This is a genomic window from Stenotrophomonas geniculata ATCC 19374 = JCM 13324 (assembly GCF_001431625.1).
Taxonomy (GTDB): domain Bacteria; phylum Pseudomonadota; class Gammaproteobacteria; order Xanthomonadales; family Xanthomonadaceae; genus Stenotrophomonas; species Stenotrophomonas geniculata.
Genome location: NZ_LLXT01000110.1, coordinates 1 through 51,248, shown reverse-complemented (window position 1 = coordinate 51,248; position 51,248 = coordinate 1). Strand labels below are relative to the sequence as shown.

Genomic DNA, 51,248 nt, shown 5'->3' with positions numbered 1-51,248 from the left:
GGGAGGGGCGCGGGGCGGGGGACTCGGACATGGAAACTCCTACGGACGACGGAAACGGCGGTCGGCGGCGGTGATGAATCCGCCCAGGGCCATCAACAGCGCGCCCAGCCAGATCCAGCGCACGAACGGCTTGATGTGGACCCGGACCGCCCATGCATTGTTGCCCAGCGGCTCGCCCAATGCCACGTAGACGTCGCCGTCGAAGCGTGCATCGATGCCGGCCTCGGTCATCACCTGACCACCACTGGCGTACTGGCGCTTCTCCGGATGCAGCAGGGCCAGTTCGCGGCCGTTGCGGAACACCCGCAGGTGACCGCGGTCGGCGATGAAATTGGGACCTTCGCGATGGTCCACGCCCTCGAAGCGCACTTCGTAGCGGCCGACCACCAGTTGCTGGCCAGGTGCCAGCGCCACTTCGCGCTGCACGTTCAGGGCTTCCACCAGCAACGCACCGGCCAGGAACACGGCGATGCCTGCGTGGGCGACGATCATGCCGAGCATCTCGGCGGTGAAGCGACCATTGCCACGCAGGCGCTGCCAGACGAAGCGTGCGGTACCGAATCCGACCCAGGCCGCGGCGGCGACACCGAGACCGGCCTTCCAGCCGTTCTGCGGCGCCTGCCACCAGGCCAGCGCGCCCAGCAGCACCGCCAGCCCCAGCCAGGGCGCCAGCAGGGCGAATGCACGCGAAGGTTGGTCGCGCTGCCACTTCACCAGCGGGCCGAACGGCAGCAGCAGGATCATCGGCGCCATCAGCAGCAGGAACAGGCTGCCGAAGTAGGGCGGGCCGACCGAGATCTTGCCCAGCGACAGTGCATCTGCCAGCAGCGGATACAGCGTGCCGAGCAGGACCATCGCGCAGGCGGTGGCCAGCAGCAGGTTGTTGGCCAGCAGCAGGGTCTCGCGCGAGGTGGCGGTGAAGCCACGGCGCGGGTCGTCGGCGTCCACGCTGAGCTGGCTGGCGCGCAGCGCGTACAGCAGCAGGCTGCCGCCGATCAGCACCGACAGGAATACCAGGATGAACAGGCCGCGCGAAGGATCGGCGGCAAACGAATGCACGCTGGTCAGCACGCCGGAGCGCACCAGGAACGTGCCCAGCAGCGACAGCGCAAAGGCGGCGATCGCCAGCAGCAGGGTCCAGCTGCCGAACGTGCCGCGCTTTTCAGTGACGGCCTGCGAATGGATCAATGCCGCACCGACCAGCCAGGGCATGAAGCTGGCATTCTCCACCGGGTCCCAGAACCACCAGCCGCCCCAGCCCAGCTCGTAGTAGGCCCACCAGCTGCCCAGCGCGATGCCCAAGGTCAGGAAGCCCCAGGCGACGTTGGTCCACGGCCGCGTCCAGCGCAGCCAGCGCGCATCGATGCGCCCCTCCAGCAGGGCCGCCACCGCGAATGCGAACGGAACGGCAAAGCCCACGTATCCGATGTACAGCATCGGCGGATGAATGATCAGCCCTGGGTCCTGCAGCAGCGGGTTGAGGTCGCGGCCTTCCAGCGGCGCCGGGTTCAGGCGCAGGAACGGATTGGAGGTGAAGATCAGAAAGGCGAGGAAGCCGACGCTGACCACGCCCATCACCGCCAGTACGCGCGCCTGCACGCGTGCCGGCAGGTGCCGCGAGAACAGCGCCACCGCGCCGGTCCACAGCGCCAGCACCAGCGCCCACATCAGCAGCGAGCCCTCGTGGGCCCCCCACACCGCCGAGTAGCGGTAGATCATCGGCAGCAGCGAATTGGAGTTCTCGGCCACGTAGCGCACCGAGAAATCCTGCTGCACGAACGCGGCGGTCAGCACCGCGAACGCGCCGGCGAGCAGCAGCAGCTGTGCGAAGGCGGCCGGCCGTGCCACCGCCATCCATGCCGTATTGCTGCGATGCGCGCCGACCAGCGGCAGGCCGGCCTGCAGCAGCGAGGCCAGCAACGCGCACAACAGCAGGATCTGACCCAGTTCGGGCAGCACTCAGCGCACCTCGGGTGCCGTCACCGGCACGTCATGCTTGCGATGGGCATCGCCCATCTTGTCGGCCACTTCCTTCGGCACGTACTTTTCATCGTGCTTGGCCAGCACTTCGTCGGCAACGAAGACACCATCCTGCAGGCGGCCACTGGCGACCACCGCGGTGCCTTCGGCAAACATGTCCGGAAGAATCCGCGACGTGGTCACCGCCAGCTGGGCATCGCCGTCGGTTACTTCGAAACGTGCTTCCAGCGAACCGACCGGGCGGTTGAAGGAGCCCTTCACCACCATGCCGCCCAAGCGGAACCGCGACTGTGCATCGACATCCCCGCGCAGCACTTCCGAGGGCGTGTAGAGGTAGGCGATGTTGCGTTCCAGCGCCATCGCCACCAGTGCGGTGGCCAGCCCGGAGGCGAGCAGGACCAGCAGTACCCAGGCCAGGCGGCGGCGTTGTACCGGCGTCATCGTTCCAGCTCCGTCGACAGCGGCGCCGCAGCTTCCTGTTTGACGGCGCGGGTCTGCTGCCGCTGCTGGCGTGCCAGCGCCAACCGGCGTGCCATGCGCAGGCGCAGCCACGAACCGATGGCATCGGCGCCGAGCACCAGCACGAACACGGCGTACGCGCCGATCACATAGGGCAGGTGGGTCATGGCTGGGCCTCCCCGGCCGCGCGTGCGGCATCGACCCGGCCACCGACCCAGGCCTTGCCGGCCTCGCGGTCGAGATTGTCGGCGCGGGCCTTGGCCAGCACCGAACCGGCGAACCAGAACTTGGTGCCGATGACCATCCACCACAGTGGCGCGATCATCGCGCTGCTGATTGCCGATTCACCGAACACGTTGATCGACTGGCGCTGATGCAGGCCGCCCCACCAGTCCACCGAATAGCGGATCACCGGCAGCAGGCTGACACCGACGATGGCCAGCAGGCCGGCCGCGCGCGCGGCGCTGCGGCGGTCCTCGATGGCGTGGTACAGGCCGATCACGCCCAGGTACAGGAACAGCAGCACCAGTTCACTGGTCATGCGCGGGTCCCAGTCCCACCAGGTACCCCAGGTACCCTTGCCCCAGATGCTGCCGGTCAGCAGGGTGATCAGGGTGAAGCCGGCGCCCATCGGCGCACAGGCCATGGCCAGGATCTCGCAGACCTTGATCCGCCAGATCAGGGCGATGGCGGCATACAGCGCCATCAGCGCGAACACGAACAGGCTCATCCAGGCACTGGGCACGTGGATGTAGAGGATGCGGAAGCTGTCCAGCTGCTTGGCTTCCGGCGGCACCACCAGCAGCGCCTGCCACATGCCGACCAGCAGCACCGGCACCGCCGCGAGGTAGAACACCCGCGACCAGCGGGCAGCGAATCGGTCGAACGTGGGGGGCGAACCGAGTTGGTGGAACCAGCGGACAATCGGATTCATGCGTGGCGGCTATCCAGCAGGGGTGGATTGGCTCTCAGCTCGGTCAACTCAGAGAAATACGTATTGCAGCGGCGGTGGCCAACGGCGCCAGCACCAGCGCGACCAACAGGCCGGCGCCCAGCATCAGCAGCGCACCGACCGGATCCTGTCCGCGTCCGGCTGCCGCCAGACTGCCTGCGCCGAACACCAGCACTGGCACGTACAGCGGCAGCGACAGCAACGCCACGAGAATACCAGAGCGTCGGATGCCTACGGTCAGCGCGGCGACCACGCCACCAATCAGGCTCAGCAACGGCGTTCCCAGCAGCAACGATGCCAGCAACATCGGCAGCTGGTCATGCGGCAGATGCAGCATTTCGGCCAGCAGCGGACTGACCACGATCAACGGCAGGGCGGTGGTGGCCCAGTGCAGCAGCACGCGCACCAGCACCAGCCAGGCCAGCGGCACCGGCGCCAGCAGCCATTGTTCCAGCGAGCCGTCTTCGGCATCGGAGCGGAACAGTGAATCCAGCGACAGCTGCCCGGCCAGCAGCACCGCAAGCCACAGCACTGCGCCTGCGGTGGCGGCCAGCAGTTGCGGCTCGCGACCCTGCGCCAGCGCGAACAGCACCACCACCAGCACCGCGAACAGCAGCGGCTGCAGCGCATCGCCGCGGCGGCGCCAGAGCAGGCGCAGGTCGCGCTTGAGCAGGGCGCCCGCGGTCTGCCACAGGCCCGGTTCGGTGCCTGGCGCGATCATGCGGCACCGCCGAGGTCGAGCTGGCGGGTACGCACCGGCGGTGCGGCATAGGCGCCATGGGTGGTGACCAGCGCAGCGCCACCGGCGCGCAGGTGCGCCGAGATCATCCGGTTGACCAGGGTGATGCCCTCCAGGTCGAGGTTGGCATAGGGTTCGTCGAGCAGCCATAGCGGCGCCGGCGACAGCCAGATGCGCGCCAGTGCCAACCGCCGCTTCTGTCCGGCCGACAGATGCCGTACCAGGGTGTCTTCGTAGCCGGCCAGGCCGACGATGGCCAGCGCGTTGCCGGGCATCTGCCGCGCACGGCGCCCGTGCAGGCCACACAGAAAATGCAGGTTCTCCAGCGTGCCGAGGTCCGGCTTCAGGGCCGGCAGGTGGCTGAGATAGGCGACATAGCGCGCGCGCTCGGCATTGCTGGCCGGCTTGCCGTCGATCCGTACCTGGCCGGAACCGGGCCGGGCCAGGCCGGCCAGCACGCGCAGCAGCGTGGTCTTGCCGGCGCCATTGCCGCCCTGCACCAGCAGGGCCTCGCCGGCGTCCACATGGAAGTCCAGCGGGCCGAACACCGGCTCGTCATTGCGGGAGAAGCTCAGGCCGCTGGCGGCCAGCAATGCAGGGGTGTTCAAGGGGCAGGGGTCTTCATGCCGGAGTGCGGCGGCAATTGTAGCGGTGAATGCTGTCCCGGTAGCGCCGGGCGATGCCCGGCGGCCGCAAGGCATATGCAAAGAGCCGCCGGGCATGGCCCGGCGCTACCGGCTGAACCCACAGTCGCAGCGTGGATTTCGTACACTTCTGGGCCTCGTTCCCCCAGATTCCAGGCCGATGCAACCCAACACCAAGCTGCCCAAGGTCGGTACCACGATCTTCACCGTGATGTCCCAGCTCGCCGCCGAACACGGCGCGGTCAACCTGGGCCAGGGTTTCCCGGACTTTTCCGCGCCGCAGCGCCTGATCGATGAGACGGCCAAGGCGATGGCCGCCGGGCTGAACCAGTACCCGCCGATGACCGGCGTGGCGCCGCTGCGCCAGGCCATCGCACAGAAGGCGCTGGACTGCTACGGCGCACAGGTCGATGCGGACAGCGAGATCACCGTCACCAGTGGCGGTACCGAGGCCATCTTCAACGCCATCCACGCCGTGGTGCGTGCCGGCGAAGAAGTGATCGTGCTCGACCCGGCCTATGACTGCTATGAACCGGCGATCGATCTGGCCGGTGCCAAGGCCGTGCATGTGTCGCTGGATCCGCAGACCTTCGCCGTCGACTGGGATCGCGTGCGTGCGGCGATCACCCCGCGCACACGCATGCTGATCGTCAACACCCCGCACAACCCGTCCGGCGCGATGCTGTCGGCGCAGGATATGCAGGCGCTGGCCGAGCTGCTGCGCGGCACGCAGATCTACCTGATCTCCGATGAGGTGTACGAACACATCATCTACGACGGCCGCCGCCATGAATCGGCGCTGCGCTACCCGGAACTGCGCGAGCGCGCGTTCGTCATCTCCAGTTTCGGCAAGACCTACCACTGCACCGGCTGGAAGATCGGCTATGCGATCGCCCCGCCGGCGCTGACCGCCGAGTTCCGCAAGGTGCACCAGTACAACACCTTCACCAGCTTCGGTCCGGCGCAGTATGGCTTCGCCGCGATGATCCGCGATGAGCCCGAACACCACCTCGAGCTGGGCGCGTTCTACCAGGCCAAGCGCGACCGTTTCCGCGAGCAGCTGTCCAGCACCCGCCTGAAGGCGCTGCCGGTCCCCGGCGGCTACTTCCAGCTGGTCGATTACTCGGCCATCAGCGACCTGCCGGACCACGAGTTCGTGAAGTGGCTGACCATCGAGAAGGGCGTGACCGCCATCCCGCTGTCGCCGTTCTACGAGAATCCGCCGGCCGGTCAGCGCCTGGTGCGCCTGTGCTTCGCCAAGAATGAAGCGACCATGGACGCGGCGATCGAACGCCTGCGCCTTCTTTGAGCGGAGCAGTGACCATGCAGGACCTGCGCATTTCCCTCGTCCAGGGCGACACCCGCTGGCATGATCCGGCGAGCAACCGTGAGTACTACGGCGCACTGCTGGCACCGCTGGCCGGCACCACCGACTTGGTGATCCTGCCGGAGACCTTCACCAGTGGCTTCTCCAACGACGCCATCGCCCAGGCCGAAGGCATGGACGGCCCGACCGTGGCCTGGGTGCGCGAGCAGGCCAGGGCCTTGAACGCGGCGGTGATCGGCAGCGTGCAGTTGCGTGATGGCGAAGGCGTCTACAACCGCCTGCTGTTCGCCACGCCCGATGGCAACCTGGAGTACTACGACAAGCGCCACCTGTTCCGTTACGGCGGCGAGCACGAGCGCTATGCTGCCGGTCGCGACCGCCTGAGCGTGGAATGGAAGGGCTGGCGGATCAATCCGCAGGTCTGCTACGACCTGCGTTTCCCGGTGTTCTGCCGCAACCGCTACAACGTGGAGCGTCCGCAGCAGCTGGATTTCGACCTGCAGATCTTCGTTGCCAACTGGCCGTCGGCACGCGCCTATGCGTGGAAGACACTGCTGCGTGCACGTGCGATCGAGAACCTGTGCTTCGTGGCGGCAGTGAATCGCGTGGGCGTCGATGGCAACCAGCTGCATTACGCCGGCGACAGCGCGGTGCTGGATTTCCTCGGTCAGCCGCAGGTGGAGATTCGCGAACGCGAACAGGTGGTCACCACCACCGTCTCGGCCGAGGCGCTGGCAGCACACCGCGCGCGCTTCCCGGCCATGCTTGATGCCGATGCCTTCCATCTGGACGAGCAGGCCTGAGCGACGGCCTGAACGCCGCCGCACCAGCGCGCGCGCCTGCATTCAACGTGCACGTGCGCGCTGTTAGATTCGCCGCCAGTCCGACCGAACTGGAAGTCCCGCCATGAACAAGCCTTCCGCCCTGCTGCTGGCGCTGTCCGCCGCAGCGTTGGCCCCCGCCGCGCACGCTGCCGGCAACCTCGATTGCGAGCTGCGCTACAACCTGTCCGGCTGGTCGTTGATCTACAAGACCGCATCCGGTAATGGCACGGTCACCTGCAGCAACGGCGCCAGCCTGCCGGTGCGCATCCAGATGAAGGGTGGCGGCCTGACCGTCGGCAAGTCGAAGATCACCAACGGGCGTGGCAGCTTCACCGGCGCGGTCAGCGTCGACGAGCTGCTGGGCACTTACGCCTCGGTCGGCGCGCATGCCGGGGCGGTGAAGTCCAGCAACGCGCAGGTGATGACCAAGGGCGACATCTCGCTGGCCCTGTCCGGTACCGGCAAGGGCTGGGACCTGGGCGTGGACGGCACCGCGTTCACCCTCAGCCGGCGCTGAGGCGCGACGGCGCGGCAGTTCCCCAGTTGATGCGGATGTAGTGGTGTTCGGAATCGCTCAACAACCGTTCAACACCGAAACCATTCTTCAGCAGCTGTGCGACCACGTCTTCGACGAGCTGCTCGCTGGCCATCACCTGGCTGAAGCCGAACACGACGTAGCGGCGGCCATTTTCCGAGCCGATCTGGATGGCGTTGTCGAGATCGCGGTAGAACAGTTCGATCGGGCGCTTGGCGGCATCGACGTTGGCGCGGGCCTGTTCGGCGGTGATGGTGATCATGGGCATCTGCCTTGTGTGGGAGAGCGCGCACGATAGCCAGCGCGCTGATGTGAATTCCGGGCGTGGCGCACAATGCTCCGTGTTTGCAGCAATTCCTAACATGAGCTGGGGACGTCGAGACGCACCGGAAAAGTGCCGCGCGCCGGTGAGCATCCTGCATCGACATGAAGTCATCGGGAAGGGATAGGGGCCAACCGCAGTGGAGGCGCGCAACGCACCGCCCAGAGGGGGTTCTGCAGCTATCCGATGCTGTGGGCGCGCAGTGCATTTACGTTTCCTTGACCCTGCAGTAACCCCGCAATGCCTAACAGGGACGTCCCAGCGATTCTGCTGGGATGATTGGAGACGCTGGAATGGAGTTCAGAACGTCCGTGCTGCTCGTGGCCCTCATCGCCACGCCCGCCATCGCCCACGCCGAGGTCTGTCTGTCCGACAGCGGACTCGTTGTGCCCTGTCCTAGCCTGCTGCCGCATCCGGTAACGGCCAGATTCGAGATCGGGACTCTGCCGCGTGTGGCTGGCTCGCCGTCGGAAATCTACATCACAGGCGGCGGCCAGGTGGATGGAACGAGTAATTTCTCGGTCTATGCCAATGGTCAGTTCCTGTGCCGTACCAATGACAATTACGACGGTGGCAACACCACGCCCATCCGCCATTGCACCGCGACCATCGCAACACCCGGGACCTATGTGATCTCGGCGTCGCGCAACAGCCCTGGCAACTTCCTTGCGCCGATGGACGAAGTGATCAACGTGCAGTAATCGGCTGTTCGCTGATCCAGGCCCCGGGGGCAGGGACCCCGGGGCCCCGCCGCCCACAGGGCAGCAGGAAGGGGGGCCTTCTTCGCCGCAATCCATGACCCGGTCTTCCCTATTCAGCTGACCCGGTTCCGCTGCCGCTGCAGCCACAAGGCCAGCAGGCCGCACGCGATGAGGGTCGGTGCCAGCAGCTGCACTGCACCGACCAGCGCCATTGCCGCACCGATCAGCAGGTAGTAGAGCAGGCCGAACAGCGCGCCTGCGCTGCCGAGACAGTGTGGATAGCCGCGCAAGGCCTGGCCGAGCACATTGGGAATGGCAAGGCCGAAGCCCGTCACCACCGGCACCATCGCCGCGACCAGGGCAGGGTGATCATGCAGCAGCGCGGCCAGCAGGCCTCCCGTCAGAACCAGTCCTGCGGCGACGCGGATGCGCGTGGTTGTGGCAACGCCTGCACGCAGCAGGCGGCCATTGCCCCACGCGCCCAGTGCCGAGCCCAGTGCCAACACCGCGCCGCTGGCGCCGAACCAGGTGGCTGGCCAGTGCAGGCGCGCAAACACGAAGGGGCCGAGCACATACCAGCTGTACATCGCCACGTTGAAGGCCATCACCAGCAACGCGTGTGACCAGATCCAGCGATCGCGCAGCAGTTCCCGCAGCAGCGGCAGCATGGGCGTGTGCGGGATATGTGCAGGACGGCTTTCGCGCAGGCCAGCCAGGCATGCGACTGCCAGCAAGGCAGCAACCAGCAGCAGGCCGGACTGTACGCCGGCATAGCCATGGGCGGCGACCAGCAGCGTGCCCAGTGCAAGGCCGATGGCCGGGCTCAGGGCCAGGGCCATGCCGATCCAGGAGAATGCCTGCGCCAACGCTGGACCCTGCAGATGGTCGCGCAGCACGGTCTGGGTCACCACCGAAGCGGCGGCGGCGCCGACTGCGGCCAACGCCTGGGCCAGCAGCACCTGGCCGAAGCTGCCAGCCATCAGCCCGCCCAGTGCAGCTACTCCGAAGACGCCGAGGCCACAGAGAAGGGCGGGGCGACGACCGATACGATCGGCCAGGCGCCCCCACAACAGCACGCCTGCAGCGAAGCCGAACAGGTACAGGCTCATGGCCTGGCTGGCGGCACTCGGCGGCAGGGCGAAGCGTTCGGCCAGATCGGCCAGGGCCGGGCTGTACAGGGTCTGTGCCAGCTGCGGAAACATCAGCAGTGCAATGGCGAGCAACAACAGGCGGCGCGACATGCGGGCGCTCCAGGAACAGGGCCGCGCATTGTGGTCGTGCCCGCAATGGCGCACCCTGTCTGTCCTGTCATCAAATGTATAAAATAGGACATGGCCTGGTTGCAGCCCGACGCGCACTTCGATGCCGATGCCTGGAGGGCTCCGGTGCTGGGGATCGCGGCCTCACTGGCGGATCACGACTCGGGTTGGCACCAGCATGCACGCGCGCAGCTGCTGTACACCCGACAGGGCTGTACGCGCCTGACCTACGGTGACCGCGTCAGCCTGTTGCCGCCCGCGCGCGCGGCGTGGATTCCGGGTGGGCTGCGCCATCGTGCGCAGATGCGCCAGGCAGTCGACTACCGTTCGTTGTACTTCGACGCCACCCTGTCGGCCCAGCTGCCCCGGCAGCCGGCGATCATCGGCGTTGGTCCGCTGCTGCAGGCCTTGCTGGAGCCGATCGCGCAGGCGCCGTTCGACCATGACTGGCAGTCGCCGCGCGCGCACCATCAACTGGCGTTGTGCGTGCTGGAAATCGCCGCTGCACCGGTGGCGCCGATGGACCTGCCTTTACCGCGTGATCCGCGGATCGCACGTTGCCTGCCGCTGGCCGAGCAGCTGCCGCCCGAACTGGGGGAGCTGGCCGCGCGCACGGGCCTGAGCGCGCGTACCGTCGGCCGGTTGATGCAGCGTGATACCGGCATGAGCTACCAGGCCTGGCGCCAGCAATGGCGACTGATGCGGGCCATGGAGTTGCTGCTGCTGGGTCATCGCGTCGCGCATGTGGCGCAGGACACCGGCTTCTCCGCCGAGAGCCCGTTCATCGCCTTCTTCCGCAGCATGACCGGCACCACGCCCGCCGCGTTCCAGCGCCACGCAAAAGGGGACGGAAGGGATTAAGTCGCTTTCGCCTCTTCGACACAGGCCGTGGCAAAAACGACTTAATCCCCTCCGTCCCCTTTTCAACGAAAAACCCCGGCCTACGCCGGGGTTTTTCATTTCAGGCGTGCCGGTGATCAGCCGCCGCGCGGGCCGCTGCGGCGCGGGCCGCCCGGACCGCGGTTGCCGCCGGGGCCACCCGGGCCACGGTTGCCACCCGGACCGCCGGGTCCGCGATTGCCGCCCGGACCACGGTTGCCACCACCCGGACCGCGACCGCCCGGACGGGCGCCCTGCGCCGGCTTGGGGCTGCCATACGGGTTGAAGCCCGGCGTGGCGTGGTCGGACGGGAAGCTCGGGGCATTGCCCGGATGGCCGTACGGGTGCTTGTTGCCCTGGCCCTGCGAGCGGTTGCCCGCACCGGCCGGACGACCCTGGCCGCCTGCGCCGCCACGGCCTTCACCGCCGAAACCGCCACGGCCCTGGCCGCCACCGGCGCCTGCGCCCGGACCCTTCGGCTTGCCATACGGACGGCCCTGGCCGCCTGCACCCGGACCACGGGCACCGGGGCCACGCGCGCCCGGGCCGGCATTGCGATGGCCGCTCGGGCCGGTGCTCACGCCATCCGGCACGTACCAGGTGCGGAACGCGGCCGGGTTGCCTTCCGGCAGCGAACGATCGTTCTTCTGGGCGCGCTGCTTGAACGGCTTCTGCGACTGCTTGGCTGCCGCTTCACCGCTGACCGTCAGGCCACCCTTGAAGCCGCCGCCCTTGCCGCCGCGACCACGGCCGCGGTCTTCGCGGACGTTATCGAAACGACGCAGCTCGCGGCCCTCGTCGGCGGTGTTGTGGCCGTTGACGTAGGCGTTGCCGCGGCCACCTTCGCGCACGCGCACGGTGGTCTTGGCGGCGCGGCGCTGGCCGATCACCGGCTGCAGCGTCAGTGCCGACGGCGCGCCTTCTTCCAGCTTCAGCTGCGCGCGCAGGGCTTCAACCTGCGTGGTGCCCAGTTCCACCGAATGGCCGCGGGCCAGTTCGCGCGGCAGGCTCACCTTGCCGTAGCGGGTGCGCTTCAGGCGGCTGACCTGGCAGCCCTGCGACTCCCACAGGCGGCGCACTTCGCGGTTGCGGCCTTCCTTAACCACGACGCGGAACCAGTCGTGCGAGTCGGTGCCGCCGATGCGTTCGATCTCGTCGAACTTGGCCGGGCCGTCTTCCAGTGCCACGCCACGGGTGAGGCGGTCGACGATGGCGTCGGAGACCTTTTCCTCGCCTTCCGGCGCACGCACGCGGACCACGTATTCGCGCTCGACCTCGAACGACGGGTGCATCATGGCGTTGGCCAGTTCACCGTCGGTGGTGGCCAGCAGCAGGCCGGTGGTGTTGATGTCCAGGCGGCCGATCGCGATCCAGCGCGCGCCCTTCAGCGGCGGCAGCGATTCGAATACGGTCGGGCGGCCTTCCGGATCATCGCGCGTGGTCACTTCGCCTTCCGGCTTGTTGTAGACCAGCACGCGCGACGGCTCGGCCAGGGCGGTGGCGACGAAGCCACGGCCATCCAGCTCGATCTTGTCGCCACTCTTGACCGACATGCCGGTCTGCGCGACTTCACCGTTGACCTTGACCAGGCCTTCGGCGATGCGCTGTTCCAGCGCGCGGCGCGAGCCGAGGCCGGCCTGGGCCAGCACCTTGTGCAGGCGCTCTTCCAGCTTGAACTGTTCGGAGGTGGCTTCGCGCTTCAGCGAGAGCTTGTTACGGGGGGTGTCACTCATCAGTTTTGCTCCGGCCGACGGTTTCGAGGTCGGCCTCTGGTTCGGAATCGGCTTGGTCAACAGCCACGGTCGTCATCGCGACGGCGTTGTCTTCGCGTTCGTTCACTGGCACCGCGCGCTCGCCCGGCGCGGAATCGGGGTGCCCATCATCGAGGGGCGAAGGTGCTTGCTCATCGATAGCCGCCGCAGGAGCTGCGTCGGCGGAATCGGGGGTGTCACTGCCGGCCAGGCCGGCATCATCGTTCGCGGCAGCGCCTTCGTCGCCGGCCGAGATGTCAGGACCGTCGGCGCTTGCTGCTGCGGGCGCATCGCGGTCCAGGGACAGCTGGGGTTCCAGCTCGCCCAGGTCCTTCAGTTCCGACAGAGGCGGCAGCTCATCCAATCGCTTCAGGCCGAAATAATCCAGAAAGCCCTTGGTGGTGCCGAACAGCGCAGGCTTGCCGGGCACATCGCGGTGGCCGACCACGCGGATCCACTCGCGTTCTTCCAGCGCCTGGATGATGTTGCTGCTGACCGCCACGCCGCGTACCTGCTCGATCTCGCCGCGGGTGATCGGTTGCCGGTAGGCGATCAGCGCCAGGGTTTCCAGGGTGGCGCGGGTGTAACGGGTCTTGCGTTCGGTCCACAGCCGGCTGATCCAGCCATGCACTTCGCCGGTCACCTGGTAGCGGAAGCCGGAGGCGACCTCGACCAGTTCCACGCCGCGGCCTTCGCAGGCTTCGCGCAGGCGTTCCAGCGCGCGTTCGATGCTGCCCGGCGGTGCCGGTTCCTCTTCCGGGAACAGGTCCTTCAGCTGGGCCAGGGTGAGCGGCTGACTGGAGGCCAGCAAGGCACCCTCGACAATGCGGTTGATCAGCAGTTGATCCATCGGCAGTCAGCGCTCACTCGTCTGCATTGGCGGCGTCGTTGTCGTCGAACTCGCTGCTGAACTGCAGCGGGGCATTGGTGTTGCCGGCGGCCAGCGATTTCACGTAGATCGGCGCCAGTGGTTCTTCCTGGACGATGTCCAGCAGCTGTTCCTTGGCCAGTTCCAGCACCGCCAGGAACGTGACCAGCACGCCCAGCTTGCCTTCTTCGGCCGTGAACAGCCCTTCAAAACGATAGAACTTGCCATCTTCCAGGCGTCCCAGCACTTCGCCCATGCGTTGCCGCACGCTCAATGCCTCACGCTTGATGGCGTGACCGCTGAACAGCTCGGCGCGCTTGAGCACGTCGTGCAGGGCCAGCAGCATCTCCTTCAGGTCCACCGGCGGCGGCAGCTTCACCGTGGCGCGTTCGGGCATGAAGGCGTGCGCCACTGTCGTGTCGCGGTCCTGGCGGGGCAGGGCATCGATGTCCTCGGCGGCCTGCTTGAAACGTTCGTACTCCTGCAGCCGGCGCACCAGTTCGGCGCGCGGGTCGGCTTCATCGCCTTCCTCGCTGACCGGGCGCGGCAGCAGCATGCGCGACTTCACCTCGGCCAGGATCGCTGCCATCACCAGGTACTCGGCGGCCAGCTCGAAGCGCAGCTCGCGCATCACGGTGATGTATTCCACGTACTGCCGGGTGATCTCGGCTACCGGAATGTCCAGGACATCCAGGTTCTGGCGGCGGATCAGGTACAGCAGCAGGTCCAGCGGGCCTTCGAAGGCATCCAGGATGACTTCCAGCGCGTCCGGCGGAATGTACAGGTCCTGCGGAATCTGCAGGACCGGTTGCCCATGCACCACGGCCAGCGGCATTTCCTGCTGCTGTGGGGCGGGCGGCCGGGTTGGCGGGTTCGCGTCGAGCGCGAGTTCGGAAGTCATCTAATGGACATCAGGATTGCAACGGACCAGTCGCGGCACCGGGTTCGCCGGGCCAACGCCACGGAGCCCCAGGGCACCAGACACGCCGGGATCGGCGCGATTCCACACATATCAAACAGCAGGACGCGCCGCACGAAACGGCGGCGACGGAACTACGGGGAGGTCGTCTACGTGGCCCGGCCAGGTGGACCGGTTTGAAGCAGCGGGACGGTCGTCGGGGGCTGCGTTGGCCGCAAAAACCGACGGGCTGCTGCATCCAGCCACGTGCAATGGAGTCTAGGGTAAGCCTTTGTTGCGCCAGTGTCCAGCCGGGCCGGAGCAGGGGTCGCATTGGCTAGAATCTGCGGACCCGACAACGCAAGCGAGGAAATGCCGGTGTGGTATGTGATCGAAGGGTATGACGGCCAGGATGTGCTGGCGCAGCGGCTGCAGGCGCGGCCGGAACACCTGGCGCGGTTGCACGCGCTGCGCGACGAGGGACGCCTGCTGCTGGCCGGCCCGTGCCCGGCGGTGGACAGTGAAGACCCGGGCCCGGCCGGTTACAGCGGCTCGGTGGTGATCGCGCAGTTCGAGTCGCTGCTGCAGGCCCAGGCCTGGGCCGACGCCGACCCGTACGTGGCCGCCGGCGTCTACACCCGCGTGCAGGTGCGACCGTTTCGCAAGGTGTTGCCGTGAACGCGGAACGGATCTCGCGAATGCGTGATGCGCTGCAGCATGCCCTGGCGCCGAGCGTGCTCGAGATCGAAGACGACAGCCATCGCCACGCAGGCCATGCCGGTGCGCGCGATGGCCGCGGCCATTTCAACGTGCATGTGGTGAGTGAACGCTTTGCCAGACTGGGCCCGCTGGCCCGGCATCGCGCGGTGTACGCCGCGCTGGGGGTGATGATGGAGACCGACATCCACGCGTTGTCCATCCGCGCGCAGACCCCGTCAGAACAGGGCTGAGCCCTTGTCCCACGCTGTCCTGGCGGGTCCCCGCGGGGGCTCGCTGCAGACAGATTTCCATGTCCATTTCGGGACATTCGCCTAACGGACTGTTTACAAGCCCAGATGGAAACGCTTACATTCCGCGCCAATGCTGGTAGGTCCAAGCCGTGGAGGGCGGCTTCGTGAACAAGGCAGCTATCACAATCAAAGACGTCGCACGCGAAGCCCGGGTCTCCGTGGCCACGGTTTCCCGCGCGCTCAACGGGCATGAAAATGTCGCCGAACCGGTCCGCCAGCTTGTGCTGGAGGTCGCCGCACGGCTGCGTTACACCCCGCACGCCGCCGCCCGCAGCCTGAGCAGCCGCCGCACCAATACGGTGGGCGTGGTGCTGCCGGACCTGTACGGCGAATTCTTCTCCGAGCTGATGCGTGGCATCGACAATGTCGCCCGTAGCCGCCGCCAGCACCTGCTGGTGTCCAGCTACCACGGTGACCAGGAGCAGCAGGGTGCGGCCCTGCGCGCCATGCGCGGCCGCGTCGACGGCCTGCTGGTGCTCTCGCCCTATGCCGAGAGCCCGGGCTTCCTGACAGACAACCTGCCGCAGTCGTTGCCGACGGTGTTGATCAACACCTATCTGCCCGGGCAGGACCACCCGGTGCTGAGCATCGACGACCATGCCGGTGCGATGGCGATGACCCGTCATCTGCTTGACGCTGGCCACCGTCGCATCGCTTTCATTTCTGGCCCGGATCTCAACTTCGACGCGCGCGAGCGCCTGCGCGGCTTCCGTGACGCGCTGGCGGCTTTTGGCGGTGGCGCCGAAGGCATCGAGCTGCCCGGTGATTTCGACGAAGCTTCCGGCCATCGCGCCGGTCAGGAGTTGCTGGCAGCCGGAGCGCTGCCTGATGCCGTGTTCGCCGCCAACGACATGATGGCGCTGGGCTGCCTGTATGCGTTCACGCAGGCAGGGGTCCGTGTCCCGGCCGATGTGGCCTTGGCGGGTTTCGATGATATTCCACTGGCGCGTTTCGTCCACCCGTCGCTGACCACCATGCAGGTCAGCATCGCCGAGCTCGGCGACCGGGCCATGACGCGCCTGCTGCAGTTGATGGACGGCACCTCCACGGACGGGACAGGGGATAAGCAGACCCTGGTTCCCCGCTTGATAGTTCGCGATTCCACCACTCCGCCATCGGGCCGTTGAAGCCAGAGGCGTTCCTTCTTTTTTGATTGATCGCAGGGACCGCGCGAGCGGTTACCGCCACCCGGAGATTGAGTTGATGATGCACACCACCTTCCGCACGCCGGCGCGCCGGCTGCTGAGCACCGCACTGGTCAGCTGCCTGATGCTGGCCGCCGCCCCGAACGTCATGGCGCAGTCGGCCAATGCCAGCCTGCGCGGCCAGGTGTCCGGCGCCCAGGCCGGCGCCGAAGTGACCGCCACCAACATCGCCACAGGCACCGTCCGTCGCGGCACCGTCCGTGCCGATGGCAGCTACTCGCTGATGGGCCTGGACCCGGGCACCTACGACGTGGTCGCCAACGGCCAGTCGCAGAAGGTCACCGTCACCGTGGCCTCGACCGCGACGCTGAACTTTGCCGGCGCTGCCAGCAGCACCCCGGGTTCGACCGCGGCCACCAACCTGGACACCGTCAACGTCGTCGCGCCGACCCTGCTGCAGGAAGTGCGCACGTCCGAAGTCGGCAAGACCGTCAGCCTGCAGCAGATCCAGACCACCCCGCAGGTCTCGCGCAACTTCCTGGAGTTCGCCGACGCGGTGCCGGGCATGATCTTCACCCGCGATGCCAAGGGCAATACTTCGCTGCGTGGCGGCGCGACCAACTCCGACGGTACCAACGTCTACATCGACGGCGTGGGCCAGAAGAGCTACGTCAAGGGTGGCGGCATTTCCGGCCAGTCCGGCAGCGCGGGTAATCCGTTCCCGCAGCTGGCCATCGGTGAGTACAAGGTCATCACCGGCAACTACAAGGCCGAGTACGGCCAGGTGTCCAGCGCCGCGATCACCGCCGCGACCAAGTCGGGTACCAACGAGTTCAAGGGTGAGACCTTCTACCGTTATACCAACGAAAGCATGCGTGCGATGACCCCGGCCGAACGCCAGCCGGGCAAGAGCAAGGAAGACTCGGCCGAGAAGGAGTACGGCTTCGCGCTGGGTGGCCCGATCATCAAGGACAAGGCCCACTTCTTTGTCACCTATGAAGCCAAGCGCTTCGACCTGCCGGTGACCATCGCGCCGGATGGTGCGGTGAGCTCGGCGGCCGCCAAACTGCCAGCCGATGGTCTCGCGGGTCTCGGCCCGGCCAGCCAGCCGTTCCAGCAGGACCTGATCTTCGCCAAGATCGACTTCGAGCCGACCGACAACGATCGCATCGAACTGACCTTCCAGGACCGCGACGAAACCCAGCAGCAGTTCAGTGACCAGACCGCCAAGGTGCACGGCAAGGTGGTGGACAACACCGATCGCCGCTACGCCCTGCGCTGGAACCACAGCGGCGAGCGGTTCTACAACGAACTGATGGTCACCCATGAAGATGCGTTCAATAATCCGCTGCCGCTGACCTACGGCAACGGTATCGTCTACACCGCGCCGGACTTTGGTGACAAGAACCGGAACACCCCGCAGGAAAAGACCCTCGTCCAGATCGGCGCAGCCGATGCGTTCGCCTCTCAGGTGAAGGGCCAGAAGGGCTGGGCGATCGAGGACAACCTGACCCTGGACGGCCTGCAGTGGGCCGGCGACCACACCATCAAGATGGGCGCCAAGTACAAGCAGATTGATCTGTACGCCTCGGATGCGGCGCAGATCAATCCGCAGTTCTTTTACACCATCGACAACCCTGCCTTCTCCTCCGGCACCCCCTACAAGGCTCAGTTCACCAAGGCCAGTACTGGTGTCACCGGCGTGCAGTCCGAGGTGCGCGCCAAGGTCAAGCAGATTGGTCTGTTCATCCAGGATGACTGGCAGGTCAACGATCATCTGCAGCTGAACATCGGCCTGCGCTGGGATTACGAAAAGAACCCGGTCTATACCGATTTCGTGACCCCGCCAGAGGTTGTGAACGCATTGTTCTCGCAGGACAGGCATGCGCCTCCGGGCCAGACCTATGCGCAGACGCTGGCGCTCAGTGGTTTGAACGTCAACGACTACATCAGCACCGGCCACAATCGCAAGAATTTCAAGAATGCCTGGCAGCCGCGCCTGGGCTTCTCGTATGACGTAAACGCCGATGAGCAGCACGTGTTCCATGGTGGCGCCGGCCGGTCCTATGATCGCGACCTGTTCGACAACCTGGCACTGGAAACCACGAAGCTGGCACTGCCGCAGCCGACCGTGTTCTTCCGCAACCCGGCCACCGGTAGCTGCATGTACGGGCAGACTCCGTGCTTTGACTGGAATCCGAACCTGATGAACGGCATCGAGAACGTGCAGGCACTGCTGGGTTCCACCAGCAATGAAGGCATGGAAGTCGATCTGCTGAACAACAACATGAAGGTGCCGTACTCCGACCAGTTCAGCCTCGGCATGAGCAACCAGATCGGCGAGTGGCTGACCGATGCCACGATTTCACGCACGCTGACCTACGATGGCTTCGCCTACACGTTGGGCAACCGTTTCAACAACGGCAATTTCTTCGACAACCAGATGCTGTGCGGCGCTGACGAGCCGACCTACGGGCAGCCGTGGGGCTGCAGCATTCCGGGCTTCGGCAGCCTGATCATCGGCCAGCAGGGCATCAAGACCCGCTCCACCCAGATCCTGCTGTCGGCGCAGAAGCCGTACAGCAAGGAGAGCGGCTGGGGCACCTCGATCGCCTATACCTGGACCAATGCTCGCCACAACCGCAATATCAACGAGCACTATTCGTTCGATCGCGGCACCATCGGTGAGTACCCGACCATCAAGTCCAACGGCGCGCCGCGTCACCGCCTGGTGGTCACCGGCTCGTATGACGGTTTCTGGGGCATCACTTTCGGTGGCAAGCTGACCCTGGCCACGCCGACCCCGGGTAACGACTGGTCCTGCATCGCGCAGGCCGGCAACTCGAACTGCATGCCGACCCCGGCTGCCGGTACACCGTCGGGCAATGGCCACTTCCTGCTCGGCGGCAAGATCTTCGGCTACCGCTCGTTGGATCTGCAGGCGACCAAGACCTTCAAGCTGGCCGGCGATACCGAGCTGTATGCTCGCATCGACATCATCAACGTGCTCAACTTCGACAACTTCTCCAAGCTGAACTACGTGAAGAGCGACGGCAAGCTGCTGGTGAGCTACAACGAGACCGGCGACATCATTGGTACTCCGCGCCAGATCAAGGCCGAAGTGGGCTTCCGCTTCTAAGCCCGGATGTAGATGCACGACCCGATGCCGCCGTTCCGCCGGCGGCATCGGCTGCTTGAAAACGGCAATGGCCGGCCCCGCGCCGGTCCATTGCCCATGCCGCTGCCGGCCAGGGGGCAGCGGCATGGGCAATGATCGCGGTGTCAAACCACGTTTTTCGTGGTTTTTTCAGAACGCATCTTGTAAACGATTTCAGATCATTGGACGGTATGCTTTCCCATCGATCAGACCACCGGAGAAATCGCGCCATGCAGGCACGCCATCTGTTGTCCGCCGCAGCGTTGAGCCTGGCCGTGGCCGCCTGCCAGCCGGCCCAGCAGGAACCTGCCAAGCCGCGGCCGCCGGTGATCCTGATCGAGGCCGACGCACCGCCGCGGCCGATGAAGCCGGTGCTGCCGCCGTTGTTCGATGACATCGAGCGTCGTACCTTCCAGTTCTTCTGGGATACCACCAACGAGATCAATGGCCTGACCCCGGATCGCTATCCGTCGCGGCCGTTCGCCAGCATCGCCTCGGTCGGCTTCGCACTGACCGCGTACCCGATCGGCATCGAGAACGGCTGGGTCAGCCGCAACCAGGCGATCGACCGCACCCTGACCACGCTGAAGTTCTTCCGCGACGTGCCGATGGGCCCGCAGCGCACCGGCAAGGCCGGCTACAAGGGCTTCTACTACCACTTCCTGGACATGCAGGAAGGGCGTCGCTACGACAGCTGGGTTGAGCTGTCCTCGGTGGATACCGCGCTGCTGATGATGGGCGTGCTGTTCGCGCAGTCGTACTACGACGGCGACGATCCGCGTGAGAAGGAGATCCGCCAGATCGCCGACACGTTGTACAAGAAGGTCGACTGGCCGTGGCTGCAGCAGCGTGCACCGCTGATCTCGATGGGCTGGTTCCCCGAGAGCGGCTTCATCGACCACGACTGGATGGGCTACAACGAGGCGATGATGGTCTACATCCTTGCCCTGGGCTCGCCGACGCACCCGGTCAGCCCGGATGCGTGGACGGTGTGGACGCGTACCTATGACAACGACTGGGGCGTCTACCAGGGCCAGGAATACCTGTCCTTCGGCCCGCTGTTCGGCCACCAGTACAGCCACGTCTGGATCGACTTCCGCGATATCCAGGATGCGTACATGCGCGAGCGCGGCAGCACCTACTTCCTCAACAGCCGCTCGGCCGCACTGGCCCAGCGCGAGTACGCCATCGCCAACCCGATGCAGTGGAAGGAGTATGGCGAGAATGTGTGGGGCCTGACCGCCAGTGATGGACCACAGAACACCACCCAGGACTATCGCGGCGAGCAGCGCCAGTTCCGCCATTACTCCTCGCGCGGCGCCGGCCTGCGCGAGAACTTCGATGACGGCACCATCGCTCCCACCGCTGCGATCGCGTCGGTGGTGTTCGCGCCGGAGCAGGTGATTCCGGCCACGCTGGAGATGCACAAGCGCTTTGGCGATTACATCTACTCCAGCTACGGCTTCCTGGATTCATTCAACCCCAGCTTCAACTACGACATCCCGATCAAGACCGGCCGCCTGGTGCCGGATCGCGGCTGGGTCGCCAGCGATTACATCGCCATCGATCAGGGCCCGATCCTGACCATGATCGCCAACTACCGCGATGACTTCGTCTGGGAAGTCATGAAGAAGAACCCGTACATCCGCAAGGGCCTGGAACGGGCCGGGTTCAGTGGTGGCTGGCTGGCACCGGAAGGTTCGTTCCAGCCGCTGGAACTGCAGAAAGACGAAAAGGCCGCGGCGGCACGCGCGGTGGGTATCGCCGAATCACGCGCGGCTGCCGCGCAGGAACAGAAGAACAATGCCAACCGCACCACAGGCCAGGGCAAGTAACCCGATGCCGAACTGGATCGACCGCCTGCGCCGCTGGGCGCTGCCTGCCTTGGCCGCATTGGCCGTGGCCGGCTGCGCCCGTACCGATCCGGGCACCACCACCGTACGTTTCTGGGCGATGGGCCGCGAGGCGGAGGTGGTCAGCGAGCTGATCCATGAGTTCGAGGCCGAGAATCCGGGCATCAAGGTGGATGTGCAGAACATCCCGTGGACGGCCGCGCACGAGAAGCTGCTGACCGCGTTCGCCGCCGACGGCCTGCCGGACGTGTGCCAGCTGGGCAACACCTGGGTACCGGAGTTCGCCGAGCTTGATGCGCTGACGCCGCTGCAGCCGTTCGTGCAGCGCTCGGCCGTGGTCGACCCGAAGGACTACTTCCAAGGCATCTGGGATACCAATGTGATCCACGGCGCGCTGGTGGGCGTGCCGTGGTATGTCGATACGCGCCTGATCTTCTACCGCAAGGATCTGCTGGCCAAGGCCGGTTACGACCACCCGCCGCGCACGTGGCAGGAGTGGGACGAACAGATGGCGGCGATCAAGCGCATGCAGGGCCCGAACCGCTATGCGGTGCTGATGCCGATCAACGAGTTCGAGCAGCAGCTGTCGCTGGCGCTGCAGCAGCCCGATCCGCTGCTGCGCGACGATGACACCCGCGGCAATTTCGCCAGCCCGGGGTTCCGCCGCACGCTGGCCTTCTACGCCAACATGTTCGAGCAGGGCTGGGCGCCGAAGATGTCCGAGACGCAGATCTCCAACGTCTGGGACGAGTTTTTCCGTGGCTTCAATGTGTTCTACATCTCCGGCCCCTGGAACATCCGCGAGTTCAAGAAGCTGCAGCCCAAGGAGCTGGAAGGGCAGTGGGGCACGGCCGCGTTGCCGGGTCCGGACGGTCCGGGCGCCGGTATTGCCGGTGGCACCAGCCTGGTGATCTTCCGCAAGTCGCAGCAGAAGGAAGCCTCCTGGAGGCTGATCGAGTTCCTGTCGCGCCCGGAAATCCAGGCCCGCTTCCATTCCATCATCGGCGACCTGCCGCCGCGTCGCAGTACCTGGAACGCACCGTCGCTGGCCAATGATCCTCTGGCCGCTGCGTTCCGTGACCAGCTGGAGCGGGTCAAGCCGACGCCGAAGGTGCTTGAGTGGGAGCGCATCGTGCAGGAAATGCGCATCGTCACCGAGAAGGTGGTGCGTGGTGGCCTGGCGCAGGACAAGGCCGTGGAAGAGCTGGACCAGCGCGTGGACAAGGTGCTGGCCAAGCGCCGCTGGATGCATGAACAACAACGCCTGCAGCAGCGCGTGCCGTCGCCGCAATCGAGCAGTGCCGTGGCCGCCGGGAGCGCGCAATGAAACGTACTTCGCTTGCCGGCTGGATTTTCGCCGGTCCCTCGCTGATCGTGCTGGGCATGTTCTTCGGCCTGCCGGTCGCCTCGGCGCTGGCGCTGAGCGTGACCGACTTCGACCTCTATGCACTGGCTGACAGCAGCAACCTGCGGTTCGTCGGCCTCGGCAATTACATCGACCTGCTGCAGACGCCGATGTTCTGGAAGTCGCTGTGGAACACCACCTACTTCGTGTTGATCGGCGTGCCGTTGTCGATTGGCGTGTCGCTGGGTGCGGCGATGCTGCTGAATGCACCGGCCGCACGCTTCAAGGCGCTGTTCCGCACCGCCCTGTTCGCGCCGGTGGTGACCACGCTGGTGGCGGTGGCGGTGATCTGGCGCTACCTGTTCCATACCAGCTACGGCCTGGTGAACTACGGCCTGGGTCATCTGGGCATCAGCCCGATCGACTGGCTGGGCGATCCCAACTGGGCGATGCCGACCATCATGCTGTTCGCGGTGTGGAAGAACTTCGGCTACAACATGGTGATCTTCCTGGCCGGCCTGCAGGCCATCCCGCATGACCTGTACGAGGCGGCCCGTATCGACGGTGCTTCGCGCTGGAAGCAGTTCCTGCACATCACCCTGCCGATGCTCGGCCCGGTGCTGCTGGTGGTCGGCGTGATCACCGTGTCGGGCTACTTCCAGCTGTTCGCCGAACCGTACGTGATGACCCGCGGCGACCCACTGCAGAGTACCGTCAGCGTGCTGTATTTCATGTTCGAGGAAGGCTTCAAGTGGTGGAACCTGGGGCGCGCCTCCGCAGTGGCGTTCCTGCTGTTCCTGATCATCCTGGCGGTGACCACCGTGATGCTGCGTTTCGGCCGCAAGAGGCAGTTGGTATGAGTCGTGAAATCGGCCAGTCGCGCTGGTACCCGTGGTTGATCAATGGTGCGTTGCTGGTGCTGGCGCTGGTCAGCCTGGCGCCGCTGCTGTGGATGCTCTCGGTCTCGTTCATGCCGCAGGGCGAGGCGACCCACTTCCCGCCGCCGCTGCTGCCATCGAGCATCACCACGCGCAACTACCATGAGTTGTTCGCGCGCACCGGCATGGGCGGCAACTTCGCCAACAGCCTGCTGGTGTCGGTCGGTATTACGCTGGGTTCGCTGCTGCTCAACACGATGGCCGGCTATGCCTTCGCCAAGCTGAACTTCGTCGGCCGCGAGCGCCTGTTCCAGGTGCTGATGGCGGCGCTGGTGATTCCGGCGCAGGTGGCGATGCTGCCGCTGTTCCTGCTGATGAAGCAGCTGGGCCTGGTCAACAGCTTCGGCGGCGTGATCGTGCCGGCGCTGGCCAGCGTGTTCGGCATCTTCCTGGTGCGGCAGTACGCGCGTTCGATTCCGGACGAGCTGCTGGAAGCGGCCCGCATCGACGGGGCAGGGGAGCTGCGCATCTTCTTCCAGATCGTGCTGCCGATGCTCAAGCCCGTGCTGGTGACCCTGGCGATCTTCACCTTCATGGGGGCATGGAACGATTTCATGTGGCCGTTGATCGTGTTGACCGATCAGGAGCACTACACTTTGCCGGTGGCGCTGGCCACCCTCTCGCGCGAGCACATCATGGACGTGGAAATGATGATGGCCGGCGCGGTGGTCACCGTGGTCCCGGTGCTGGCGCTGTTCCTGGTGCTGCAGCGGTACTACATCCAAGGTCTGTTGCTGGGGAGCGTCAAGGGATGAAGCGAGCGATCGCCGTTGGACTGGGCCTGTTGTGGACCTCCCTGGCGATCGCCGCACCCCCGGCGCTGCCGGCACCGAAGGTGCTGGACGACTTCGACGACATCGCGGCCTGGAAGCTGGTGCTGTCCGACCAGGTCAGCGGTTCGCTGCGGCCGGTCAGCGGCGCTGGTGGTGGCCGCGCGCTGTGCCTGGACTATGACTTCCACGATGTCTCCGGCTACGTCGGCATCCGTCGCGCGCTGAACATCGAATACCCGGTCAATTACCGCTTCGGTTTCCAGCTGCGCGGTGATTCGCCGGGCAACGACCTGCAGTTCAAGCTGATCGATACCAGTGGCGACAACGTTTGGTGGGTCAACCGGCCCGGCTACAGCTTCCCCAGGGCGTGGACGCCGGTCCAGTACCGCCGCCGCCAGATCGACAAGGCGTGGGGTCCCTCGCCCGAGAAGGAGATGGCACGCAGTGCTGCGGTCGAGTTCACGATCTACAGCAAGGTCGGCGGCCGCGGCACGGTGTGCTTCGACAAGCTGACCCTGCAGGGCCTGCCAGCTCAGGATGATTCGGCGCTGGTGCCATCGGTGATTGCCGATACCGCCACCGCGCTGCAGGACCGCATGATCGACGGCAAGAGCGATACGTTCTGGATCAGTGGTGGCGTCAAGCAGCAGACCATCAGCCTGGACCTGCACAAGAGCCGCGAGATCGGCGGTGCGGTGATCGACTGGCTGCCGAATCTGGAAGCCCGCCGCTATACCGTGCGCACTTCCGAGGATGGCCGTGACTGGCGTACCGTGCGTGAAGTGACCAGTGGTGCCGGTGGCCGCGACTGGCTGGCGCTGCCGGACACCGATGCGCGCTACGTGCGCTTCGATCTGCAGGACGGGCCGAACTGGCGCTATGGCATCCGTGACATCACGCTCAAGCCGCTGGCCTTTGCCGCCACCCCGAACGCTTTCCTCTCCTCGGTCGCCGCCGACCTGCCACGCGGCTCGCTGCCACGTGCCTATGTGGGTGAGCAGCCGTACTGGACCCTGCTCGGCCTCGATGGCGGCCAGGAACAGGCGCTGATCAGCGAGGACGGCGCACTGGAGCCGGCCAAGGGCAGCTTCAGCATCGAACCGTTCATCCGCCTCGATGGCAAGCTGCTGGACTGGTCGAAGGTGGCGATCACCCAGTCGCTGCAGGATCATTACCTGCCGATCGCCAACGTCGATTGGGTGCATGAAAAGGTTGGCCTGGCGGTGACCGGCTTCGTGCAGGGCACGCCGGAGCGCGCGCAGCTGATCGGCCGCTACCGGCTGAGCAATCCGGACAAGGTCGCACACGAATACACCCTGGCACTGGCGATCCGTCCGTGGCAGGTCAATCCGCCCACGCAGTTCCTCAACACCGTCGGTGGCTTCAGCCGCATCGATGCACTGGATGTCGGCGAGCAGCTGGTGCGGGTCAACGGCGAGCCGCGCCTCTATCCGCTGCAGGTGCCGGACGCGCGCTTTGCCAGTACGTTCGATGGCAAGCTCGATGCGATGCACCTGGCGGACGGCAAGTACCCGGCTGAGACCGCGGTGAAGGACAGCACCGGCATGGCGTCGGGCGCGTTGATCTATACGATCAAGCTCGAGCCTGGCCAGAGCCGCGAGGTGGCGGTGGTGCTGCCACAGACCGGTGGCTGGGCGCCGCAGGCGCTGGACGTGGCCAAGGCGCAGGCGCAGGTGGCCGAACAATGGCGCAAGAAGCTGGGCGTGGTCACGCTGCAGGTGCCCGCTGCAGGCCAACCGCTGGTCGATACCCTGCGCACGGCGGTCGCGCACATGCTGATCTCGCGGGTCGGGCCGCGGCTGCAGCCGGGCACGCGTTCGTATGCGCGCAGCTGGATCCGCGATGGCGCGATGATTTCCGAGGGCCTGCTGCGCATGGGCCGCAGCGATGCGGTGCGTGACTACATCAACTGGTATGCGCCGTACCAGTTCGAGAACGGCAAGGTGCCGTGCTGCGTCGATGCGCGCGGCAGTGATCCGGTGCCGGAGAACGACAGCCATGGCGAGCTGATCTACAGCATCGCCGAGTACGGGCGTTACACCGGCGACAGCACCTTCACCGAGCTGATGTGGCCGCACGTGCAGGGCGCTTACACCTACATGGAGCAGCTGCGCGCCAGCGAGCGCACTGAAGAGAACCGCGCGCGCAACCCGGCGTTCTACGGGATGATGCCGGCCTCGATCAGCCACGAAGGCTATTCGGCCAAGCCGATGCACTCGTACTGGGACAACTTCTGGGCGTTGCGCGGCTACAAGGACGCGGCGCTGCTGGCGACCCAGCTGGGTAAGGTCGAGGCGATGCAGATTGCCGAATCGCGCGATCAGTTCAGGGATGACCTGCAGGCCTCGCTGTTGTCGGCGATGCAGCAGCACAGCATCGACTACCTGCCGGGCTCGGCCGAGCTGGGCGATTTCGATGCGACCTCGACCACGATCGCACTGGCGCCTGGCGGCGAGCAGGGCCGACTGCCGCAGCAGGCCCTGGAGGCGACCTTCGAACGCTACTGGAACGAGTTCGTCGCGCGGCGCGATGGCAAGCGCGAGTGGAAGGACTACACCCCGTACGAATGGCGCAACGTGGCCGCGTTCGTGCGCCTGGGCTGGCGCGACCGCGCCTGGCAGGCCACCGAGTTCTTCTTCAAGGACCGCGCACCGCAGGCCTGGAACCAGTGGGCCGAAGTGGTCTCGCGCACGCCGCGCAAGCCGTTCTTCGTCGGTGACCTGCCGCATGCCTGGGTGGCCTCGGACTTCGTGCGCTCGGCCTTGGACATGTTCGCCTACAACCGTGACATGGACGATGCGCTGGTGCTGGCCGCCGGCGTACCGAGCGCGTGGCTGCAGGGTGAGGGTGTCGCGGTGCAGGGCCTGCGTACGCCACAGGGCCAGCTCAATTACCGCCTGCAGCGCAGCGACAAGCAGCTGGTGCTGGAGGTGCAGCCGGGCCTGGTGCCGCCGGTGGGGGGCGTGGTGCTGCCATGGCCGTACGCGGGTGATCCGGGCGAGGTGACGGTCAACGGCGAAGCCGCCGAGTGGATCAACAAGGAACTGCACGTGCACCAGCTGCCGGCGCGGATCGAGATCGAAGTGCCGAGCGCGGTGCGCCGCGCCGAGCGCAAGGGACAGTAACGATGAAGCAGCAGGGGGCGAGGGTGCGCACATCGGTGCGTGCCCTGGGGCTGGCCATTGCATTGACATTGCCGGGCGTGTTGATGGCGGCCGAACCGGCTGCCACGACCGCGGCGCCCGACGTTGCCAGCGCGCCGGGCATGAGCATGGTCACCTTCAACCTGCATCATGACCGCGAAGACTGGCCGAGCCGGCGCCGCACCATTCTGGCCGAACTCAAGCGCCTGCAGCCGGATGCGGTTGCCCTGCAGGAGGTGATCCAGCGCCGCAACGTGCGCAACCAGGCGCAATGGCTGGCCAGCCAACTCGGCTACAGGTACGTGTTCGTGTCCACCGATCCGGTTGGGGCGCCCAAGCGCTACGGCAATGCGCTGCTGACGCGGCGGCCGATCCTCGCCCAGGGGGATCATCTGCTGCAGCCGTTGGACGACTACCGAACGGTTGCTCACCTACGCATCGACGTCGATGGCACGCCGGTGAACGTCTATGCCACGCACCTCAACGAGCGCAGTGACGAGAGCGGGCAGCGCATCCGCCGCAGCCAGGTCGAGGACCTGCTACGCTTCATCACTGCAACGTCGGCCGGTGCTCCGGTGGTGATCGCCGGCGACTTCAATGCGCTGGTGGATGCTGGTGACCTGAGCGAGCTGCGCAGCCACTACGGCGACAGCTACGGCAGCGTGCACGTCAACACTGACCTGGCCGGGGTCAGTACATTGAACCGGCACTACTACCAGGCACCCTCGCGGATCGACCACATCTTCTTCCAGCAGGACGAGATGGTCGCGCGTGAGGCCAAGCTCCTGTTCGACCAGCCCGATGACAGCGGTCGCTGGGCCTCGGACCACTACGGCGTGTGGACCCGTCTGCAGTTCGCGCCGAAACCCTGACGGAGCACGCTTCGGTAGGTGCCAACCTTGGTTGGCACGGACGTGTCCGCGTCCGCTCCAACAACGGCGCCGACCAAGGTCGGCCTTTTCCAGAGCGCTGCACGCGCCGGAGGCACAAACAAAAACGGCGGGGATCATTGATCCCCGCCGTTTCGTTTTCATGCGATCAAAGAGCGATCAGTTCGCCGGCGGCGTGCGCTTGGCAGTCTCTTCGTCTTCTTCGTCGGCCTTGGCTTCTGCAGCCTGGGCTGCAGCGTCGGCATGGCCATCGGCGACCGGGTCGATCAACGGCGTCACCACCGCTTCGGCGACCGGGGCAGCGGCTTCGATCGGCGCGGCTTCCACCGCCACCGGAACGACCGGCTGTTCGGCGGCCACGACGGGCTCAACGACCGGCTTGGCTTCAACCACCGACGCAGCCTCAACGGCCTCCGGATTGGCTTCAACCACCGGAGTGGCTTCGACGATCTCCGGCTTGGCTTCAACCACCGGCGCAGCTTCGACCGCCGCCGGCTTCGCTTCGATCACCGGAGCGGCTTCAGCCACCGGGGCTGCTTCAACCGCGACCGGCTGTGCTTCGGTCACCGGCGCAATGACTTCGATCACCGGCGCGGCAGCGGCTACCGGCTGGGCCGGGGTCGCGGCGTCGATGGCATCGAGCATGCTGGTCTGCACCGGCGAGGACACCGCTTCGGTCTTCGCAGCAGCTTCGACCGGGGCCTGCACTTCAGCCACGACCGGGGCGGCGGCTTCGACCACGGCGCTGCTCACCACGGCAACCGGTGCGGCGGCAACGGCGGCGGCAGCACGGACCGGCTTCGAGGCGTCGGCAACGACCGGCTCGACTTCGTCATCGAAGTCGAACTCCGGCTGCGAACGGGCCGGCTGCGCAACAGCGACCGGCGCAGTGCCGGCAGTACTGTCGACGTTCGGCTCGGCGCCGTCGGCGTCATCACTGTCATCACCCTCGTCCTGGTCATCACCCAGAGCGTCGCTGCCGGCGGCGTTCTCGGCGCCACCGCGACGACGACGACGGCCACCACGACGGCCACGGCGACGGCGGGTCGCGCCTTCGCCTGCCTGCTCGCCATTGGCGTCGGTTGCGGCCTCGTCACCGGCAACCGCAACCACCTCGGCCTCGTTGGCACCGGTCTCGACCGCTACTGCGGCGTCCACCGGAGCGGCGGCCACCGGGGCGACCGGTGCAGTGGCTTCCTGTGCGGTCACCCCATTGGCGGCGGCGGCCGTGGCGGCCACGGCTGCTGCCGCGGTCACGGCGTCGACCGGTGCATCGGCGGCACCGCGCTGCGGCTTCTCGGCCGGCTTGTCACCGTCCTGCTGCTGCGGACGCGGCTGCTTGGGCTGCTTCAGCTTCGGCTGCTGCTGGTTCTGGTTCTGGCCCTGCTGCTCGTTGCGCGGCTTGTTCTGCTGCTGCGGCTGCTGCTGGCCATCCTTCTGCTGCGGCTCCTTCTGCTTGCCCTGCTGCGGCTGCGGCTGGGCATTGCCGTTGTTGCCGTTGCGGCCATCCTTGCGCTGCTCACCGCGGTCCTTGCGGTTGCCGCCGTCCTTCTGCTGCTGCGCGTTGCCGTTGCCACGATTGTCGTCGCGACGGTCCTTGCGGTCCTTGTTGCGATCCTTGTTGCGGTCCTTGCGGCCACCGTCCTGCGACTGACGCGCCGCCGGAGCGGCCGGCGCCGGCGCCGGGGCCGGCTCGCCACCAAACACGCGCTTGAGCCAGCCGATCACGCCGCCGCTGGGGGCCGGGGCCGTCGGTGCGACCGCGACCGGGGCCGGGGCTGCCTTGGCCGGCTCCACTTCCTCGCGCACCGGGGCGGGGGAGGTGTGCTTGACCTGGGTCACCGCCGGCGGCGGGATGTTCAGCTGGCCCTTGGTCAGCGCGTGCACCGGCAACTTGCGCGGGGTGCCGCGCTGGTAGCTGGGCTTGTTGCTCTCTTCACCCAGCTCGTTCTCGCGCAGGCGGGTGACGGTGTAGTGCGGGGTGTGCAGTTGCTCGTCGGCGACGATCACGATCGGCGCCTCGTGGCGCTGCTCGATCTCGCGCAGGGCGCTGCGCTTTTCGTTCAACAGGTAGTTGGCGATCTCCACCGGGGCCTGGACCAGCACCTGCCCGGTGTTTTCCTTCATCGCATGTTCTTCGGCGACGCGGATGATCGACAGCGACAGCGACTCGACGCTGCGCATGCGGCCGTGGCCGTCGCAACGCGGGCAGACGATCTGGCTGGACTCGCCCAGGCTCGGGCGCAGGCGCTGGCGGCTCATTTCCAGCAGGCCGAAGCGCGAGATGCGGCCGACCTGAACGCGCGCGCGGTCGTACTTCAGCGCGTTGGCGAGGCGGTTCTCGACTTCGCGCTGGTGCTTGTTGGAGGCCATGTCGATGAAGTCGATCACCACCAGGCCGCCCAGGTCACGCAGGCGCAGCTGGCGGGCCACTTCTTCGGCCGCTTCCAGGTTGGTCTGGAACGCGGTGTCCTCGATGTCGCTGCCCTTGGTGGCGCGCGAGGAGTTCACGTCGACGGCGGTCAACGCTTCGGTCTGGTCGACCACGATCGAGCCGCCCGACGGCAGGCGCACGTTGCGCTCGTAGGCGCCTTCGATCTGCGATTCGATCTGGAAGCGGTTGAACAGCGGGATGTCGTCCTTGTAATGCTTGAGCTTGCGCAGGGTCTGCGGCATCACCTGCTGCATGAACTCGCGGGCGTGCTCGTACATCTCCTCGGTGTCCACCAGGATCTCGCCGATGTCGGCGCGCAGGTAGTCACGCAGGGCGCGCACGATCAGGCGCGATTCCTGGTAGATCAGGAACGGGGCCGGCTTGCTCAGCGCGGCTTCGGCGATGGCACGCCAGACGTTGAGCAGGTAGTCCAGATCCCACTGCAGCTCTTCCGCATCGCGGCCGACGCCGGCGGTACGGATGATCACGCCCATGTCGTCGGGGATGTTCAGCTTGTCCAGGGCGTCCTTCAGGGCGGCACGGTCTTCGCCTTCGATGCGACGGGACACGCCGCCGGCGCTGGGCGAGTTCGGCATCAGCACCATGTAGCGGCCGGCCAGCGAGATGAACGTGGTCAGGGCAGCGCCCTTGTTGCCACGCTCTTCCTTGTCGACCTGGACGACGATCTCCTGGCCTTCCTTCAGCAGTTCGCGGATGCCGGCCTTGTTGTGGTCGACACCGGCCTGGAAGTAGTCGCGGGAGATTTCCTTCAGCGGCAGGAAGCCATGGCGGCCACCACCGTACTCGACGAAGGCCGCTTCCAGCGAGGGCTCGATGCGGAAGATCCGGCCCTTGTAGATGTTGGACTTCTTCTGTTCCTTCGACGGCTGTTCGATGTCGATGTCATACAACGACTGGCCATCCACGATGGCAACACGCAGCTCTTCAGCCTGCGTGGCGTTGATCAGCATTCGCTTCATTGTTGCGTTCCTCGCAAGCGGCTACCGCGCGGAACGCCATGGGGTTTCGCCTCTGGACACGGTTCGCCGCCCATTCGCGCAAGCGCGGGGAGGGCGGCTTGGGTTTCCAGCGCTACGACACCACGGCAGGCCGCGGGAGCGCTTCACTCTTATGGGTTTTGGGGTGTTACAGGCCGCAGGCAGCTGTCAGCCAGGCTGGAGCGCCACGCGGGACATGTTCAGCACGGTTGCGTGTCAGGCATCCGGCGATGGCCGGGAAGGCCGGTGAGCCGCTAACATGGCCGCCCCGCGGGCGGTGGTCGCGCACTGTGCCGGATTCGTCGGAAGCTGGGCTTCTGGCCCTGAGTAACTTCCAACGAAATCAATCCCTTATCTCGCCCCCCGAGTGTAACAGAATAAACAGCCTGATGACCGCCCAAGACCCGACCAAACCCGCTGGCGACAAGCCTTCCGTGCGCATGATCACCGTTCCCGCCGACCGCGCCGGCCAGCGCCTGGACAACTTCCTGCTTGGCCAGCTGAAGGGCGCCCCGCGCAGCCTGGTCTACAAGCTGGTGCGCAGCGGCCAGGTACGGGTGAATGGCGGCCGTGCCAAGGCCGAACGCAAGCTGGAGGCGGGTGACGAGGTGCGTGTGCCGCCGGTCCGTCTCAGTGAGGAGGGAGACAAGGCCGGCCCGCCGGAGGCGTTCATGCGCCGCCTGGAGCAGGCCATTGTCTTCGAGGACGCCCGCCTGCTGGCCCTGAACAAGCCCACCGGCGTGGCCAGCCACGGTGGCAGCGGCATCAGCTTCGGCGCCATCGAGACCCTGCGCGCGCTGCGCCCGGGGCAGACCCTGGAGCTGGTCCACCGGCTGGATCGCGACACCTCGGGCCTGTTGATCGTGGCCAAGAAGCGCTCGGCGCTGAGCGAACTGCAGGCGCTGCTGCGTGAAGACCACGGTGCCGGCATCCGCAAGCGCTACCTGACGCTGTTGGCCGGACGCATGCCCGACGGCGTGATGACGGTTGACGCGCCGTTGCATGTGGGCCTGCGCCAGGGCGGCGAGCGCCATGTGCAGGTCAATGTGATCGGCAAGGAATCGATCAGCCACTTCCGGGTACTGGAACGTCGTGGCGGCCATTCATACTGCGAGGTGCGTATCGAGACCGGCCGCACCCACCAGATCCGCGTGCATGCCCAGCATCTGGGGCATCCAGTGGCCGGTGACGACAAATACGGCGATCCGGCGGTCAACAAGCGGCTTCGTGAGCAGATCGGCCTGAAACGCCTGTTCCTGCACGCGGCTTCGCTGGAGTTCGCGCTGGACGACGGCAAGACCCCGTATGTGCTCAATGCGCCGCTGGCCGATGAGCTGGCCGAGGCGCTGGACCGCCTGAAGTAAGGAACCCTTGTAGAGTCGGGCCATGCTCGACTGGCGTTCCGCGCGAGCCGACCGGAGAGCAGTCGAGCGTGGCTCGACTCTACAGGGCGAGCCGGGAGTCCCTCACCACTTGAACAACACCAGGCTGATCGCCAGGGTGCCCATGCCGGCCACCAGGCCATACACGGTTTCGTGGCCCTTGGCATAGCGCTTGGCCGCCGGGAGCAGCTCATCCAGCGCAAGGAACACCATCACGCCGGCGATCAGTCCGAACACCCAGCCAAACGTGGCGTGCGACAACGATCCTGACAGCAGCCAGTAGCCCAGCGCCGCGCCCACCGGTTCGGCCAGGCCGGACAGCAGGCTGGCACTGAACGCATAGAACTTGTTCTGGGTGGCGAAGTACACCGGCACCGCGATCGCGATGCCCTCGGGAATGTTGTGGATGGCGATGGCGAAGGCCAGTGGCATGCCCACCGATGGGCTTTCCAGTGTGGCAAAGAAGGTTGCCAGCCCTTCCGGGAAATTGTGCGCGGTGATCGCGACCGACGTCAGTAGTGCGACCCGCTTCAGGTACTCGCGGCTGTTCTCGCGGAACGCGGGGTCTTGCTTGTCCAGGCTGTCGTGCGGATTGGGAATGAAGTGGTCGATCAGCACGATCACGATCACGCCCAGCAGGAAGGCCAGGGTGCCGTAGGTGAAACCGGTACGTTCGCCATAGGCCAGCGCGAACGAAGCAATGGACTTGTTGAGGATCTCCGACAGCGACACATAGACCATCGCGCCGCCGGCGAAGGCCAGGCCGAATGCCAGCAGGCGCGGGTTGGGGCGCCGTGAGAACAGCACCAGCAGGCTGCCGATGGCGGTGGCGAGGCCGGCCGCAAGAGTGACCGCCAGTGCGATCCAGATGTTTTCGGGAGGAATCTGCAGCATGTACCGACGCGGTCCTGGTCAATAGACAACCGCCCCGGGCAAGGCCGGGGCGGCGAGGGCGAGGCGGGCGTCGGCTGGCCTCGTCGGGGCGCGGGCGATCAGCCGCCGCGGCGCAGGCGTTCTTCGATGGCGAAGCACTGGTCCGGCTTCGGCTGCGGCGGGTTGAAGCTGACCGGTACCTGGATGGTGGCCGGCACTGCAGCACCGTTGCGGGTGGCGGCCTTGAACTGCCAGCCCTGCACGGCGGTCCTGGCCAGTTCGTCCAGTTGCGGGTTGCCGGCCCCGGTCAACAGCGCGACCTCGCTCGGCTTGCCGTCGGCGCCGATGGTCACCTTGAAGGTGCTGGTGCCGCCCACGCCCATGCAGGCCAGCTCAAGCGGGTACTGCGGCGGCGGCGTCTTCACCGCGGCCACCTCGGTCGGCGGCGGCGGTGGTGGTGCCGGTGGTTCGGACGGGCCACAGCCGGCCAGGCCGGTCGCAGCGATCAGGGACAGGCTCAGCAAACGTACGTTCATGGCAGTTGCTCCGTCAGGGCCGAAGTCTTTGCCGCGCAGATGAAGTCGTTCTCGCTCAGGCCGCCCACATCGTGGGTGGAGAAGCGCACGACCGCGCGGTCGTAGTGCACGCCCAGGTCCGGATGGTGGTCCTCGTGATGGGCGATCCAGGCCAGCGCGTTCACGAAGGCCATGGTGGCGTAGTAATCCTTGAAGCGGAAGGTGCGCGTCAGGGCCTGCCCGCCCTCGCTCAGCTCCCAGCCGGGAACCTGCGGCAGCAGTTCGGCCAGGCGGGCCTCGCCAAGCTTGTGGTCGCTGCCTTTGCGCGGCACGCAACGGGCCTGGGCCAGTGGAATCAGGTCGGCCATGGGAATCTCCACCTCGTGTTGACTGAACAATGCGCCGGACGGTGTATAAACCGAATGAGCGGCTGACGCTTACTTGGCTAGAATAGCCTGATGATCCAGATCTCCGACACTGCTCAGACCCATTTCCGCAAGCTGATCGAACGCGAGGGCGTGCCCGGCATGGGCGTGCGCCTGAGCGCGGTCGACCCCGGTACCCCGCGCGCCGATGCCCGGCTGGAATTCGCCGAACCGACCGACCTGCTCGGTGACGAGTGGGCGGTGGACTGCGATGGCTTCACCCTCTACGTCGATGCGAGCAGCGTCGGCTGGCTCGACGGCGCCGAGATCGACATCGTCGCCGGCACCGCCGGTACCCAGCAGCTGACCATCAAGGCACCGCGCATCAAGGGCGAGGCCCCCGGCGATGCCGCGTCGCTGGTCGAGCGCGTGCACTGGGTGGTGGAGAACGAAGTCAATCCGCAGCTGGCCTCGCACGGCGGCAAGGTGGCCGTGCAGGAAGTTTCGGCCGACGGCGTGGTGCTGCTGCGCTTCGGTGGTGGCTGCCAGGGCTGTGGCATGGCCGACGTGACGCTCAAGCAGGGTATCGAGAAGACTCTGATGGGCCGCGTGCCGGGCGTGACCGCCGTGCGCGATGCGACCGACCACGACAGCGGCCACGCGCCGTACATCCCGCGCGGCAACGTCGCCTGACCGCTGACGCGTGCCTCTGACCCGGGCCGAGCAACTCATCGAACTGCTGCTGGCCCGCCAGCAGCCACGCGCCGTCCTCGAGAAGTCTACGCGCCTGCCCTATGGCTGGGCGCTGTGGCTGCGCTCGCTGGGCCCGCTGCCGCGGCCGTTCCACGCCCGCGAAGTGATTGCGGTATTGCTGCCGCGCCCGCTGCCTGGGCCGCCGGGTCAATCGCCCCGGCTGTCACCGTGGCAGTCGCTGCGACGGCTGTTCTGGCAGGACTGGGACGCTGCGCCGCGCGATCAGCGCTGGATGCGCTGGACCTCGGCGTTTGCCAGCGCGCTGCTGCACCTGCTGTTTTTCATGCTGCTGCTGTGGGTTGCGGTGATCCGCACCACGGCACCGGAAGCAGAGGGCGCCGAAGGCGAGCGTGTGCAGGTGGAATTCGTCGGTCGCGCCAGCCAGGAAGGTGGTGGCGATCAGCCGGGTGCCGAAGCGGCTGCGGCTGCACCGGCGGGTCAGGTTGCCGCCGGCCAGGAGGCAGGGGCAGCGACGGCACCTGAGCCACGTCCTGCGGCCGCGTCGGCGCCTGCACCCGCGCCGGCTCCAGCACCGACAGCCAGCGTGCCGTCGCCGCCGGCCGAAGCCGAGCCGGCCCCGCTTGCGGCCCCGCCACCCTCGCCGGTGCAGGCCACCGAAGTAGCGCAGGCTAGTACGGATTTCGTGGTGCCACCGGTGAGCGTGCCGCGCACGGAGGTCAGCATCGTGCCGCGTGACACCACGCCCGCAGTGCGCGAGCGCAGCGTGCAGCCGGTGCAGGCGCCGCCAACCCCAACCGCACTGCGTGCGCCGGAAATCGCGGTGCGGACGCCGCAGCTGCGTGACATCCAGGTGCAGGAGCGCGAAGTCAGTACGGTCGATGCACCGGCGGTGTCGCAGCCGCTGCGCACGGCCGATGTGCAGGTGCGGGTACCGCAGCGCGACGTGCAGGTGCGCGAGCGTGAAGTGCAGGCGGTGGTCGATCCGCAGGTGCGGATGGCAACCGTTGCCGGTCGTGATCCGGCGGTGCGTGCGCCGGCGGGTCGTGACGTACAGGTGCGCGAGCGCGAAGTAGCCTCGGCACCGGCCGCAGCCCCTTCGTCTTCCAGTGGGAATGCACCCGCGGCAACACCCGCGCCGGCAGCCAATGGCAGCGCGACGCAGGCGAGCAGCAGCACTGCGCGGCCTGCTGCATCCAGCACGACCCCGGCTCAGGCAGGAGCGCGCCCGGCCCCCAATCCGGGCAACTGGGCCACCCCCGCCAAGGGTGATGACTGGGGTGCATCGAGCCGCAACCATGACGGCGCCGACAAGGGCGCCCGCCAGGCCAGCGCCACCGGCAAGGGCAGTGGCCTGTTCAATGCCGATGGCAGCGTGCGTGTGCCGGGCCAGGAAGGCGAGGGTCGTGCCGAGCGCGGTGCGCCCGGGGGTGCCAACGATGGCTGGAGCAAGGAACGCATCGCGCAATCGGGCACCTGGTTGAAGCGACCGCCTTACGACTACACGCCCACTTCGTTCGACAAGTACTGGGTCCCGCAGGAATCGCTGCTGGCCGAGTGGGTGCGCAAGGGAGTCAAGGCAATGGAGATTCCATTGCCGGGTACCAGTACGAGGATCTCCTGCGTGATCTCGATCCTGCAGGCCGGTGGTGGCTGCGGCCTGACCAATCCGAACATGCAGGACCAGCCGGCCGTGGCGCGACCGCCGCCGGACATCCCGTTCAAGAAGGAACTGCAGGAAGACAACGGGAGCCGCTAGGCAAGGCGGGCGCGCCACACAGTGGCCGGCTCGCGCTTGGGTAGGTGCCAACCTTGGTTGGCACAGAAGCGCCGACCAAGGTCGGCCTCTACCAGGGCACTGACCTTACGCGCTCTGCGAGAGGAACACCCAGAACGGCACGTCGCGGCCGACCCAGTCGCGGCTGGCTTCGTCCATCACGTCCAGCAGGGTGTCAAAGTCCTTCTGCGTGGAGGCGCGCAACGTGTCCACGTCGGCCAGGAACAGCGCGTAACCGTTGGCTGGCAGCCACTGCAGGTCGCGCAGGTTGTCCGACAGCGCATCCCAGTTGCCGCCGAAGCCGGTCGGGAAATCCAGTTGCGCGGCCAGCCGGGCGAGCAGGGTGCGCTTGTCGCCCACGCCTTCCAGATCGATGCGGATCACCTTCAGCCCGGCATCGCGCATCGCTGCGGCAAGTGCGCCGATGTCGTCGCTGTCGATGGCGTAGACGCCAGCATTGTTGATGTCATGCAGGCCGAGGCCGAAATCATCGTGGCTCATCACTGCGCTCCCTGGGCCGGTACGGTGAAGCTGCGGAACGATTCGTAGTGGTCGTCGGTGTAGTACCACGCCTCCGGCGGATCGCCGCCGGTGACGATGCGGCGCGTGCCACGGGTGCGGGCGCCGGGGGTATCGACGGTGTATTCGCGGTAGTAGCCGCGCGGGCGTTGCGGCAGCTGCTGCTCGCGGTTGCCGAACGTGCTGCCGTCCTGGCGGTGCGGGAACGGGCCGCCACGCTGGATCAGGGCGATGGTCTGCCGGGCTTCAGCGGGCAGGAACGCGGGAAGTCCGCTGTTCTTGCCGGGCGAGGCGGTGGCCGGCGCGCGCGCGGCAGGCGCACCCTGCAGGTCCGGCGCGAACTGCGGCGCCGGCGGGCGCTGCATGAAATGGTTGACGACCAGGCCGAGCAGCAGCAGGGCGATGGCGGTGATTAGCAGCCGGGGGTTGCGCATGGGCAAGGAGCGGGCGAGGGCGGTGCAGGCACTGTAGCGCCTGTGCGCTGCACGGTGCATGAGGATGGCATCGCGTCACTGCTGCGTAACAATTGCCGTCGTGCTCACTGGCAGGACGCAATTTCCTTTACATCCCCCTTGGTAATCTTGCGGTCTGTCCCCATCATTCACCGCGCAACGCCCGACACCGTCGGGTGCCCTCGCAATCAGGAGATGCATCATGGCCTATACCCTGCCCAAGCTGTCCTACGCCTACGACGCGCTGGAACCGCACATCGATGCGGCGACGATGGAAATCCATCACACCAAGCATCACCAGACCTACATCAACAACGTCAACGCGGCGCTGGAAGGCACCGAGTACGCTGACTTGCCGGTCGAAGAACTGGTGAAGAAGCTCAAGTCGCTGCCGGAGAACCTGCAGGGTCCGGTGCGCAACAACGGTGGCGGCCATGCCAACCACTCGCTGTTCTGGACCGTGATGGCTCCGAATGCTGGCGGCAACCCGGTGGGCGACGTGGCCAAGGCCATCGACAAGGACCTGGGCGGCTTCGACAAGTTCAAGGACGCCTTCACCAAGGCTGCGCTGACCCGTTTCGGCAGCGGCTGGGCCTGGCTGAGCGTGACCCCGGACAAGAAGGTCGTGGTCGAGAGCACCGGTAACCAGGACAGCCCGCTGATGGAAGGCAACACCCCCATCCTCGGCCTGGACGTGTGGGAACACGCGTACTACCTGAAGTACCAGAACCGCCGTCCGGAATATATCGGCGCGTTCTTCAACGTCATCGACTGGAACGAGGTCGAGCGCCGTTACCAGGAAGCGATCGCCTGATCGCGGTGATGGGATGAACGGAGAAGGCCGGGGAAAACCCGGCCTTTTTTGTTGCAGGAGTCATTCGGTAGTGGCGGTATCACCCTGCAGGCGCAGGGTGGCCATCACGCCCAGGCGCAGGCCGGGCAGGTCGCCGTCGGCCGGCAGCAGGATCGGCTGCTGGCGGATGCCGCCGAAGTGCTTGACCTGGAACAGCACATCCAGGCCATGACCGCTGCTGCCGCCGCCACTGGCCGCAGGCGCCTCGACGCGACCGCCGGGATTGCGCCGGGCGGGCTGGAACCCCGGGGTGCTGCGCACGAGCTCGACGGTGGTTGCCGAGAAATCGCCGGCGATCAGGCTGGGCATGCCCTCGGCGGTGGCGCCGATCCAGGTCATCAGGTCGCTGGTCTGATGCTGGCGGGCGGTGGCCTCGTCCGGGTCCGGGCGCAGCCGTGCCACATAGATGTTGACCAGTGCCTCGCCCAGCTTCAGCCGCATCATGCCGGCGGCGCTGAAGGTGCCGGGTGGGTGCAGCAGGGTCACGCCATCCTCGCTGACCGGCAGCCGGGTCAGCATCGCGTTTCCATGCCGCAACGGCTGGCTGGGCGGATCGGCGGTAACGAAGTCGCAGCTGTAGCGCAGCCGGGTGGCGAGCCAGCAGGCCGGGTTGCGGCCCTGCTGCTGCAGCACCTGCTGCACCGAGATCACGTCCGGTTGCAGGTCGGTCAGCAACTGTGCGACCTGTTCGCGGCGCAACTTCCATTGCGCATCATCGCGGCTGGGCAGCTCCAGCGCGGCCACGGTCAGTTGGCGGGGCTCGCTTTCGCTGGCCGTTGTGGCCGGTGCCTGCGGCCGCGCCTGCGCCTGCAACGCCATCAGCAGCACCAGGCAACTGAGCAGGAGACGGGCGGGGGCGAGGGGGCGCATAACGATAAGTTTACGCTTTTGTCGTGCAGGTGCCGTGACTTCCGGCATGGCATGCGGTGTCTGCCATGGATTGGCACCGTTGTCATGCAGCCCTGCAGCGTGCTTCGCAAGCCCTGCTTCCGGTAATCTTGCGCCTTTCGCTTTGCAGGATTGCCTTACAGGATGAGCCACGACGCAGTTGCCCCCATCGCCGGCCAGGGAAAGATGCCGCGCCAGATCCCGTACATCATCGGCAATGAGGCCTGCGAGCGGTTCAGTTTCTACGGGATGCGCAACATCCTGGTGCAGTTCCTGATCACCTCGCTGCTGCTGCAGGAAATCACTGCGGAAGGCCGTGCCGGTGAAGCCAAGGACATCATGCACAGCTTCATGATCGGCGTGTATTTCTTCCCGCTGCTCGGAGGCTGGCTGGCCGACAGGTTCTTCGGCAAGTACCACACCATTCTCTGGTTCAGCCTGGTCTACTGCGCCGGCCACTTGTGCCTGGCGTTGTTCGAGAACAGCCGCGAGGGCTTCTTCCTCGGCCTGGGCCTGATCGCGCTCGGTGCCGGCGGCATCAAGCCACTGGTGGCCTCGTTCATGGGTGATCAGTTCGACCAGAGCAACAAGCACCTGGCCAAGATCGTCTTCGACGCCTTCTACTGGATCATCAACTTCGGCTCGCTGTTCGCCTCGCTGCTGATCCCGCTGGTGCTGAAGAACTGGGGCCCGCAGTGGGCGTTCGGTATCCCGGGCATCCTGATGTTCATCGCCACCTTCGTGTTCTGGCTGGGCCGCAAGCGCTACGTGCTGGTGCCGCTGCCGCCGAAGGATCCGCATTCGTTCGCCAACGTGGTGCGTACCGCACTGACCACGCGCGTGACCGGCCAGGGCCGTCCGGGCCTGGTGATCGCCGTGCTCGGCCTGGTGCTGGCAGCAGCCTCGTTCAGCCTGGTCGGCTCGCTGGGCATCGTCATCTGCCTGTGCCTGGCGCTGGTGTCGATCCTGGCGGGCATCGGCGGCGGCACCTGGCTGCAGCTGGAGCGTGCCCGTGGCCAGCATCCGGCCGAAGCCGTGGAAGGCGTGCGCTCGGTGCTGCGCGTGCTGGTGATCTTCGCGCTGACCACGCCGTTCTTCTCGCTGTTCGACCAGAAGGCCTCGACCTGGGTCCTGCAGGGCCAGCAGATGCAGATGCCGAGCTGGTTCACCGCCTCGCAGATGCAGGCGCTGAACCCGCTGCTGGTGATGATCCTGATCCCGTTCAACAACCTGGTGCTGTACCCGGCCCTGCGCCGCTTCGGCTTCGAGCCGACCGCGCTGCGCCGCATGACCGCCGGTATCGCCTTCAGCGGCCTGGCCTGGATCGTGGTCGGCGGCATCCAGGTGGTGATGGACGGGGGCAACGCCATGTCGATCTTCTGGCAGATGCTGCCGTACGCGCTGCTGACCTTCGGTGAGGTGCTGGTCTCGGCTACCGGCCTGGAGTTCGCCTACAGCCAGGCGCCGCAGGCCATGAAGGGTGTGGTCATGAGCTTCTGGAACCTGACCACCACCATCGGCAACCTGTGGGTGCTGCTGTCCAATGCAGCCGTGCGCAATGACGTGGTGACCCACAAGATCGCCAGTACCGGCCTGAGCGAGGCGGCATTCCTGATGTTCTTCTTCGCCGGTTTCGCCTTCGTCGCGGCGTTGGCCTTCGGTTGGTACGCAAAACGCTATCGTATGGTCGACAACTACCGTAGCGCCTGAGCCTGACATGACCCCCGTCAATCTGCTGTTGATCGCCATCACCGCCATCCTGTCGTGGATGGCGTTCAACAACCGCAAGCTGGCCGACCGCCTGATCCTGTGGCCGCCGGCCATCGACCGTCACCGCCAGTACGACCGGCTGGTGACCTATGGCTTCATCCATGCCGACTGGTCGCACCTGATCTTCAACATGATCACCCTGTTCTTCTTCGGGGGATTCATCGAGAGCGTGATGGTGCAGCTGACCGGCAGCTACCTGACCTACCCGGCGTTCTACATCGGTGCGCTGCTGGTCTCGATCCTGCCCAGCTACCTGAAGAACCAGAAGAACCCGAACTACCTCAGCCTGGGTGCGTCCGGGGCGGTGTCGGCGGTGCTGTTCGCCTTCATCCTGATCAAGCCGTGGTCGATCATCCTGGTGTTCTTCATCCCGGCGCCGGCCATCGTCTACGCCGCGTTCTACGTCGGCTACAGCATCTGGATGGACAAGCGCGGCGGTGACCGCATCAACCACAGCGCCCACCTGGCGGGCGCGGCGTTCGGCGTGATCTTCATGCTGGCCATGCAGCCGAGCATCTTCACCCACTTCCTGCGCGAGCTTTCCAACCCGACCTTCCGCCTCGGCGGCGGTTGATGGCGGGAGCGGGGCGGATCGGCAGCGATCCGCCCCGGCAGGCTCAGATCGCGGTCTGCTGGCCGTAGGTGTCCAGCAGGCGGGCGAACACTTCCTCGCCGATGCGCTGGAAATCCTGGTCTTCGGTCTGCCCTTCCACCGCCAGTTGCAGCAGGCCCTCCAGCAGAGCGCGGTCGGTATCGGAATGGGGATCGCTGGGGTGCATCGGTGCCTCCGCGGTGGTGCGCATGATCAACGGTCGCAAGGGCCGTGCCAGCCTGGCCGTACCCCTCCACAGGCGATAGCGGCCGCCGGCCCTCCAGCTTGAGGGTCGAAAACTGACGTGAACGGACTGGACTTGCCCCTGTTCAGGCTTCACGCGATCATGGCGCCCGGCTGCGCACCATCCACGCAGTCGCCGCAGGAGACAGTTCCATGGCTTCGGTCACGCCCCCCGGTCTGGCCTACGAGGTCGAACACGACTTGGCCAACCATCGCTTCACCGCCCGTGTGCGCGGACAGCTGGCGGTGCTGGATTACCAGATCAAACGCAGGCGCATGGTCATCACGCATACCGAGGTGCCCGAGCCGATCGCCGGCCGGGGCATTGCCGGTGAGCTGACCCGTGTGGCGCTGCGTTTTGCCCGTGAGCAGAAGTACAAGGTGGTGCCGGCGTGTTCCTACGCCGAGGCCTTCCTGCAGCGGCATGAGGAGTACCACGACCTGCTCGTTGGCTGAATGCCAGCGGGCCACGCTTCAGCCATGGCAGGCGATGATGTACAAACATGAACAGGGGATCCCGATGAAGATTGGAAACAACCGGCCATTGCACGGCAGCGTGCTGGCCGGCGTGGTGGGCGTGCTGTTGCTGGCCGGTTGCCAGCGTGAGAGCGAACCGGCACCGGTGGCCGACGGGGCACCTGCCGCCGAGACCACCGCCGCAGGCGAAACGCCGGCCACGGAAGCGCCGCTGGACCTGCGCGACGTGATCGATAACAACGAACGCGAAGTGGTGGGCATCAGCTACCCGGCCGGCATCGACCGCTACCCGGGCCTGGCACGCGCGCTGCAGGACTATGCCACCAGCGCTCGCAGCGACCTGCAGCAGGCACTGGACGGGCTGGGCAATGACAAGCCGACCATGCCCTACGAGCTGTCGCTGAGCTTCGAGAAGCTGCTGGAAACGCCACAGCTGGTGGTGGTCAGTGCCGATGGCAGCCGCTATACCGGTGGCGCCCACGGCGAGCCGCTGGTGGCGCGTTTCGTGTGGCTGCCGGCGCAGCAGCAGATGCTCAGCGCCGACAAGCTGGTGGCCGATGCCAAGGGCTGGAAGGCGATCAGTGATTTCGTTGCCGACCAGCTGCGCGAACGCGTGGCCACGCGGCTCAGCGGCGAGGACATGGACCCGGCCCAGCTGCAGGAATCGCTGCGCAACGCATCGCGCATGATCGCCGACGGTACCGGCCCGCAGGCCGACAATTTCAGCCAGTTCCAGCCGCTGACCGACGACAAGGGGCAGATCACGGCACTGCGCTTTGTTTTCCCGCCCTACCAGGTGGGTCCATACTCGGACGGCACCCAGACCGCCGATGTTCCGGCGGCGGTGCTGTTGCCGCACGTGGCCAAGGACTACGTGGAGCTGTTCGCACGCGGTTGACCGCAGTCGAGGAGGTGGCGTGGATACAGGGTTGCAGGAGCGGGTCGCCGGCCTGCTGCAGGAAGCCGGGGTCCGCATCGGCGGTACCCAGCCACAGGATATCCAGGTGCATGACCCGCGCTTCTTCGCGCGGGTCATGGGCCAAGGCTCGCTCGGCCTCGGCGAGAGCTACATGGAGGGTTGGTGGGATGCCAACGTCCTGGATGATTTCCTCGTCCACCTGATGCAGGCGCACCTGGACGAACGGGTGCACGGTTGGCGCGAAGTGGCCGATGCGCTGAAGGCGCGCCTGTTCAACCTGCAGGTGGGGCAGGGCAGCTACGAAGTCGGCCGCCGCCACTACGACCTCGGCAACGATCTCTACCAGGCCATGCTCGGCCAGCGCCTGGTCTACAGCTGTGGCTACTGGCGCAATGCCGACGATCTCGACACCGCGCAGGAAGCCAAGCTCGACCTGGTGTGCCGCAAGCTGGGGCTGCGCCCGGGTCAGCGTGTGCTGGACATCGGCTGTGGCTGGGGCGAAGCCCTGAAGTTCGCAGCCGAGCGCTACGGCGTCAGCGGCGTCGGCGTGACCATTTCACAGGAACAGGCCGAGTTCGCGCGCGAGCTGTGCGCGGGGCTGCCGATTGAAATCCGCCTGCAGGACTACCGGGAACTGGACGAACCGTTCGATGCGATTTTCTCGATCGGCATGTTCGAGCACGTCGGTGACAAGAACTACGCCAGCTTCTTCGAGGTGGCCAAACGCTGCCTGTCGCCGCGTGGCCTGCTGCTGCTGCACAGCATCGGCACCAACATCTCGCGGCATCGCACCGATCCGTGGATCGCGCGCTACATCTTCCCCAACTCGATGCTGCCGTCGGCAGTGCAGATCACACGGGCGTTCGAAGGCCGTTTCGTGCTGGAGGACTGGCACAACTTCGGTACCGATTACGACCTGACCCTGCAGGCCTGGCGACGCAACGTGGAAGCGGCGTGGCCGCAGCTGGACACGCGTTACGACGAGCATTTCCGCCGCATGTGGCGGTTCTACCTGGCCGGATCGATGGCCACCTTCCGCTGCCGGCATGCGCAGTTGTGGCAGCTGGTGCTGTCGCCGGAAGGCGTGCCGGGCGGGTACGTGGCGCCACGCTGATCTGCAAGAGCATCCACGCCATGCGTGGATGACCCAACAAAAAACCGCCCGGTTTCCCGGGCGGTTTTCGTTTCAGGCTGCCGCAGCGGCGATCAGTTGCCGGCGCCGGTCAGGCCACGCTTTTCCAGCAGCGGTTCGATCTGCGGCTCGTGGCCGGCGAAATCGCGGAACAGCTGCATGGCATCCACGCTGCCACCCTTGGACAGCAGCGTGGCGCGGAAGTGGTCGCCGTTCTTGCGGCTCAGGCCGCCGTTGTCCTTGAACCACTTCTGGGTGTTGGCGTCGAGCACTTCGGACCAGATGTAGGCGTAGTAGCCGGCCGAGTAGCCACCCATGATGTGGCTGAAGTATGGGGTCTTGTAGCGCGGCGGAACCGGCGCGTAGTAGATGCCGTCCTTCTCCAGCGCGGCGCGCTCGAAGGCCATCACGTCCTTGGCGGCCGGCACCTGGTCGGCGCCGATCTGGTGCCAGCGCTGATCAAGCATGGCTGCACCCAGGTACTCGGTGGTGGCGAAGCCCTGGTTGAACTTGGCCGCCGCCAGCACCTTGTCCAGCAGCGCCTGCGGCATCGCCGAACCGTTCTGGTAGTGCTTGGCGTAGTTCTTCAGGATGACCGGGTTGTCGGCCCACATCTCGTTGACCTGCGAGGGGAACTCGACGAAGTCACGCGGCACCGAGGTGCCCGAGAAGTACGGGTACTTCACGTTGGAGAACATGCCGTGCAGGGCATGGCCGAACTCGTGGAAGGTGGTGTTCACCTCATCCCAGGTCAGCAGGGTCGGCTGGCCGGCCGGCGGCTTCGGGATGTTCAGGTGGTTGGCGACCACCGGCTTGAAGCCGGTCAGCTTGGACTGCGAAACGTAGGAATTCATCCACGCACCACCGCGCTTTGAGGCGCGTGCATACGGGTCGAAGATGAAGATCGCCAGCTGGCTGCCGTCGGCGTCGAACACGTCGTAGACGGTGACGTCATCGTGGTAGACCGGCAGGTCGGTGCGCTGCTTGAAGGTCAGGCCGAATTCCAGGTTGGCGGCATGGAACACGCCGTTCTCCAGCACGTTCTTCATTTCGAAGTACGGCTTCAGCTGCGACTCGTCGAAGTTGTACTTGGCCTGGCGCACCTTCTCGCTATAGAAGGCCCAGTCCCACGGTTCCAGCTGGAAGGTCGGCTTGCGCGCGGCCTTCTGTTCCTTGTCGATCATCGCCTGCAGGTCGGCGGCTTCGCGCTTGGCGTTGGCCACGGCGGCCGGGGCCAGCTTGCCCAGCATCGCGTTGACTGCTTCGGGGGTCTTGGCGGTCTGGTTGGTCAGGTTGTAGGCGGCGAAGTTCGGGAAGCCCATCAGCTTGGCCTTGTCGGCACGCAGCTGCATGATGCGCGAGACCAGCGCGGTGTTGTCGAACTCACCGCCACGGCTGCCACGGCTGACCGACGCTTCGTAGATCTTCTGGCGCAGGGCGCGGTTGGCCAGGTTGGTCAGCGGCGGCTGGCCGGTGGTGTTGAGCAGGGTGATCACGTACTTGCCGTCCTGGCCGCGGACCTTGGCGGCTTCGGCAGCGGCGGCGATCTGCTCCTTGGACAGGCCGTCCAGCTCCTTGACGTCGTCGACGGTGATTGCCGAAGCGTTCACTTCCGACTGCACGTTCTGGCTGAACTTGGTGCCCAGGTTGGCCAGCTCGGCGTTCATTTCCTTCAGCTTGGCCTTGTCGGCGTCGGACAGCTTGGCGCCGGCGCGCACGTAGTTGTCGTAGTACTTCTCGACCAGGCGCACGCCTTCGGCGTCCAGGCCCAGCTGGCTGCGGGTGTCGTACAGTGCCTGGATGCGCGCGAACAGCTTGCCGTTCAGCGCGATCGCATCGCTGTGCGCGGCGAACTTCGCCGAGTAGTCGGCCTGCAGCTTCTTGCGGGTGTCGTTGGTATCGGCGCCCACCAGGCTGAAGAACACGGTGGTCGCGCGGTCGAGGATGTCACCGCTCTTTTCCAGCGCGATGATGGTGTTGTCGAAGGTCGGCTTGGCCTTGTTGTTGGCGATGGCCTCCACTTCCTTCAGCTGCTGCGCCATGCCGGCGTCGAAGGCTGGGGCGAAGTCGCTGTCCTTGATCTTGTCGAACTGCGGGAAGTGCAGCGGCAGCGGGCTTTCGGCGAAGAACGGATTGGCCTGCTGGGCATGGGTGCTGGCAGCCGGGGTGGCGGCGCCGGCGGAGAAGGCGGGCAGGGCAAGGCCGAGGGACATGGCCACGGCAAGGGCAAGGCGAGTGGTCAAGGTAGGAACTCCGGTAAGGCAGACAAGGGCCCGAGGTTAACCCGGCCGGCCGCGCCCGCACTTGTGTCAAAAGGCATGCTGGTGGGGCCGGGCGCGGGTACCATGCATTCACCGCCCACGGCCCGCCATCATGACCAGCGCCTACGATTTCAGCTTCCGTGACCTCGACGGCCAGCCGCAGGCGCTGGATCAGTACCGGGGCCGTCCCTTGTTGCTGGTGAACGTGGCCAGCCGCTGTGGTTTCACCCCGCAGTACACCGGGCTGGAGCAGCTGTGGCAGGACTACCGCGAGCGCGGCCTGGTGGTGATCGGCTTCCCATGCAACCAGTTCGGTGCGCAGGAGCCCGGCGACGCCGCGCAGATCCGCCAGTTCTGTTCGCTGGATTATCCGATCAGCTTCCCGCTGTCGGAGAAGATCGAGGTCAACGGCGAGGGGGCTGATCCGTTGTGGGCCTGGCTGTCACGCGAGAAGCGCGGCCTGCTTGGCAGTGCCCGTATCAAGTGGAATTTCAGCAAGTTCCTGGTCGACCGCCAGGGGCGGGTAGTGTCGCGGCATGCGCCCACCACCAAGCCGGAGCAGCTGCGCGACGAGATCGAAGCGGTGTTGTAGAGCCGAGCCCACGCTCGGCTGCTTGTCCGGCCGACATTGAGCGCGCGCGGTGCGCGCGAGCCGAGCGTGGGCTCGGCTCTACAGCTGCAACGGTTTACTTCTCGACGAACGCGCGCTCGAAGACATAGTGGCCCGGCTGGCCGATGCGCGGCGAAACCTGGAAGCCACGCGCGTCGAGCACGGTGCGCAGGTCGGCCAGCATCTGCGGGCTGCCGCAGATCATCGCGCGGTCGTTTTCCGGGCTCAGCTCCGGCAGGCCGAGGGTGCGCTGCATTTCGCCGCTCTCCATCAGCTGGGTCAGGCGGCCCTGGTTGGCGAACGGTTCACGGGTGACGGCCGGGTAGTACAGCAGCTTGTCGCCGATCATCTCGCCCAGGAACTCATGCTCACGCAGTTCCTTCTCGAAGTAATCGCGGTAGGCCAGGTCTTTTTCGTAGCGCACGCCGTGGCACAGGATCACCTTCTCGAAGCGCTCGTAGGTTTCCGGGTCCTTGATGACCGACAGCCACGGTGCCATGCCGGTGCCGGTGCCCAGCAGATACAGGTTCTTGCCCGGGTGCAGGTCGCTGATCAGCAGGGTGCCGGTGGGTTTCTTGCCAACCAGCACCTTGTCGCCCGGCTTGATGTGCTGCAGGCGCGAGGTCAGCGGGCCGTCCTGCACCTTGATGCTGAAGAACTCCAGATGCTCTTCCCAGTTGGCGCTGGCGATGGAATAGGCGCGCAGCAACGGCCGCGCCTCGGTTTCCAGGCCGATCATCACAAACTGGCCGTTCTCGAAGCGGAAGCCGCTGTCGCGGGTGGTGGTGAAGCTGAAGTAGGCGTCGGTCCAGTGACGGACCTCAAGCACCGTTTCGGCGCCGAAAGCGGAGGACATGGGCGTATCTATCGAAAGTCGTCGGGGGTGATTCTATCTCAAATGAGACAGGTTCTCATTAGGCGGAACGAGAGGCGTTCTCAGCGGTAACCCGCTGCCTGCAGCTCGAACAGCTCGGCGTACCGTCCTCCCTGGGCCATCAGCTGCTCATGGGTGCCGCTGGCCTCGATGTGGCCATCGGCCAGCACCAGGATGCGATCGGCCATGCGTACCGAGGAAAAACGGTGGGAAATCAATACTGCGGTGCGATTATCCGCCAGTTCCCTGAACCGCTGGAACACTTCAAACTCACTTCGGGCATCCAGCGCTGCGGTTGGCTCATCCAGGATCATCACCTGCGCATTGCGCATCCACGCGCGGGCAATGGCGATCTTCTGCCATTGGCCACCGGACAGGTCCACGCCCTGCTTGAAGCGGCGGCCGATCAGCTGGTCGTAGCCGCCGGGCAGGTCGTCGATCACGTCCTCGGCCATGCCGCGCCGCGCGGCGTCGGCGATGCGTGCCTGGTCGTCCATCGCCTCGACCTGGCCGACGCCGATGTTCTCGCCGGCGCTGAGGTTGTAGCGCACAAAGTCCTGGAAGATCACCCCGAGGTTGGCGCGCAGGTCGTCCAGGTCGTAATCGCGCAGGTCACGGCCATCGAGCAGGATGCGGCCCTCGTCCGGTTCGTACAGCCGCGCCAGCAGCTTCACCAGCGTGGTCTTGCCCGCTCCGTTCTCGCCGACCAGGGCCAGCACTTCGCCGGCGTGCAGCTGGAAATCCAGATGGCGCACCGCCCACTGTTCGGCATCGGGATAGCGGAAGCCGACGTTCTCGAACACGAAGCCCTGGCGGATCGGCTGCGGCACGCGCACAGCGCCTTCACGCGAGTGGATTTCCGGCTGGATCTGGAAGAACGAGAACAGGTCATCCAGATACAGCGCCTGGCTGGCCACCTGCGAGAACCCGATCAGCAGGCCTTCCAGCAGCTGGCGCAGGCGCAGGAAGCTGCCGGCAAGGAAGGTCAGGTCGCCGATCGAGAAGTCGCCGCGCACCGTGCGCCAGGCGATGTAGGCGTAGGCGGTGTAATACCCCAGCGTGCCCAGCGCAGCCAGCAGCGTGCCCCAGAACGCGCGGCGCCGGGCCAGTGCACGGTTGGCCTGGAACAGCGCCACTGACAGCCGCCGGTAGCGCTCCACCAGGAAGCGGTGCAGGTTGTAGATCTTCACTTCCTTGGCCGTTTCCACGCTGGCGCCGAGCTGGCGCAGGTAGTCGAGCTGGCGGCGCTCGGGCGTCCACTGGAAGTTGAGGCTGTAGCCGGCCGCGTTGAAGTGCGATTCGCCGATGAAGGCCGGCACCAGCGCCAGCGCCAGCAGCAGGATCAGCCACGGCGCGTAGACCAGCAGGCCGACGGCAAGGCTGGCCACGGTGATCGCGTCCTGCACCTGGCCGAACAGCTGGCTCATCAGGTTCATCCGGCCCATGGTCTGGCGCCGCGCGCGGTCCAGCTTGTCCTGCAGGTCCGGATCCTCGAAGTCCTCCAGATCCAGCGTTGCCGCGTGTTCCATCAGCCGGATGCTGGTGACGTTGGCGAACAGCTCCGAGAGCAGCGCATCGGCGTAGCTGACCAGGCGGCCGAGCAGGTCCGAGCCGATGGCCAGGCCGAATTCCAGCGCCAGCAGGCCCAGCAGTGGGTTGAGCAGACCACTGGACAGCGCTTCGCCCAGCGGCGGGAAGCCGGCATCGTGCTGGCTCAGGTGCAGGGCGCTGTCGATGATCAGCTTGCCGACGTAGAGCATCGCCACCGGCAGCAGTGCACGGATCAGGCGCAGCCCGAGGCTGGCCAGCGTCAGCGCCGGACTGGTCTTCCAGACCATGCGCAGGAAGGGGGGCAGATTGCGCATGGCCCTGAAGCGCTGGCGCAGGCTGGGTTTCTTCGCGGCGGCAGCGCCAGCGGTGGGGGGAGCAGGCATGCGCGTATTGTGCGCGCCTGATACGTGCAGATGGGGTCAGTGCAGCCGTGTGGCCGGCACCGGGATCAGATCCCTTTGCAAAGGGAAGGGATCCAGCCCCCCGTATCCACGCATGGCGTGGATATACCGTGTCGACCAAGGTCGACACCTGCCAACAGCAGTAGAAGTCTGTCGAGGGCGGGGTGGGTCAGGTCGCAGGGGCGTGAGCCGCATGGGCACGAGGCATGCCTCGGGCGGGTTGGGCAGGACGCCCAAC

Annotated in this window: 47 protein-coding genes; 25 read left to right on the top strand and 22 right to left on the bottom strand. The window is 66.3% G+C overall.

Annotated elements, in window-relative coordinates:
- Positions 1-39 precede the first annotated feature (39 nt).
- From ARC63_RS12525 to ccmA, 6 genes are read right to left on the bottom strand one after another with little or no spacing between them, the layout of a single operon-like run.
- Complete coding sequence (locus tag ARC63_RS12525; RefSeq protein WP_057503466.1) at positions 40-1,959, bottom strand: heme lyase CcmF/NrfE family subunit; 1,920 nt, start codon at positions 1,957-1,959, stop codon at positions 40-42.
- The gene (ccmE, locus tag ARC63_RS12520; RefSeq protein WP_057503465.1) at positions 1,960-2,421 is read right to left on the bottom strand and encodes a cytochrome c maturation protein CcmE; all 462 of its coding nucleotides are present in this window, start codon (positions 2,419-2,421) and stop codon (positions 1,960-1,962) included.
- Positions 2,418-2,606, bottom strand: coding sequence for a heme exporter protein CcmD (locus ARC63_RS12515; protein ID WP_010486686.1), 189 nt, complete (start codon positions 2,604-2,606; stop codon positions 2,418-2,420). The genes ccmE and ARC63_RS12515 overlap by 4 nt, the downstream gene beginning before the upstream one ends.
- Complete coding sequence (gene ccmC, locus ARC63_RS12510; protein WP_010486688.1) at positions 2,603-3,373, bottom strand: heme ABC transporter permease CcmC; 771 nt, start codon at positions 3,371-3,373, stop codon at positions 2,603-2,605. Before ccmC ends, ARC63_RS12515 begins: the two co-directional genes overlap by 4 nt.
- Positions 3,374-3,416: 43 nt before the next feature.
- The gene (ccmB, locus tag ARC63_RS12505) at positions 3,417-4,112 is read right to left on the bottom strand and encodes a heme exporter protein CcmB (RefSeq protein ID WP_006456616.1); all 696 of its coding nucleotides are present in this window, start codon (positions 4,110-4,112) and stop codon (positions 3,417-3,419) included.
- Entirely contained in the window at positions 4,109-4,831 is a 723-nt protein-coding gene (gene ccmA, locus ARC63_RS12500; protein ID WP_414615535.1) for a heme ABC exporter ATP-binding protein CcmA, read from the bottom strand. The genes ccmB and ccmA overlap by 4 nt, the downstream gene beginning before the upstream one ends.
- A 103-nt stretch (positions 4,832-4,934) precedes the next feature.
- Here ccmA and ARC63_RS12495 point away from each other — a divergent pair, with 103 nt between their 5' ends.
- The 3 genes from ARC63_RS12495 to ARC63_RS12485 all read left to right on the top strand — a co-directional run bounded on the left by ARC63_RS12495 (position 4,935) and on the right by ARC63_RS12485 (position 7,442).
- On the top strand, positions 4,935-6,083 hold the full coding sequence (locus ARC63_RS12495) for a pyridoxal phosphate-dependent aminotransferase (protein WP_010486694.1): 1,149 nt from the start codon (positions 4,935-4,937) through the stop codon (positions 6,081-6,083).
- A 14-nt stretch (positions 6,084-6,097) separates the two neighbouring features.
- On the top strand, positions 6,098-6,904 hold the full coding sequence (locus ARC63_RS12490) for an amidohydrolase (protein WP_057503463.1): 807 nt from the start codon (positions 6,098-6,100) through the stop codon (positions 6,902-6,904).
- A gap of 103 nt (positions 6,905-7,007) precedes the next feature.
- On the top strand, positions 7,008-7,442 hold the full coding sequence (locus ARC63_RS12485; RefSeq protein ID WP_057503462.1) for a hypothetical protein: 435 nt from the start codon (positions 7,008-7,010) through the stop codon (positions 7,440-7,442).
- On the opposite strand, the gene ARC63_RS12480 is transcribed toward ARC63_RS12485, so the two are convergent.
- Positions 7,429-7,722, bottom strand: a complete 294-nt coding sequence (locus tag ARC63_RS12480) for a hypothetical protein (protein WP_057503461.1) — start codon at positions 7,720-7,722, stop codon at positions 7,429-7,431. The genes ARC63_RS12485 and ARC63_RS12480 overlap by 14 nt on opposite strands.
- A 353-nt stretch (positions 7,723-8,075) precedes the next feature.
- Between ARC63_RS12480 and ARC63_RS12475 the strand changes: the two genes are divergently transcribed.
- Complete coding sequence (locus ARC63_RS12475; RefSeq protein ID WP_010486702.1) at positions 8,076-8,483, top strand: hypothetical protein; 408 nt, start codon at positions 8,076-8,078, stop codon at positions 8,481-8,483.
- Between the two features lie 113 nt (positions 8,484-8,596).
- Here ARC63_RS12475 and ARC63_RS12470 read toward each other — a convergent pair whose 3' ends face one another.
- Positions 8,597-9,724, bottom strand: coding sequence for an MFS transporter (locus tag ARC63_RS12470; protein WP_057503460.1), 1,128 nt, complete (start codon positions 9,722-9,724; stop codon positions 8,597-8,599).
- 90 nt (positions 9,725-9,814) lie between these two features.
- On the opposite strand from ARC63_RS12470, the gene ARC63_RS12465 reads away from it, so the two are divergent.
- Positions 9,815-10,603: an AraC family transcriptional regulator gene (locus tag ARC63_RS12465; RefSeq protein WP_057503459.1), complete on the top strand. Its 789-nt coding sequence runs from the start codon at positions 9,815-9,817 to the stop codon at positions 10,601-10,603.
- Between the two features lie 116 nt (positions 10,604-10,719).
- Here ARC63_RS12465 and ARC63_RS12460 read toward each other — a convergent pair whose 3' ends face one another.
- Genes ARC63_RS12460 through ARC63_RS12450 form a run of 3 tightly spaced genes read right to left on the bottom strand, consistent with a single transcriptional unit; the run spans position 10,720 to position 14,141 of the window.
- Positions 10,720-12,354, bottom strand: coding sequence for a pseudouridine synthase (locus ARC63_RS12460; RefSeq protein WP_049408982.1), 1,635 nt, complete (start codon positions 12,352-12,354; stop codon positions 10,720-10,722).
- Complete coding sequence (gene scpB / locus ARC63_RS12455; protein WP_019336635.1) at positions 12,347-13,222, bottom strand: SMC-Scp complex subunit ScpB; 876 nt, start codon at positions 13,220-13,222, stop codon at positions 12,347-12,349. The genes ARC63_RS12460 and scpB overlap by 8 nt, the downstream gene beginning before the upstream one ends.
- A 13-nt stretch (positions 13,223-13,235) precedes the next feature.
- Entirely contained in the window at positions 13,236-14,141 is a 906-nt protein-coding gene (locus ARC63_RS12450; protein ID WP_010486714.1) for a segregation and condensation protein A, read from the bottom strand.
- Between the two features lie 375 nt (positions 14,142-14,516).
- Here ARC63_RS12450 and ARC63_RS12445 point away from each other — a divergent pair, with 375 nt between their 5' ends.
- The 10 genes from ARC63_RS12445 to ARC63_RS12400 all read left to right on the top strand — a co-directional run bounded on the left by ARC63_RS12445 (position 14,517) and on the right by ARC63_RS12400 (position 28,395).
- Entirely contained in the window at positions 14,517-14,816 is a 300-nt protein-coding gene (locus ARC63_RS12445) for a YciI family protein (protein ID WP_029550673.1), read from the top strand.
- The gene (locus ARC63_RS12440) at positions 14,813-15,088 is read left to right on the top strand and encodes a BolA family protein (RefSeq protein WP_485112204.1); all 276 of its coding nucleotides are present in this window, start codon (positions 14,813-14,815) and stop codon (positions 15,086-15,088) included. Before ARC63_RS12445 ends, ARC63_RS12440 begins: the two co-directional genes overlap by 4 nt.
- Before the next feature lie 149 nt (positions 15,089-15,237).
- Positions 15,238-16,275 (top strand): LacI family DNA-binding transcriptional regulator, encoded by a 1,038-nt coding sequence (locus ARC63_RS12435; protein WP_019336632.1) that lies wholly within the window; start codon positions 15,238-15,240, stop codon positions 16,273-16,275.
- A 76-nt stretch (positions 16,276-16,351) separates the two neighbouring features.
- Positions 16,352-19,432, top strand: a complete 3,081-nt coding sequence (locus ARC63_RS12430) for a TonB-dependent receptor (protein ID WP_057503457.1) — start codon at positions 16,352-16,354, stop codon at positions 19,430-19,432.
- A gap of 248 nt (positions 19,433-19,680) precedes the next feature.
- The gene (locus tag ARC63_RS12425; protein ID WP_010486724.1) at positions 19,681-21,285 is read left to right on the top strand and encodes a glucoamylase family protein; all 1,605 of its coding nucleotides are present in this window, start codon (positions 19,681-19,683) and stop codon (positions 21,283-21,285) included.
- Between the two features lie 4 nt (positions 21,286-21,289).
- On the top strand, positions 21,290-22,630 hold the full coding sequence (locus ARC63_RS12420) for a sugar ABC transporter substrate-binding protein (RefSeq protein ID WP_057503456.1): 1,341 nt from the start codon (positions 21,290-21,292) through the stop codon (positions 22,628-22,630).
- A complete protein-coding gene (locus ARC63_RS12415; protein WP_006378065.1) occupies positions 22,627-23,508 on the top strand; it encodes a carbohydrate ABC transporter permease in 882 nt (293 codons plus the stop codon). The genes ARC63_RS12420 and ARC63_RS12415 overlap by 4 nt, the downstream gene beginning before the upstream one ends.
- The gene (locus ARC63_RS12410; protein WP_006378064.1) at positions 23,505-24,341 is read left to right on the top strand and encodes a carbohydrate ABC transporter permease; all 837 of its coding nucleotides are present in this window, start codon (positions 23,505-23,507) and stop codon (positions 24,339-24,341) included. Before ARC63_RS12415 ends, ARC63_RS12410 begins: the two co-directional genes overlap by 4 nt.
- Positions 24,338-27,505 carry a discoidin domain-containing protein gene (locus ARC63_RS12405; protein ID WP_057503455.1) on the top strand — a complete coding sequence of 1,056 codons (3,168 nt, stop codon included), beginning with the start codon at positions 24,338-24,340 and terminating at the stop codon, positions 27,503-27,505. The genes ARC63_RS12410 and ARC63_RS12405 overlap by 4 nt, the downstream gene beginning before the upstream one ends.
- A gap of 2 nt (positions 27,506-27,507) precedes the next feature.
- Positions 27,508-28,395, top strand: coding sequence for an endonuclease/exonuclease/phosphatase family protein (locus ARC63_RS12400; protein WP_019336628.1), 888 nt, complete (start codon positions 27,508-27,510; stop codon positions 28,393-28,395).
- 177 nt (positions 28,396-28,572) lie between these two features.
- On the opposite strand, the gene rne is transcribed toward ARC63_RS12400, so the two are convergent.
- Complete coding sequence (gene rne, locus ARC63_RS12395) at positions 28,573-31,827, bottom strand: ribonuclease E (protein WP_057503454.1); 3,255 nt, start codon at positions 31,825-31,827, stop codon at positions 28,573-28,575.
- A 407-nt stretch (positions 31,828-32,234) separates the two neighbouring features.
- Here rne and ARC63_RS12390 point away from each other — a divergent pair, with 407 nt between their 5' ends.
- Positions 32,235-33,209, top strand: coding sequence for an RluA family pseudouridine synthase (locus tag ARC63_RS12390; protein ID WP_057503453.1), 975 nt, complete (start codon positions 32,235-32,237; stop codon positions 33,207-33,209).
- 102 nt (positions 33,210-33,311) lie between these two features.
- Here the strand turns inward: ARC63_RS12390 and zupT are convergent, their stop codons facing one another.
- The 3 genes from zupT to ARC63_RS12375 all read right to left on the bottom strand — a co-directional run bounded on the left by zupT (position 33,312) and on the right by ARC63_RS12375 (position 34,983).
- Positions 33,312-34,121 carry a zinc transporter ZupT gene (zupT, locus tag ARC63_RS12385; protein ID WP_010486740.1) on the bottom strand — a complete coding sequence of 270 codons (810 nt, stop codon included), beginning with the start codon at positions 34,119-34,121 and terminating at the stop codon, positions 33,312-33,314.
- A 98-nt stretch (positions 34,122-34,219) separates the two neighbouring features.
- Positions 34,220-34,636: an energy transducer TonB gene (locus ARC63_RS12380; RefSeq protein ID WP_010486743.1), complete on the bottom strand. Its 417-nt coding sequence runs from the start codon at positions 34,634-34,636 to the stop codon at positions 34,220-34,222.
- Positions 34,633-34,983 (bottom strand): 4a-hydroxytetrahydrobiopterin dehydratase, encoded by a 351-nt coding sequence (locus tag ARC63_RS12375; protein WP_005417612.1) that lies wholly within the window; start codon positions 34,981-34,983, stop codon positions 34,633-34,635. Before ARC63_RS12375 ends, ARC63_RS12380 begins: the two co-directional genes overlap by 4 nt.
- 90 nt (positions 34,984-35,073) lie before the next feature.
- Here ARC63_RS12375 and ARC63_RS12370 point away from each other — a divergent pair, with 90 nt between their 5' ends.
- Complete coding sequence (locus tag ARC63_RS12370) at positions 35,074-35,673, top strand: NfuA family Fe-S biogenesis protein (protein ID WP_010486746.1); 600 nt, start codon at positions 35,074-35,076, stop codon at positions 35,671-35,673.
- Positions 35,674-35,683: 10 nt separating this feature from the next.
- Entirely contained in the window at positions 35,684-37,450 is a 1,767-nt protein-coding gene (locus ARC63_RS12365) for a hypothetical protein (protein WP_057503452.1), read from the top strand.
- A gap of 105 nt (positions 37,451-37,555) precedes the next feature.
- Here ARC63_RS12365 and ARC63_RS12360 read toward each other — a convergent pair whose 3' ends face one another.
- A complete protein-coding gene (locus ARC63_RS12360; protein ID WP_010486750.1) occupies positions 37,556-37,969 on the bottom strand; it encodes a barstar family protein in 414 nt (137 codons plus the stop codon).
- Positions 37,969-38,421, bottom strand: coding sequence for a guanyl-specific ribonuclease (locus ARC63_RS12355; protein ID WP_029380094.1), 453 nt, complete (start codon positions 38,419-38,421; stop codon positions 37,969-37,971). Before ARC63_RS12355 ends, ARC63_RS12360 begins: the two co-directional genes overlap by 1 nt.
- A 220-nt stretch (positions 38,422-38,641) precedes the next feature.
- Here ARC63_RS12355 and ARC63_RS12350 point away from each other — a divergent pair, with 220 nt between their 5' ends.
- The gene (locus tag ARC63_RS12350; RefSeq protein WP_005410310.1) at positions 38,642-39,253 is read left to right on the top strand and encodes a superoxide dismutase; all 612 of its coding nucleotides are present in this window, start codon (positions 38,642-38,644) and stop codon (positions 39,251-39,253) included.
- 60 nt (positions 39,254-39,313) lie between these two features.
- On the opposite strand, the gene ARC63_RS12345 is transcribed toward ARC63_RS12350, so the two are convergent.
- Positions 39,314-40,162 carry an endonuclease/exonuclease/phosphatase family protein gene (locus ARC63_RS12345; protein WP_057503451.1) on the bottom strand — a complete coding sequence of 283 codons (849 nt, stop codon included), beginning with the start codon at positions 40,160-40,162 and terminating at the stop codon, positions 39,314-39,316.
- 162 nt (positions 40,163-40,324) lie between these two features.
- On the opposite strand from ARC63_RS12345, the gene ARC63_RS12340 reads away from it, so the two are divergent.
- Positions 40,325-41,890, top strand: coding sequence for a POT-type proton-dependent oligopeptide transporter (locus ARC63_RS12340; protein ID WP_049409328.1), 1,566 nt, complete (start codon positions 40,325-40,327; stop codon positions 41,888-41,890).
- Positions 41,891-41,897: 7 nt separating this feature from the next.
- Positions 41,898-42,524 (top strand): rhomboid family intramembrane serine protease, encoded by a 627-nt coding sequence (locus ARC63_RS12335; RefSeq protein WP_010486760.1) that lies wholly within the window; start codon positions 41,898-41,900, stop codon positions 42,522-42,524.
- 43 nt (positions 42,525-42,567) lie between these two features.
- Here the strand turns inward: ARC63_RS12335 and ARC63_RS12330 are convergent, their stop codons facing one another.
- Positions 42,568-42,753, bottom strand: coding sequence for a hypothetical protein (locus tag ARC63_RS12330; RefSeq protein ID WP_049453088.1), 186 nt, complete (start codon positions 42,751-42,753; stop codon positions 42,568-42,570).
- 185 nt (positions 42,754-42,938) lie between these two features.
- On the opposite strand from ARC63_RS12330, the gene ARC63_RS12325 reads away from it, so the two are divergent.
- From ARC63_RS12325 to cfa, 3 genes are read left to right on the top strand one after another with little or no spacing between them, the layout of a single operon-like run.
- Entirely contained in the window at positions 42,939-43,241 is a 303-nt protein-coding gene (locus ARC63_RS12325; protein ID WP_006455911.1) for a GNAT family N-acetyltransferase, read from the top strand.
- 37 nt (positions 43,242-43,278) lie between these two features.
- Entirely contained in the window at positions 43,279-44,160 is an 882-nt protein-coding gene (locus tag ARC63_RS12320) for a DUF3298 and DUF4163 domain-containing protein (protein ID WP_057503450.1), read from the top strand.
- A gap of 19 nt (positions 44,161-44,179) precedes the next feature.
- Positions 44,180-45,295 carry a cyclopropane fatty acyl phospholipid synthase gene (gene cfa, locus ARC63_RS12315; protein WP_057503449.1) on the top strand — a complete coding sequence of 372 codons (1,116 nt, stop codon included), beginning with the start codon at positions 44,180-44,182 and terminating at the stop codon, positions 45,293-45,295.
- 92 nt (positions 45,296-45,387) lie between these two features.
- Here cfa and ARC63_RS12310 read toward each other — a convergent pair whose 3' ends face one another.
- Positions 45,388-47,556, bottom strand: coding sequence for a M3 family metallopeptidase (locus tag ARC63_RS12310; protein ID WP_057503448.1), 2,169 nt, complete (start codon positions 47,554-47,556; stop codon positions 45,388-45,390).
- Positions 47,557-47,686: 130 nt separating this feature from the next.
- On the opposite strand from ARC63_RS12310, the gene ARC63_RS12305 reads away from it, so the two are divergent.
- Complete coding sequence (locus ARC63_RS12305; RefSeq protein WP_057503447.1) at positions 47,687-48,166, top strand: glutathione peroxidase; 480 nt, start codon at positions 47,687-47,689, stop codon at positions 48,164-48,166.
- A 94-nt stretch (positions 48,167-48,260) separates the two neighbouring features.
- Here ARC63_RS12305 and ARC63_RS12300 read toward each other — a convergent pair whose 3' ends face one another.
- Together ARC63_RS12300 and ARC63_RS12295 are read right to left on the bottom strand one after the other, a co-directional pair.
- A complete protein-coding gene (locus tag ARC63_RS12300) occupies positions 48,261-49,040 on the bottom strand; it encodes a ferredoxin--NADP reductase (RefSeq protein WP_010486777.1) in 780 nt (259 codons plus the stop codon).
- An 80-nt stretch (positions 49,041-49,120) separates the two neighbouring features.
- Positions 49,121-50,992, bottom strand: coding sequence for an ABC transporter ATP-binding protein (locus tag ARC63_RS12295; RefSeq protein WP_057503446.1), 1,872 nt, complete (start codon positions 50,990-50,992; stop codon positions 49,121-49,123).
- Between the last annotated feature and the right edge of the window lie 256 nt (positions 50,993-51,248).

What these genes read in the sequence shown, in the direction of transcription:
- ccmE (WP_057503465.1), bottom strand. Translation starts at nt 2,421, where the DNA reads ATGACGCCGGTACAACGCCGCCGCCTGGCCTGGGTACTGCTGGTCCTG.
- ARC63_RS12515 (WP_010486686.1), bottom strand. Translation starts at nt 2,606, where the DNA reads ATGACCCACCTGCCCTATGTGATCGGCGCGTACGCCGTGTTCGTGCTG.
- ccmC (WP_010486688.1), bottom strand. Translation starts at nt 3,373, where the DNA reads ATGAATCCGATTGTCCGCTGGTTCCACCAACTCGGTTCGCCCCCCACG.
- ccmB (WP_006456616.1), bottom strand. Translation starts at nt 4,112, where the DNA reads ATGATCGCGCCAGGCACCGAACCGGGCCTGTGGCAGACCGCGGGCGCC.
- ccmA (WP_414615535.1), bottom strand. Translation starts at nt 4,831, where the DNA reads ATGCCTTGCGGCCGCCGGGCATCGCCCGGCGCTACCGGGACAGCATTC.
- ARC63_RS12495 (WP_010486694.1), top strand. Translation starts at nt 4,935, where the DNA reads ATGCAACCCAACACCAAGCTGCCCAAGGTCGGTACCACGATCTTCACC.
- ARC63_RS12490 (WP_057503463.1), top strand. Translation starts at nt 6,098, where the DNA reads ATGCAGGACCTGCGCATTTCCCTCGTCCAGGGCGACACCCGCTGGCAT.
- ARC63_RS12485 (WP_057503462.1), top strand. Translation starts at nt 7,008, where the DNA reads ATGAACAAGCCTTCCGCCCTGCTGCTGGCGCTGTCCGCCGCAGCGTTG.
- ARC63_RS12480 (WP_057503461.1), bottom strand. Translation starts at nt 7,722, where the DNA reads ATGATCACCATCACCGCCGAACAGGCCCGCGCCAACGTCGATGCCGCC.
- ARC63_RS12475 (WP_010486702.1), top strand. Translation starts at nt 8,076, where the DNA reads ATGGAGTTCAGAACGTCCGTGCTGCTCGTGGCCCTCATCGCCACGCCC.
- ARC63_RS12470 (WP_057503460.1), bottom strand. Translation starts at nt 9,724, where the DNA reads ATGTCGCGCCGCCTGTTGTTGCTCGCCATTGCACTGCTGATGTTTCCG.
- ARC63_RS12465 (WP_057503459.1), top strand. Translation starts at nt 9,815, where the DNA reads ATGGCCTGGTTGCAGCCCGACGCGCACTTCGATGCCGATGCCTGGAGG.
- ARC63_RS12460 (WP_049408982.1), bottom strand. Translation starts at nt 12,354, where the DNA reads ATGAGTGACACCCCCCGTAACAAGCTCTCGCTGAAGCGCGAAGCCACC.
- scpB (WP_019336635.1), bottom strand. Translation starts at nt 13,222, where the DNA reads ATGGATCAACTGCTGATCAACCGCATTGTCGAGGGTGCCTTGCTGGCC.
- ARC63_RS12450 (WP_010486714.1), bottom strand. Translation starts at nt 14,141, where the DNA reads ATGACTTCCGAACTCGCGCTCGACGCGAACCCGCCAACCCGGCCGCCC.
- ARC63_RS12430 (WP_057503457.1), top strand. Translation starts at nt 16,352, where the DNA reads ATGATGCACACCACCTTCCGCACGCCGGCGCGCCGGCTGCTGAGCACC.
- ARC63_RS12425 (WP_010486724.1), top strand. Translation starts at nt 19,681, where the DNA reads ATGCAGGCACGCCATCTGTTGTCCGCCGCAGCGTTGAGCCTGGCCGTG.
- ARC63_RS12420 (WP_057503456.1), top strand. Translation starts at nt 21,290, where the DNA reads ATGCCGAACTGGATCGACCGCCTGCGCCGCTGGGCGCTGCCTGCCTTG.
- ARC63_RS12415 (WP_006378065.1), top strand. Translation starts at nt 22,627, where the DNA reads ATGAAACGTACTTCGCTTGCCGGCTGGATTTTCGCCGGTCCCTCGCTG.
- ARC63_RS12410 (WP_006378064.1), top strand. Translation starts at nt 23,505, where the DNA reads ATGAGTCGTGAAATCGGCCAGTCGCGCTGGTACCCGTGGTTGATCAAT.
- ARC63_RS12405 (WP_057503455.1), top strand. Translation starts at nt 24,338, where the DNA reads ATGAAGCGAGCGATCGCCGTTGGACTGGGCCTGTTGTGGACCTCCCTG.
- ARC63_RS12400 (WP_019336628.1), top strand. Translation starts at nt 27,508, where the DNA reads ATGAAGCAGCAGGGGGCGAGGGTGCGCACATCGGTGCGTGCCCTGGGG.
- rne (WP_057503454.1), bottom strand. Translation starts at nt 31,827, where the DNA reads ATGAAGCGAATGCTGATCAACGCCACGCAGGCTGAAGAGCTGCGTGTT.
- ARC63_RS12390 (WP_057503453.1), top strand. Translation starts at nt 32,235, where the DNA reads ATGACCGCCCAAGACCCGACCAAACCCGCTGGCGACAAGCCTTCCGTG.
- zupT (WP_010486740.1), bottom strand. Translation starts at nt 34,121, where the DNA reads ATGCTGCAGATTCCTCCCGAAAACATCTGGATCGCACTGGCGGTCACT.
- ARC63_RS12380 (WP_010486743.1), bottom strand. Translation starts at nt 34,636, where the DNA reads ATGAACGTACGTTTGCTGAGCCTGTCCCTGATCGCTGCGACCGGCCTG.
- ARC63_RS12375 (WP_005417612.1), bottom strand. Translation starts at nt 34,983, where the DNA reads ATGGCCGACCTGATTCCACTGGCCCAGGCCCGTTGCGTGCCGCGCAAA.
- ARC63_RS12370 (WP_010486746.1), top strand. Translation starts at nt 35,074, where the DNA reads ATGATCCAGATCTCCGACACTGCTCAGACCCATTTCCGCAAGCTGATC.
- ARC63_RS12360 (WP_010486750.1), bottom strand. Translation starts at nt 37,969, where the DNA reads ATGAGCCACGATGATTTCGGCCTCGGCCTGCATGACATCAACAATGCT.
- ARC63_RS12355 (WP_029380094.1), bottom strand. Translation starts at nt 38,421, where the DNA reads ATGCGCAACCCCCGGCTGCTAATCACCGCCATCGCCCTGCTGCTGCTC.
- ARC63_RS12350 (WP_005410310.1), top strand. Translation starts at nt 38,642, where the DNA reads ATGGCCTATACCCTGCCCAAGCTGTCCTACGCCTACGACGCGCTGGAA.
- ARC63_RS12345 (WP_057503451.1), bottom strand. Translation starts at nt 40,162, where the DNA reads ATGCGCCCCCTCGCCCCCGCCCGTCTCCTGCTCAGTTGCCTGGTGCTG.
- ARC63_RS12340 (WP_049409328.1), top strand. Translation starts at nt 40,325, where the DNA reads ATGAGCCACGACGCAGTTGCCCCCATCGCCGGCCAGGGAAAGATGCCG.
- ARC63_RS12335 (WP_010486760.1), top strand. Translation starts at nt 41,898, where the DNA reads ATGACCCCCGTCAATCTGCTGTTGATCGCCATCACCGCCATCCTGTCG.
- ARC63_RS12330 (WP_049453088.1), bottom strand. Translation starts at nt 42,753, where the DNA reads ATGCGCACCACCGCGGAGGCACCGATGCACCCCAGCGATCCCCATTCC.
- ARC63_RS12325 (WP_006455911.1), top strand. Translation starts at nt 42,939, where the DNA reads ATGGCTTCGGTCACGCCCCCCGGTCTGGCCTACGAGGTCGAACACGAC.
- ARC63_RS12320 (WP_057503450.1), top strand. Translation starts at nt 43,279, where the DNA reads ATGTACAAACATGAACAGGGGATCCCGATGAAGATTGGAAACAACCGG.
- ARC63_RS12305 (WP_057503447.1), top strand. Translation starts at nt 47,687, where the DNA reads ATGACCAGCGCCTACGATTTCAGCTTCCGTGACCTCGACGGCCAGCCG.
- ARC63_RS12300 (WP_010486777.1), bottom strand. Translation starts at nt 49,040, where the DNA reads ATGTCCTCCGCTTTCGGCGCCGAAACGGTGCTTGAGGTCCGTCACTGG.
- ARC63_RS12295 (WP_057503446.1), bottom strand. Translation starts at nt 50,992, where the DNA reads ATGCCTGCTCCCCCCACCGCTGGCGCTGCCGCCGCGAAGAAACCCAGC.